The sequence below is a fragment of the Vibrio qinghaiensis genome (assembly GCF_002257545.1).
Taxonomy (GTDB): Bacteria; Pseudomonadota; Gammaproteobacteria; order Enterobacterales; family Vibrionaceae; genus Vibrio; species Vibrio ordalii.
Window position 1 is genome coordinate 2,479,093 of sequence record NZ_CP022741.1, and the last position, 57,671, is coordinate 2,536,763.

General features: G+C 44.8%; 50 protein-coding genes and 1 pseudogene (2 of these 51 only partly in view). 14 read left to right on the plus strand and 37 right to left on the minus strand.

The window, feature by feature from the left end; all coding sequences use genetic code 11:
• The 6 genes from CCZ37_RS11550 to crp all read left to right on the plus strand — a co-directional run.
• Positions 1–272: the 3' end of an ABC transporter ATP-binding protein gene (locus tag CCZ37_RS11550; protein ID WP_094500559.1), read on the plus strand. It extends 1,648 nt beyond the left edge of the window; 272 of the gene's 1,920 nt are visible here — the last part of the coding sequence; its start codon lies beyond the left edge, outside the window; it ends in the stop codon at positions 270–272.
• A 1-nt stretch (position 273) separates the two neighbouring features.
• Positions 274–753 carry a TIGR02444 family protein gene (locus CCZ37_RS11555; protein ID WP_010318745.1) on the plus strand — a complete coding sequence of 160 codons (480 nt, stop codon included), beginning with the start codon at positions 274–276 and terminating at the stop codon, positions 751–753.
• Between the two features lie 56 nt (positions 754–809).
• Positions 810–1,817, plus strand: a complete 1,008-nt coding sequence (locus CCZ37_RS11560) for a hydrolase (protein WP_094500560.1) — start codon at positions 810–812, stop codon at positions 1,815–1,817.
• 59 nt (positions 1,818–1,876) lie between these two features.
• The gene (locus CCZ37_RS11565) at positions 1,877–2,083 is read left to right on the plus strand and encodes a YheU family protein (protein WP_010318743.1); all 207 of its coding nucleotides are present in this window, start codon (positions 1,877–1,879) and stop codon (positions 2,081–2,083) included.
• Positions 2,084–2,165: 82 nt separating this feature from the next.
• Positions 2,166–3,035 carry a phosphoribulokinase gene (locus CCZ37_RS11570; protein WP_010318742.1) on the plus strand — a complete coding sequence of 290 codons (870 nt, stop codon included), beginning with the start codon at positions 2,166–2,168 and terminating at the stop codon, positions 3,033–3,035.
• Positions 3,036–3,276: 241 nt separating this feature from the next.
• Positions 3,277–3,909, plus strand: coding sequence for a cAMP-activated global transcriptional regulator CRP (gene crp, locus CCZ37_RS11575; protein WP_010318741.1), 633 nt, complete (start codon positions 3,277–3,279; stop codon positions 3,907–3,909).
• Positions 3,910–4,012: 103 nt separating this feature from the next.
• Here crp and CCZ37_RS11580 read toward each other — a convergent pair whose 3' ends face one another.
• The 17 genes from CCZ37_RS11580 to CCZ37_RS11655 all read right to left on the minus strand — a co-directional run bounded on the left by CCZ37_RS11580 (position 4,013) and on the right by CCZ37_RS11655 (position 23,947).
• Positions 4,013–4,807: a DUF1338 domain-containing protein gene (locus tag CCZ37_RS11580; protein ID WP_094500561.1), complete on the minus strand. Its 795-nt coding sequence runs from the start codon at positions 4,805–4,807 to the stop codon at positions 4,013–4,015.
• 68 nt (positions 4,808–4,875) lie between these two features.
• Positions 4,876–6,333: a succinylglutamate-semialdehyde dehydrogenase gene (gene astD / locus CCZ37_RS11585; protein ID WP_094500562.1), complete on the minus strand. Its 1,458-nt coding sequence runs from the start codon at positions 6,331–6,333 to the stop codon at positions 4,876–4,878.
• Positions 6,334–6,364: 31 nt separating this feature from the next.
• A complete protein-coding gene (astA, locus tag CCZ37_RS11590; protein WP_094500563.1) occupies positions 6,365–7,384 on the minus strand; it encodes an arginine N-succinyltransferase in 1,020 nt (339 codons plus the stop codon).
• A gap of 66 nt (positions 7,385–7,450) precedes the next feature.
• Positions 7,451–8,662: an aspartate aminotransferase family protein gene (locus CCZ37_RS11595; RefSeq protein WP_026027324.1), complete on the minus strand. Its 1,212-nt coding sequence runs from the start codon at positions 8,660–8,662 to the stop codon at positions 7,451–7,453.
• Positions 8,663–9,040: 378 nt separating this feature from the next.
• The gene (locus CCZ37_RS11600) at positions 9,041–9,619 is read right to left on the minus strand and encodes an aminodeoxychorismate/anthranilate synthase component II (RefSeq protein WP_010318736.1); all 579 of its coding nucleotides are present in this window, start codon (positions 9,617–9,619) and stop codon (positions 9,041–9,043) included.
• A gap of 119 nt (positions 9,620–9,738) precedes the next feature.
• Positions 9,739–10,095 carry a hypothetical protein gene (locus CCZ37_RS11605; protein WP_094500564.1) on the minus strand — a complete coding sequence of 119 codons (357 nt, stop codon included), beginning with the start codon at positions 10,093–10,095 and terminating at the stop codon, positions 9,739–9,741.
• Positions 10,095–10,451, minus strand: a complete 357-nt coding sequence (locus tag CCZ37_RS11610) for a hypothetical protein (RefSeq protein ID WP_094500565.1) — start codon at positions 10,449–10,451, stop codon at positions 10,095–10,097. Before CCZ37_RS11610 ends, CCZ37_RS11605 begins: the two co-directional genes overlap by 1 nt.
• 12 nt (positions 10,452–10,463) lie before the next feature.
• Positions 10,464–10,802: a hypothetical protein gene (locus CCZ37_RS11615; protein WP_094500566.1), complete on the minus strand. Its 339-nt coding sequence runs from the start codon at positions 10,800–10,802 to the stop codon at positions 10,464–10,466.
• A gap of 10 nt (positions 10,803–10,812) precedes the next feature.
• A complete protein-coding gene (locus tag CCZ37_RS18855; RefSeq protein ID WP_157729204.1) occupies positions 10,813–11,160 on the minus strand; it encodes a hypothetical protein in 348 nt (115 codons plus the stop codon).
• Between the two features lie 47 nt (positions 11,161–11,207).
• Complete coding sequence (locus tag CCZ37_RS11620; protein ID WP_094500567.1) at positions 11,208–11,537, minus strand: hypothetical protein; 330 nt, start codon at positions 11,535–11,537, stop codon at positions 11,208–11,210.
• Positions 11,538–11,561: 24 nt separating this feature from the next.
• Entirely contained in the window at positions 11,562–11,888 is a 327-nt protein-coding gene (locus CCZ37_RS11625) for a hypothetical protein (protein WP_094500568.1), read from the minus strand.
• Positions 11,889–12,079: 191 nt separating this feature from the next.
• Positions 12,080–12,937 carry an immunity 49 family protein gene (locus CCZ37_RS11630; RefSeq protein ID WP_094500569.1) on the minus strand — a complete coding sequence of 286 codons (858 nt, stop codon included), beginning with the start codon at positions 12,935–12,937 and terminating at the stop codon, positions 12,080–12,082.
• Between the two features lies 1 nt (position 12,938).
• Complete coding sequence (locus CCZ37_RS11635; RefSeq protein ID WP_094500570.1) at positions 12,939–17,111, minus strand: DUF637 domain-containing protein; 4,173 nt, start codon at positions 17,109–17,111, stop codon at positions 12,939–12,941.
• An 11-nt stretch (positions 17,112–17,122) separates the two neighbouring features.
• Entirely contained in the window at positions 17,123–19,576 is a 2,454-nt protein-coding gene (locus CCZ37_RS11640) for a two-partner secretion domain-containing protein (protein ID WP_094500571.1), read from the minus strand.
• A 278-nt stretch (positions 19,577–19,854) separates the two neighbouring features.
• A complete protein-coding gene (locus CCZ37_RS11645) occupies positions 19,855–21,597 on the minus strand; it encodes an L-tyrosine/L-tryptophan isonitrile synthase family protein (protein WP_094500572.1) in 1,743 nt (580 codons plus the stop codon).
• An 80-nt stretch (positions 21,598–21,677) separates the two neighbouring features.
• Entirely contained in the window at positions 21,678–23,114 is a 1,437-nt protein-coding gene (locus tag CCZ37_RS11650; protein WP_094500573.1) for an FAD-binding protein, read from the minus strand.
• Complete coding sequence (locus tag CCZ37_RS11655; protein ID WP_094500574.1) at positions 23,111–23,947, minus strand: TauD/TfdA dioxygenase family protein; 837 nt, start codon at positions 23,945–23,947, stop codon at positions 23,111–23,113. Before CCZ37_RS11655 ends, CCZ37_RS11650 begins: the two co-directional genes overlap by 4 nt.
• Before the next feature lie 336 nt (positions 23,948–24,283).
• On the opposite strand from CCZ37_RS11655, the gene CCZ37_RS11660 reads away from it, so the two are divergent.
• Positions 24,284–25,174, plus strand: a complete 891-nt coding sequence (locus CCZ37_RS11660) for a LysR family transcriptional regulator (protein ID WP_094500575.1) — start codon at positions 24,284–24,286, stop codon at positions 25,172–25,174.
• 44 nt (positions 25,175–25,218) lie between these two features.
• Here CCZ37_RS11660 and CCZ37_RS11665 read toward each other — a convergent pair whose 3' ends face one another.
• The 14 genes and pseudogenes from CCZ37_RS11665 to pilM form a co-directional block, all read right to left on the minus strand.
• Entirely contained in the window at positions 25,219–27,834 is a 2,616-nt protein-coding gene (locus CCZ37_RS11665) for an ExeM/NucH family extracellular endonuclease (RefSeq protein WP_094500576.1), read from the minus strand.
• A gap of 306 nt (positions 27,835–28,140) precedes the next feature.
• A complete protein-coding gene (locus CCZ37_RS11670; RefSeq protein ID WP_094500577.1) occupies positions 28,141–28,905 on the minus strand; it encodes a substrate-binding periplasmic protein in 765 nt (254 codons plus the stop codon).
• A 155-nt stretch (positions 28,906–29,060) separates the two neighbouring features.
• Positions 29,061–30,077, minus strand: a complete 1,017-nt coding sequence (gene trpS / locus CCZ37_RS11675) for a tryptophan--tRNA ligase (protein ID WP_010317701.1) — start codon at positions 30,075–30,077, stop codon at positions 29,061–29,063.
• Positions 30,078–30,232: 155 nt separating this feature from the next.
• Positions 30,233–30,919 (minus strand): phosphoglycolate phosphatase, encoded by a 687-nt coding sequence (locus tag CCZ37_RS11680; protein WP_094500578.1) that lies wholly within the window; start codon positions 30,917–30,919, stop codon positions 30,233–30,235.
• 99 nt (positions 30,920–31,018) lie between these two features.
• The gene (gene rpe, locus CCZ37_RS11685) at positions 31,019–31,693 is read right to left on the minus strand and encodes a ribulose-phosphate 3-epimerase (RefSeq protein WP_010317698.1); all 675 of its coding nucleotides are present in this window, start codon (positions 31,691–31,693) and stop codon (positions 31,019–31,021) included.
• Positions 31,694–31,805: 112 nt separating this feature from the next.
• On the minus strand, positions 31,806–32,636 hold the full coding sequence (locus CCZ37_RS11690; protein ID WP_088729178.1) for a Dam family site-specific DNA-(adenine-N6)-methyltransferase: 831 nt from the start codon (positions 32,634–32,636) through the stop codon (positions 31,806–31,808).
• Between the two features lie 69 nt (positions 32,637–32,705).
• On the minus strand, positions 32,706–34,202 hold the full coding sequence (locus CCZ37_RS11695; RefSeq protein ID WP_094500579.1) for an AAA family ATPase: 1,497 nt from the start codon (positions 34,200–34,202) through the stop codon (positions 32,706–32,708).
• 48 nt (positions 34,203–34,250) lie between these two features.
• Entirely contained in the window at positions 34,251–35,339 is a 1,089-nt protein-coding gene (gene aroB, locus CCZ37_RS11700; protein ID WP_094500580.1) for a 3-dehydroquinate synthase, read from the minus strand.
• A 24-nt stretch (positions 35,340–35,363) separates the two neighbouring features.
• A complete protein-coding gene (gene aroK, locus CCZ37_RS11705; RefSeq protein WP_010317691.1) occupies positions 35,364–35,885 on the minus strand; it encodes a shikimate kinase AroK in 522 nt (173 codons plus the stop codon).
• A gap of 186 nt (positions 35,886–36,071) precedes the next feature.
• A pseudogene (locus tag CCZ37_RS11710) lies at positions 36,072–37,673 on the minus strand (type IV pilus secretin PilQ); the annotation flags it as partial.
• Positions 37,674–37,825: 152 nt separating this feature from the next.
• Positions 37,826–38,347, minus strand: a complete 522-nt coding sequence (locus tag CCZ37_RS11715) for a pilus assembly protein PilP (RefSeq protein ID WP_010317687.1) — start codon at positions 38,345–38,347, stop codon at positions 37,826–37,828.
• Entirely contained in the window at positions 38,334–38,927 is a 594-nt protein-coding gene (locus CCZ37_RS11720) for a type IV pilus inner membrane component PilO (protein ID WP_094500582.1), read from the minus strand. The genes CCZ37_RS11715 and CCZ37_RS11720 overlap by 14 nt, the downstream gene beginning before the upstream one ends.
• Positions 38,920–39,522 (minus strand): PilN domain-containing protein, encoded by a 603-nt coding sequence (locus tag CCZ37_RS11725; RefSeq protein ID WP_094500583.1) that lies wholly within the window; start codon positions 39,520–39,522, stop codon positions 38,920–38,922. Before CCZ37_RS11725 ends, CCZ37_RS11720 begins: the two co-directional genes overlap by 8 nt.
• Positions 39,512–40,522, minus strand: coding sequence for a type IV pilus assembly protein PilM (gene pilM / locus CCZ37_RS11730; RefSeq protein ID WP_094500584.1), 1,011 nt, complete (start codon positions 40,520–40,522; stop codon positions 39,512–39,514). Before pilM ends, CCZ37_RS11725 begins: the two co-directional genes overlap by 11 nt.
• Positions 40,523–40,671: 149 nt before the next feature.
• Here pilM and CCZ37_RS11735 point away from each other — a divergent pair, with 149 nt between their 5' ends.
• Positions 40,672–43,170, plus strand: coding sequence for a penicillin-binding protein 1A (locus CCZ37_RS11735; RefSeq protein ID WP_010317677.1), 2,499 nt, complete (start codon positions 40,672–40,674; stop codon positions 43,168–43,170).
• 36 nt (positions 43,171–43,206) lie between these two features.
• Here the strand turns inward: CCZ37_RS11735 and oxyR are convergent, their stop codons facing one another.
• Positions 43,207–44,097, minus strand: a complete 891-nt coding sequence (gene oxyR / locus CCZ37_RS11740) for a DNA-binding transcriptional regulator OxyR (protein ID WP_094500585.1) — start codon at positions 44,095–44,097, stop codon at positions 43,207–43,209.
• Between the two features lie 147 nt (positions 44,098–44,244).
• Between oxyR and CCZ37_RS11745 the strand changes: the two genes are divergently transcribed.
• The 3 genes from CCZ37_RS11745 to CCZ37_RS11755 all read left to right on the plus strand — a co-directional run bounded on the left by CCZ37_RS11745 (position 44,245) and on the right by CCZ37_RS11755 (position 46,940).
• Positions 44,245–44,973 carry a redoxin family protein gene (locus CCZ37_RS11745; RefSeq protein ID WP_010317674.1) on the plus strand — a complete coding sequence of 243 codons (729 nt, stop codon included), beginning with the start codon at positions 44,245–44,247 and terminating at the stop codon, positions 44,971–44,973.
• A gap of 113 nt (positions 44,974–45,086) precedes the next feature.
• Complete coding sequence (locus tag CCZ37_RS11750) at positions 45,087–46,556, plus strand: dihydrolipoyl dehydrogenase (protein ID WP_094500846.1); 1,470 nt, start codon at positions 45,087–45,089, stop codon at positions 46,554–46,556.
• Positions 46,557–46,685: 129 nt separating this feature from the next.
• Entirely contained in the window at positions 46,686–46,940 is a 255-nt protein-coding gene (locus CCZ37_RS11755; protein ID WP_010317669.1) for a DUF3624 domain-containing protein, read from the plus strand.
• A 194-nt stretch (positions 46,941–47,134) separates the two neighbouring features.
• On the opposite strand, the gene argH is transcribed toward CCZ37_RS11755, so the two are convergent.
• The 4 genes from argH to argC all read right to left on the minus strand — a co-directional run bounded on the left by argH (position 47,135) and on the right by argC (position 52,272).
• Positions 47,135–49,009, minus strand: a complete 1,875-nt coding sequence (argH, locus tag CCZ37_RS11760) for an argininosuccinate lyase (protein WP_094500586.1) — start codon at positions 49,007–49,009, stop codon at positions 47,135–47,137.
• 129 nt (positions 49,010–49,138) lie between these two features.
• Positions 49,139–50,362, minus strand: a complete 1,224-nt coding sequence (locus tag CCZ37_RS11765; RefSeq protein ID WP_094500587.1) for an argininosuccinate synthase — start codon at positions 50,360–50,362, stop codon at positions 49,139–49,141.
• A gap of 93 nt (positions 50,363–50,455) precedes the next feature.
• The gene (gene argB, locus CCZ37_RS11770; protein ID WP_010317663.1) at positions 50,456–51,247 is read right to left on the minus strand and encodes an acetylglutamate kinase; all 792 of its coding nucleotides are present in this window, start codon (positions 51,245–51,247) and stop codon (positions 50,456–50,458) included.
• A gap of 23 nt (positions 51,248–51,270) precedes the next feature.
• The gene (gene argC, locus CCZ37_RS11775; RefSeq protein WP_010317661.1) at positions 51,271–52,272 is read right to left on the minus strand and encodes an N-acetyl-gamma-glutamyl-phosphate reductase; all 1,002 of its coding nucleotides are present in this window, start codon (positions 52,270–52,272) and stop codon (positions 51,271–51,273) included.
• Between the two features lie 155 nt (positions 52,273–52,427).
• On the opposite strand from argC, the gene argE reads away from it, so the two are divergent.
• From argE to CCZ37_RS11790, 3 genes are all read left to right on the plus strand, one after another.
• The gene (gene argE, locus CCZ37_RS11780) at positions 52,428–53,564 is read left to right on the plus strand and encodes an acetylornithine deacetylase (protein WP_094500588.1); all 1,137 of its coding nucleotides are present in this window, start codon (positions 52,428–52,430) and stop codon (positions 53,562–53,564) included.
• A 232-nt stretch (positions 53,565–53,796) separates the two neighbouring features.
• Positions 53,797–56,430 (plus strand): phosphoenolpyruvate carboxylase, encoded by a 2,634-nt coding sequence (gene ppc, locus CCZ37_RS11785; protein ID WP_094500848.1) that lies wholly within the window; start codon positions 53,797–53,799, stop codon positions 56,428–56,430.
• A gap of 366 nt (positions 56,431–56,796) precedes the next feature.
• Entirely contained in the window at positions 56,797–57,336 is a 540-nt protein-coding gene (locus CCZ37_RS11790) for a PadR family transcriptional regulator (protein ID WP_010317655.1), read from the plus strand.
• A 64-nt stretch (positions 57,337–57,400) separates the two neighbouring features.
• Here the strand turns inward: CCZ37_RS11790 and cysE are convergent, their stop codons facing one another.
• Positions 57,401–57,671, minus strand: the final stretch of a protein-coding gene (gene cysE, locus CCZ37_RS11795; protein WP_010317654.1) for a serine O-acetyltransferase. 551 nt of this gene lie beyond the right edge of the window; the window shows 271 of its 822 coding nt (coding positions 552–822); the start codon falls outside the window, past its right edge — the gene reads right to left on this strand; the stop codon is at positions 57,401–57,403.

Sequence of the window (57,671 nt, forward strand, 5' to 3'; positions counted from 1 at the left end):
AGCGCCGAGAAGCGGAATTTCGCATCCAAACCGCACCAATTCGCAAAAAACTGACACAACTCGAAGCGAAAATGGACACATTGAACGCGGCACTGGCGCAAACTGAAGTGCAATTGTCTGATACTTCGCTGTATGAAGCCGAAAACAAAGCTAAACTTACCGAAGTGATTGCGCTTCAAGCTCGCAGCAAATCGGCACTTGAAGCAATCGAAATGGAATGGATGTCGGAACAAGAGACACTCGAACAACTAGAGCAGGAATTCAGTCGCTAAGATGAGCCAAGAGCACGTACGATTATCACTGACCTTAGAACGCTTATGGCAATTCAGTTTGCAATACTACAGCGTGCGAGAAGTGAAAGAGGCGTGCTTAAGTTTACAAAATAACTTCCACGGCAACGTCAACTTATTGCTGCTACTCAAATGGCTTGATGAGCAACAAGTGACGGTTGCCGATGCTGACTGGCAAAATGTCACTCAATGTATCGGTCGTTCAGAAGCGCTGTTGCACAGTTACCGAGAGTTAAGACGACGTTTGAAAAGCATGGTGCCAGATACGCTGTACCGCGAGGCGCTGCAATTTGAGCTGCAACTTGAAAAGCAGCAGCAAGCTGACCTTGTGGAATGTATCAACGCATTGGCATTGCAGAATAACCATGGTGAACAATTAACGCTGCGTTACTGTCGCCAGCTTGGCTGTGAGCATTTGCATCTCGCCTTTAAAACCCCAGCGCCTCATTCTCAAAAACCGTAACTACATCAATTGCTCTCTCAGTGTATACTGGTCGCAATTCATAAAAATAATACGCTATGGTTATGACTCCATTTATCGCTGCTACTGGGCTAACAAATCCACACCTTCAGACTCTGCTTCCTCGTTTATTGCGCAAATGCGCACGTTTTGAGCCGCTGTGGCAAACGCTGTTTACACCTGATGGTGATTTTTTAGACCTTGCTTGGAGTGATGATTGGCGCTCAGAGCGAGTACAAAATAAACCCTTATTCGTCTTGTTTCATGGCTTAGAAGGCAGTTTTCATAGCCCTTATGCCAATGGCTTAATGTACGCCTTCGCACAACAGGGGTGGTTATCGGTCATGATGCATTTTCGTGGCTGTAGCGGCAAACCGAACCATTTGGCACGCGCTTACCATTCTGGTGAGGTTGAAGATGCACGCTTTGTGCTCGAATACATACGCAAGCAATGCCCGAATAGACCTGTCGTGGCGGTGGGCATTTCTCTTGGCGGCAATATGTTGGTTAATTACTTAGCGCAATATAATCACGACCCGATCGTTAGCGCGGCAACCGTTGTCTCCGCTCCGCTCGATCTGGCAGCGTGTTCCACACGTATTGAACAGGGATTTTCAAAGGTTTATCGCGCTTACTTACTGACATCATTGAAAAAAAATGCACTAAAGAAACAGCATCTTTTACATAATGAGTTAGGTATTTCTCACCATCAAATTAAACACATCAAAAAACTTTACGAATTTGACGATCTCATCACCGCGCCTTTGCATGGTTTTCAAGATGCGCAGGATTACTACCAGCAGTGCTCAGGCCTTTCAAAGCTGACACAAATTCGCGTGCCGCTACAAATCATTCAAGCGCAAGATGATCCCTTTATGACGGATGCCGTGATCCCAAAATTTGCCTTACCAGAGAACATCCATTACCGCTTATTTACCCAAGGTGGCCATGTCGGTTTTCTCAGCGGTAGCGCGCTTAAGCCTAAATTTTGGCTCGAAGAAGCACTTCCAACCTATTACGAAGATCTGCGTCACGGCAACCCTATTGACCATCAATGCAACGCATGATTAATCACATATCGCTTTAAATCGATACCCTTTTCTCCATGACAGTTTAAGAGGTCGTCATGCTTATTCCTTGGCAGCACATTGCGCCTGAAACACTGGATAATTTGATTGAAACGTTTGTATTACGCGAAGGTACTGATTACGGAGAGCAGGAAGTACCATTGCAGCAAAAAATCGAGCAAATAAAGAAACAGCTCGCAACAGGGGAAGCGATCATCGTCTATTCTGAGTTGCATGAAAGTGTGGATATTCAATTGCGTAAATAATTTCCGCACAAAACAATCTACTCTTTTCGTGCTATATTGCAGCCATCGATAACAAGTACGTTACATACAGACAGGGTTTGTCATGTCAGCAAAACATCCAATTATCGCTGTCACCGGCTCGTCCGGTGCCGGTACAACTACGACCTCTGAAGCCTTTCGCAAAATGTTCAATATGATGAACATAAAACCAGCATGGGTTGAAGGGGATAGCTTCCACCGCTTTACCCGGCCAGAAATGGATGTGGAAATTCGTAAAGCGCGCGAACAAGGGAAGCACATCAGCTACTTTGGTCCACAAGCCAATGATTTTCCTGCATTGGAAGAATTTTTCCGCCAATATGGGAAATTAGGCACAGGCCAAGTTCGTCGTTATCTGCACTCTTTTGACGAAGCTGTGCCCTACAATCAAATGCCCGGCACCTTTACACCTTGGCAAGATTTACCAGAAAACTCGGATGTGATGTTTTACGAAGGTCTGCATGGCGGTGTAGTCGATGGCGATGTAAACGTCGCGCAGCATGTCGATTTTTTGATAGGTATGGTGCCAATCGTTAACCTTGAGTGGATACAAAAATACGTGCGTGATACACGTGATAGAGGCCATTCACGTGAAGCAGTGATGGATTCTATCGTTCGTTCAATGGACGATTACCTCAATTACATCACCCCTCAATTCTCGCGAACTCACATCAACTTTCAACGGGTGCCAACGGTTGATACTTCAAACCCACTTAACGCCAAGGGCATCCCTAGTTTGGATGAAAGCTTCGTCGTGATCCGTCTGCGCGGCATAAAGAATGTTGATTTCCCCTATCTGCTCGCCATGATTGATGGCTCTTTTATGTCGCGCCACAACACCATTGTGGTGCCGGGTGGCAAGATGAGTTTTGCGATGGAATTGATCGTCAGACCGATCCTGCAGCAATTGATTGAAACAGGTAAAATTGGCTAAGTGATCGGACAAGTTGACGGTTACTTTTCATACCGTGATCATGTGCACAGTTTTGCGTAAAAAATCATGCCACTGACACGATTAAAATCAAGAAATCGTTTCTGAAAAAGGATACTATCCTTAACCGAAACACAAGTTAGCTTGCAGCATTTGGAAAGTGCTCTTATCCTAGTAAGCCTATTTTAGGCTTAGCTACAATATGGAAAGCGGCAAGCGTACCCTGCAGAGGAAGTGAGATATTATGGTTCTAGGTAAACCTCAAACCGATCCAACACTAGAGTGGTTTCTTTCACACTGTCATATTCATAAATACCCATCGAAAAGCACGTTGATTCATGCGGGCGAAAAAGCAGAGACGCTGTACTACATCGTCAAAGGCTCGGTAGCGGTATTGATTAAAGACGAAGAAGGTAAAGAGATGATCCTCTCTTACCTCAACCAAGGTGACTTTATCGGTGAGCTTGGTCTATTTGAAGAAGACCAAGAGCGTACTGCTTGGGTCCGTGCAAAATCACCTTGTGAAGTTGCGGAAATCTCTTTTAAGAAATTCCGTCAGCTTATCCAAGTGAACCCAGACATCTTAATGCGTCTGTCTGCACAAATTTCTCGACGCCTGCAAGTCACCAGTCAAAAAGTAGGCGATTTAGCCTTCCTAGACGTGACGGGCCGTATTGCACAAACGCTACTTAACCTGGCGAAACAACCTGATGCAATGACGCACCCAGATGGCATGCAAATCAAAATCACCCGTCAAGAGATCGGCCAAATTGTAGGCTGTTCTCGTGAAACTGTGGGACGTATTTTGAAGATGCTCGAAGAGCAGAATTTAATTTCTGCCCACGGTAAAACTATCGTGGTGTACGGAACTCGTTAATTTCAATCAAAATGATTGAGATTGAATGCATAAAGCCACCTTGGGGAACTCAGGTGGCTTTTTCTTTGGTGATATTTCAGTACGAAAGTAAAAAGATGAGAGGCTATTGCATGTCTGTACTTTCAAATATCTTATCTGCAGAGGCCGCCACAAAACCACTGTAGAGTTCACCGTTGACCATTGGATAGCGTTTGGCAAATTCATAGAATCCACCGGGAATCACCTCCACCCCTTCCGTAAATTGCACCGGTACTTTATCGGCCATGGTCGACGACTGCTCAAGCAGCACATCAGGCGTACCTTTCACTTCCCCACCATTTTCATTGATGGTAAAACCCGCTTGGCGTAGATGATCATTGACCGCTTTCACTTCATTAAACGCCTGCAGTTGATTAACACTAACAGTGAAATGGTTTGCGCCATAACCATGCGCCGCCAACCAAGCGGCGTATTCACTTTCGTTGGCAAGCTGCAAATAATCGCTGTAGCTTAGTTGCCACAGGCGACCGCCATATAAAAAGTCACTGCTGTTTAATTTATTGCTATCGACTTGATGTACCAGCTTCTCCACAATGGCTTGGAGTGCAGGTGAGCACTCTTCCACTTTCAGCTCGCTTATGAATACTTTAGGCTGGGTCGAATCAGGGTGTTCATAGTGCTTCGCTACCAGCTTCTTACTTTCAAACACATAATCACCACAGGCAACGTAGCCTAAGGCAAGAAAAGGCTTAGCCAGCGTTTCAATACCTAATGGCGCAACATTGAAGGTTCGCAACGCAATATGGTCATTAATCAAGGCTTCGTCTTCTTGAAGCAAGTGATGGACTTTGTCGGCAGAAGGGCAAAGGCGCTGAATGTAGTCATTCCATAATGATTGAAATAAAACGGTTGGCGTCATAACGCCTCCTTGTCTGTGCTCGGTTTAAACCATGCTAGTAGGCATGGGGTTTTAGATAAAGTTTACTGCTATAGCTCAACCCCAGGGCTGAGCGTGGCAGGCAGTTCTGTCGAACAACCTTCCATTGATGCCATTGGGTATGCGCAGTAATCGGCCGCGTAATAGGCGCTTGGTCTTAAATTTCCCGACGCTCCCGGCCCACCAAACGGTGCATCACCACTGGCTCCGGTTAATTGTCGATTACGATTTACAATACCAGCGCGGATATGATCGACAAAGTAATCCCATTCGGCATCATTGGTCGACACTAAGCCTGCCGATAAACCAAAGCGAGTTTCATTAGCCAGTTGCACCGCTTGATCTAAGCTTTGGTAACGCACGACTTGTAACAATGGCCCGAAATACTCTTCATCAGGCAATTGACTAACTGCGGTGACATCAATAATGCCCGGAGTGACAAACGCCGCCTGCAAAGGTGTCGCGGCCAGCAAGCTGACGCCACCCAAGGCGCGTAAATTGTCCTGAGCAGCAAGAATGAACTGCGCCGCCGCTTGTGATATTTGTGGCCCCATAAAAGGTGCTGGCTCAGCAAAGGGATGATCAATACGCAATTTTTGAGTGGCACTGACCAGCTTTTCAAGTAACAGATCACCTTCATTCCCTTCAGGAACGTAAAGACGCCGTGCGCAGGTACAGCGCTGGCCTGCACTTAAAAATGCGGATTGAATAATGGTATACACTGCCGCATCAAGCTCGCCATACTGCTTAGAGATGACCATGGGGTTGTTGCCGCCCATTTCTAAAGCCAGCATTTTGCCCGGCTGCCCAGCAAACTGGCGATGGAGTAAATGACCGGTATTGGCGCTACCAGTAAAGAGAAGGCCATCAATGCCTTTGGCCTGAGCAAGCGCAATACCCGTTTCCTTCGCGCCCTGCACTAGGTTAAGTACACCCGCAGGTAGGCCTGCTTCTTGCCACAACTTCATCACAAACTCACCAGTCCACGGAGTCTGCTCTGAAGGTTTAAACACAACCGTATTACCCGCTAAAAGTGCAGGCACAATATGACCATTCGGCAGGTGGGCAGGAAAATTATACGGACCAAAAACCGCAAGAACACCCAATGGACGATGACGTAATACCAGTTGATTACCCGCCGCTTCGCGTGTGTTTTCACCAGTGCGATCATGATAAGCTCGAATGGATATAGCGATTTTACCCGCCACCGCTGCCGCTTCAGTACGCGTTTCCCAGAGTGGCTTTCCTGTCTCTTTGGCGATGATCTGTGCAAGCTCTTCACTGCGCTGTTTCACTTTTTCAGCGAAGGCTAAGACATATTGCTCACGCTCAACAAAAGGACGTTTTTTCCACTCTATAAATCCGACTCTTGCCGCCGTTACCGCAGCTTCTACTTGCGCGGGTGTGGCGCTATCGCCCTGCCAAATCGTCTCATTGTTATAGGGACTAAGCGAAAGCATTGCCTCGCCTTGTCCAGCTAACCATTCACCTGCAATCCACTGAGTCATCTGTTAATCCTTACCTTCCAATGTACCTATTTTACTGCGCCAAAATTCGAACAAAACCACCACTATCAACCAATAGAGCTTGCGCCACTTTAGGTGAGATGATCACCGTTTCCGTTTCGCGGTTATAAGCACCTTTTGCAGCAGTAGCACGAAAGTTTTCAAACGAGCTATTGCAGATAAGATAATCTTGCGAGCTTGAATGCTCGGCCAGTTCCACTTTAGCTCGCACCGAGTGACGTACGGATTCGATATTGCGCAAATCGCACTCAACCGTTGGACCTGCATCAAAAATGTCTACATAGTTACGGCAGGTGAATCCTTCGCGCTCGAGTAGCGTTAACGCTGGACGGGTATTGTCATGCACTTGACCAATCACCGCCTGTGCCTCTTTACTCAATAAGTTGACGTAAATCGGCAGTTTGGGCATCAGATCAGCAATAAACCCTTTTTTACCAATGCCAGTTAAATAATCAGCCATAGTGAAATCAATCGAGAAAAAATGCTCTTGCAGCCATTGCCAAAAGGGCGAGTTGCCTTCGGCATCAGACACACCACGCATTTCAGCAAAGATGGTTTTAGAAAAACGATGTGGGTGTTCTGCCATCATCAGAAAACGGCATTTCGACATCAAACGCCCATTCAACCCTTGACGAAAATCTGGGCGTAAAAAAAGCGTACAAATTTCACTGCATCCCGTGTAGTTATTGCCAAAAGTAAGCAACTTGACGGTATTGTTGACCTTCAGCTTAGGCGACGAATGCACTATCGTGCTGATGTGATAAGAATAAAACGGCACGTCATGGCCAATCGATGCCTCAACGCCAGTCGTCCCTGCGACCTCACCGGTTTCAGAATCAAAACCGACCATCAGGTAGCCCTCATCTCCCGGCTCTGAGACGTCGGGTTTAGCGAAGCTGTATTCAGAATGAGTAATACGGTTGGTTAAGAGCTTTTCATTTACGGGTAGTGATGTAAACCCGTGACCGGATTCAATAGCGCATGTGTGTAGCGCATCGTAGTCCGACATTGCGATAGGGCGAACAACTAGCATCAATACTTCCCTCCAGATGCTTGAAGTGGCCCAAGGCATCCTACCTTGGGCTGCTAGGCTTTTTCACTACATGAGTGATGCAATAGCTTTATCTAATCTTGCTAAGCCTTCTTCTATTTCTTGTTTGGTGATCACTAATGAAGGCGTCATACGAACCACGTTCATACCCGCAACCAACACCAGTAAACCTTGCTTGCCCGCGGCTTGTAGGATATCGCGAGCGCGACCTTGCCACTGCTCATTCAATGCCGCGCCAAGCAGTAGACCTTTACCACGGATTTCACTAAAAATGTGGTACTTCTCATTAATGTTAGCCAATCCTTCACGAAAGAGCGCTTCACGCTCTTTCACGCCAGCCAAGGTTTCTGGCTGACTAACCACATTAACTACCGCTTCTGCTACCGCGCAAGCCAGTGGGTTGCCACCATAAGTAGAGCCGTGAGTGCCCACTTTAAAATGCGCGGCCAATTCGTTTGTGGTGAGCATAGCGCCAATAGGGAAGCCGCCACCGAGTGATTTCGCGGTACTTAAAATATCCGGCGTGACGCCCAATCCTTGATAAGCATAGAACTCACCAGTGCGGCCATTACCGGTTTGCACTTCATCAAAGATCAACAGGGCGTTGTGCTTATTGCACAATTCACGCACAGCTTGGACAAACTCAGCCGAAGGCGACACAATGCCACCCTCGCCTTGCAAGGGCTCCATCATTACCGCACAAGTGCGATCAGAGATGTGTGCTTGCAACGCTTCAATATCGTTATACGGTAGGTGGGTAACATCCGCAGGTTTAGGACCAAATCCATCGGAATAAGTCGCTTGCCCCCCAACCGTCACTGTAAAGAAAGTGCGGCCGTGGAAGCCTTGGTTAAAGGCGATGATTTCGGATTTTTGTTCACCATGGACATCAGCGGCCCAGCGACGCGCCAGTTTGAGCGCCGCTTCATTAGCTTCCGCGCCGGAGTTAGCAAAAAACACCTTTTCAGCAAAACTGACTTGCGTTAATTTTTTCGCCAAGCGCAAAGCAGGCTCATTAGTCATCACGTTACTGAGATGCCACAACTTATTGGCTTGCTTGGTGATCGCATCAACCATCGCCGGATGGCAATGGCCCAAACAACTCACCGCAATACCGCCAGCAAAGTCGATGTATTCATGACCTTGTTGATCCCACACTCGAGAGCCCTGCCCTTTAACTGGAATCATCTCCATCGGGTTATAACAAGGGACCATCACCTCATCAAACAGACTGCGATCTACACTATTTTCCACTGTCATTACACATTCCCTCTTGATACCGCATGCCAAGCAGATTGCGATCTTCCTATTAAACCCTTGAGTGGAAGATATTGTTTCGCTTTTTAGCTAATGCAGCATTGTATTTACAAATTATTAACCATTTCAATAGTGATTTATTCTTTTAGATCGGTAGAAGCACCGACAATCGTCACTACTTATGATTATTTATGCATTAAGTCACCTCTTTTATGAAGCACTTTTTTATAAATAATATAAATAAGCACAACAAGGCCTTGAGGCGACAAGCCATCCCTCATTCCAACAGGATGTATGGTGCATAATATTGCAAAGATAAAAAACAGCAGAAATGATGAGGAAAATGTTAAGAAAGGTGATCGCAATCCGGTTGAGAATGGTTCAACGGCGCAAAAAATTTGCGAGCAGTTGATGGCCCTGTTCTGTTTTAATTGATTCAGGATGAAACTGCACGGCATCAATTGGCAGTGTTTTATGTTGGTAACCCATGATTTCGTCCATCGAACCATCGGCCTGTTGAGTCCAAGCGGTGAGCTCAAAACAGTCCGCAAGAGAATCGGCTTTGACCACCAAGGAGTGGTAGCGAGTAACGGTTAACGGGTTATTGAGCCCCAAAAAGAGACCACGGTTGGTGTGTTGGATCGGTGAAGTTTTACCATGCATCACCTTTTTGGCTCGCACCACTTGCCCGCCAAACACTTGCGCAATGGCTTGATGCCCAAGGCAGACTCCTAAAATCGGAAGTTTACCCGCAAAATGTTCAATCGCGGCCAGTGAAATTCCCGCCTCATTCGGCGTGCAAGGCCCAGGGGAAATCACCAGATGCGTTGGGCTGAGCGCTTCAATGCCAGCGATATCGATTTCATCATTACGCACCACCGTCACTTGAACTCCCAGCTCACAGAAGTATTGGTACAAGTTGTAGGTAAACGAATCGTAGTTATCGATGATAAGTAGCATGTGAATTAAAGCGCTCTGGGTAAAAGTCAGCGAGAGGCGCTATTGTGCAATACCCATAATGAAAGGCAAGTATTAAGTTTAAAGAGGAAATGCAAACCGAAGAGTTGGTGATAAGTAGGCTAACAAGGTATGTCCCCGATGCAGAAATATGCAATGTCGTACGAATTTACCCAAGCATTGCAACTGTCCGTATATTCTACTTGAACAGTCTTTTGGCTATGAAATGCAGAAAGAAGCGCGGAAGACATCAAATCAAAATTTTTCTTGGACTCATCAAATGCAAAACGGCCAGTAACATTACACCCTTGGGCAATATTGTTTTCGATTTTAAAGATTACAATCTTTTTCCCCCAAGCTTCATAGGGAATGACACCTGTAATCTTACCAACCTGACGAGCAGCATGAGCATTAAATGCGGTCAAGACAGACATTAACGTGAGTAGCGTTATGCTTATAACAGAATTTTTATTCATCATTATTGATTTATTCCTACATAGACAGGAGAAGGTGAATTAGTATATTTAGGGATCGTTGCACAAGAAAATTGATTACCAGAATAGTAAACAAGGATATTTTTATCGACAGCCTTAGCGGAAAGAGCAATACTCAACATAGAACGACAGGCATCAGGGCTGATGCCCTTCCAATTAGATACGGTATTACATATATATGTATAATCATTACGATAAGATGTCTTAACATTTACACTACCATTAGCATACTGTAAAACAGTCAATACCTTACCAGAACAGGTAATATCGGCATAAGCATTACATGAGACAGCCATTAACATAAACCAAAAAAATTGTTTAATTTTCATTTTTGAAATCATACAAGTTTCACCTTAAATTGATGTGGATAAATTAACATAAGCCAATTCACACCCCTGACTACCCTCTTTGACCCTTAGATGTATTTTCTTGCCTGCCATATAAGCAGACAATACGGAAGAATATATTTCTTTTGCATTTTCTGATTTAGGATTAAGTGTAAAGTAAACATCAGAAACTGGTGTGCAATTCGCTTTCTTCTCGTTGTACTCAGTGCCAAAATAGATCATCCCATCCGCGTTAGTATAGATATTAGTTATTTTCCCGACGCAACCCCATTTTTCACACTCTGCTTGGGAAGACATAGAGACAGAGAAAAATATAAAAAAAATAAATAATTTTCTTATAAACATATGTTAAACCTTAATTAACCACTGTCAGCCATACAAAAGTAGGAAAGTTATTTTGATATTTGAAACATTGCTCACTAATTTGTAGCACTACTGACTTTCCAGAGAAATATGCAGCATTTAGCAAACTAAAACTGCTCTTACCATTAGGATCCTTTTCTATATCCCACCGAACTGAATTAGTCTTACATGAACTAGGACCAACAGGATCACCATCAATTTGAACAAAACAGATATTATCTATATTGTGGCATCCTAACGAAGTAATTTTCCTCGCTCCACTAGAAATAGAAGCCGCATGAATTGAAAATGATATAAAAAACGAGGTCACTAAACAAAGATGTATGATTATTTTTGACATATTTATCCCTTATCGATTTTAATTTTTAACGCACCAATGAACGACTTCTATTTTATCTTAATAGAATTCACATCTTCACCATCAGCCCAACGTTTACAACTGTTCATTCCAACAATATCTACTGGCTTAGCAGAAGCATATGCTGTGAGTAAGAGAGAATATTGCTGTTTTCCTACATTAGAGTTTTCATCACGGATCATCCAATAACTATGTGTTGCACATTGTGGCTTACCTGAAGCTGGCGAGCCCTCAATACCAAAATAGACCAAGCCATCGGATGCCCTAACAACAATCCAAGCGACTTTACCCGTTTGTGTTCCGGAGAAAGCATAGAATGGCAATAGAAGAGTAAAAATTAATAATATTTTTTTAAACACTAGCAAACTCCGAGTTATTGACTATTAGTGGTGAGGATCATATTGCTCAACTTGACAAAATCCTGACTTAGTACCACTGGTGTAGATAGTCGCGTTAGTTTTACCTTGTGTCCACATCGCCAAAGCAACAGAGATCATGGTTTTATTTTCCTCAGGTATTAGCATCCACCCCCAATTATGAGGATTAGGGCACGTTGTTGGCACTTGGTAGCCTTCGATACGAATCAGCAATCCTTGCTGAACACTGGTAATATCAACGAGCTTACCGGAGATATAAGTATCAGCAGCAAATGATGATTTCGACACAAACAATAAAAACATTAATAGCGTATGATTGATAATTTTTTTCATTTTACTTTCTTGAACTATATTTATTTAATTTGAATATATCCATACCCAGACAATTTGAAATTGTAGATAGGCTGAAAGTGAGTGACTCCAGATGAACATAAGCAAACCAGGTGATTAGGGTGAACGAAAGTAGTTTGGATACAGAGGCGACCTTTAATATCAGGTCACCTCTTATATTCAATATAATACCATCAATTCATATACAGATAGCTGGGGATATAATCCGACTCCACATCCAGTGTGTAGCCGTATTTTTCATACGCATATTTGGCTGCCGTGAGGAGGTGTAATGAAATATAACCATCCGGATCTGTTTTAAAATCCTTACCGCGTGTCCACCACTCTTTATGCATGTCTAAAGCGCGATGCATGGATAGGTTATACGCCATTTGGTCTTGTTGATGTATAGCTTGCATCACATCAAAAAAACCTAGAGTCACTCTAATTCCATGTGAGCTCACTCTGCGCTCTTGCTGAGTTTGGTTCTCCCGCTGGATATGGGCAACAAAACCATCCATTAAGCCGGTAATATCACTGCTCGCTTGCAAACCAAGCATATGCAGCACTATCTCAAGATGATAACGAGCATTCAGGCCGCTGAACTCGATTTGTTCCTTATGTAAAAGCCCCATCAGCAGATTTAAATCTTCATTGCGACCCGTCACAATAGTAAGGTAGATCATGTCAAGCCATGCGAAAGATCTAATCTTATCGTTCCTACCTTGAGCTGGAATTGCAAAATCTACCCCTTGGTATTGAAAGGGGATGAAGTCCCCTTTCGGTTGATTCATCTGGCGTAACCATAATATCGCGTACTGTTGAGCAGAGAGAAAATGCTCTACAACCTCAGAGTCTGCGACTGATGGTAGATAGTGGCCAATCGCAAATAGCTTGCAAAGGTCTCGATACCCAGTTTCAAATCCAAAACAGTTTTTTTCCGCAATGCTCAATGAAAACTGGTTGGTTTTAATAAAACTCTCTAAGGTCGCATCATAAACACGCTGCTTACCTTCTAAATTTTTAATATGCGTCTTCACTATTTTTTTCATACTAATGCATTGTCTCAAATTTAAGGTTATTGGCTTTTTTAATCATGCCATTTTCATTAAATATCAGCTCAGAACCTCGATACTCAATCGAGCTTGATGGGCTTGATAGCTTATACTGTTTAAATAAGTCAAGCGTTTGACCTAGTTCATCGGTTTGCTTTTTATACAGCAGATCAGACTGATATTTTGAACTCTCTTTTGCTGTATCGAAGGATTTTTGCATATTTTCCCAGATCGCTTTGTAATACTGCGCGCTGGTTTGCTGGGCATCAATAATATTATCGTTCTTATCACGTCCAACTTGTCGATGGTTGTAATGAACTTGATTTTTGCCCGCTTTCGCTTCACCTGTGATCAGTGTTGTCACGCCATTTTTGTCAGTGGCCAGCCAAATCCCATCAAACTGCCCTTGCTGACCACGTCCAGGCACTTCAAAAGGTAACTTTTTAACGCTCGTAAACTCAATGTGCAAATTATGCTCTAGTTTTGCGCTACCCAAGACGTCCCCGTATTTCCTGATATCCGCCTTAAGATTTAATAAGGCATCACGGTTTAGATCGGGATTCGAACTGAGCACTCGCACTTCAGCCTCCGCTTTTTGTCTCAACGTAATCACTTGCTCGACAGTTTTCTTTGTGACATCAGGCGGTAGCGTAACTTCTTTTTGCATATATCTCGCGATATCTTGCTCTGCCGAGATTGGAAGTGTCACCTCATTCTTTTGAGAGCGATAACTTGGTTCATTGGGAACATTCTTAGGCCGTGTGTCAATCCTTTTCCATGAACCTTTCTCCCCGATAGTGAAGCCTTTATTGTGCTGCTCTGTAAAACGCTCTGGCGTAATGGTGGTATTGGGGTACATTTCCTTATGCCTATAATAATCGGACATATCGACATCATTATCAGGAATAAGCTTGTTATTCTTTAGAGCATCATACCTACCGTTATCGTATTTCTTAGACCAAGTGTCGTGATCATCTTTTCCGCCATTGGCTTTATAGGTCTCGAAATGTTTATCTTTAAATTTAATGTTTTTAGCAACTTGATCATACACTTCCGATGCATCAAGATTACCTTTTCCGCGTAACTGCGATGCAAGAAAAGCGGCGACGTCATCAAAATCGAGCTTTCTTAGTAACTCCTTCGTTACTTTTTGGGCCGCACCACCGATAAGGATAGTGGCTCCCGTTTCAATACTGTAGCTAATCGCAAGATCTACCATCTCTTCTTTGGCTTGTGCTTGCTCTTCTCTGGTGCCATACAGATAAATTCGGTAAAGCTCACTGCCCTTATGGTAAGCATCAACCGACGACATCACAAATTGAGTGGCGGTATATGCAGCAATCGCAGCCGTAAACAGAGCAGCAGACTGTGGTGACACAAGAACAACAAGAAGGAAAAGAGCATTATTTTCTGCTGCATTTCCCGCCGTATCGATAGCAATATCCACATTACCACGCATGGCAAAAACAGTCAGCCCTGCGACTAAACGGGCAATATCAACGCCCCGCGCATGTAACTTACTCACTTCAGCTTGTATTGATTCTGGGGTTAATTGCGAAGTACCTTTTTCCTCAGCAAAATCTTTAGTAATTTTTTCAATAAATGCTTTGGTATCCTTTTCTAAAAGCCCGATCTCTTCTCGATATTTCGATCCGACATATTCTCCGATCACGCCACCGCCAGCACCCGAAGCGCAGCCTATTCGGTTTGCATCGGTATTTCCACCATGGGTGGCTGAAGTTAGCATACCTAAGCCACATCCCAAGGCGGCATGCAGAATATATTGTTGAGCAACATCAATCCTTACAGTACGGGCTGCTTCACCTATTTGCTGAGCGAACTCTTTGCCCAGTAAGTTAATCGAAGATATCGCTAAACTTTGTACTAAAGAGCTGCCAAATTGATCCCAATCATAACCACGGGCGATAGCATTAATCCCAGTACGCGCCGTGGCTTGAAAAACCTGCATGATAGCCTGAGTAGCCAACTGACTACCTGTCGCATTTTGCACCACATCGGTAAGTGTTAAGGTTGTTCCATCTGCACCAGAGAACATAGGGGCATCTAAACCACTTAAAACTCCAGCGGTCACCATACTGGTTGCTAATGAAACTAAAGACTCTTTTGAACTTAGTTGGGTCAAGGTTTCTTGTATATCAAAACCATTAGCCAATAAGCTTCCAGAAGCTTGCACCACAATACTACTCAAACCTGCATTCAAAGCTGCGGCTAATGCAGGGCTACTGACGGTGATCACCGCACTTGTACCTGTTCCGGCAAGCGCCGATCCTGCTCCTGGCCCCATAGCAATAGAAACCGCAATTGCCAGAATTGCCATTGCAGCAGGTGACAAACCCGATTGGTCGTAGTCCCATTGTTCCAAAACCAGCTCAATAGATTGCCAGTCAACCTCACTGTATTCTGGGTTATTCCGAAGTTCCTGCATCCAAGCTAATTCAGGCGCGCGCGCTAAATCAGCCAGTGTTTGATCTAAATTTTGTGAATCTGCTGCGACTTGAATTTTAACCCCAGTTGCCGCGTCAAGCACAAGCCCACCGTTATTGATAAACTCTGAATAATAAGCCACCTCTCTTTGATAACCGTTACCGGTATGACGGAAAGACAAAGAACCTTCATAGGAGTTTTCATAGCTGTAGCTTTCCAGAAGTTTCGCCAATTCAAAATCAATCGCGCCATTTTCGGCAATGATTTTGGAAATACCTTTATTGTCGATGGTCACGGCCTCTAGCAAGATATCGCCTTGCTTGGTCGACAGCAGCATACTCTGGCCAGCCTTTAATAGAGTACGAACAATCTCTGCCTCTGTTTTACTCTCAGCTTTGCTCTCTTTGGTGCCAAAGACCCCACCACTTGATGCTTGAAAACGCTTTTCAAAAGAGCGTAAATCGGCGGCACTCTTTAAAGTAATGCCGTATCCCGCTAACAACTCAATCAACCCCTGGCTTTCTAATTGAGCACCTTCGATATGAATTTGACCACCGGCAATCAGTTTTAGGGTATCAATTGCAGAAAGGTTAGTTTGTAGATTAACTAAAGAAGATTCATTATCTTGCCAACGCGCACCAGATTCATGGCGCTCATTTTTTGCCTGTTGCGGCACCAATATGATATTTCCGCCAGCATTGATCGTTAAATCACCTTGCGCCGAAAATTTACCGCCATGGCTTATCACATCGGACGTCGTAGCGATAGTTAAGTTACCTAACGATGAAATAGTGCCAATTTGTGAGAATTTTTCTGAATAACCATGCCCATAATCTAGCCGTGTCACTAGAGTTTTATTGGTGAGTTTATTAGCGAGTAGCGTGACATCATCGCCCGTTATCGTACCTGAATTATTTTGTAGCTCTCGCCCAGTACGAATAGTGAGTTTACTGCCTTTGATATTACCTTTTGTATTGATAAAATCCTTTTCAACATCAATCATAGCTCGGTGAGCAAAATTAACCTTTACACCATCAACAATAAAAGTTTGTGTTTTGATATCTGCGGAATTGGCATGATAGGTAGACTCTATGATTTTTTGTTGCTTAATAGTTGCATCTGTTAAATAGACAAATGGCACAAGATAAGGTTTTTGTTGACTACCTAATGTTCTAATTTCAGGCCAAATAACATCTTTATTGATTTTTTTAATTTGTTCTACACTGAGAACTTGCCCTAGCTTATAATTATTTTCCAATGCTAGAGTCACTGCATTTTCATACAGTTGCTTAGTTTGAGCATTATAACTTGAAAATTCTGGAGAACTTATCCAGTTTTTATTGAGAATTTGCGTTATCTGATGACGAATAACCCCCCTTTCAACATAAGGAGTTCCGAAACGAGGAGGTAGTGAATCAACAATTTCATTATTAGATTTTTTCGCATAGCCTGGAATAAGTTGAGACTTTTTCTCAGCCAGTCGATTATAAAAATAGTTAAATCCATCAAAAATGCCTATTTCATCGGTTTCAAATCTGCTTGTATATAAATATTCAGCAATAGACTTCTGTAGTTCATATCGCGGAGATACAATTAAAAGATCATTAATAGATTCGAGTGTTACTCTTTGAGTCACTGAGGCATACACTGGAAAGCTAATATGGGTAAGCATGCTTGCTAATAATAAACTAGATGTGACCTTTTTCCATAAAAGAGATTGGCTCATATTTCCTCCGATTACTCTTTAAAGTTTGGGTTAGGGATAAAGAATGTAATGCCAGAGCTTATTATTGGTATATATTTACTTGGCTTAGGCGGAGGAGAGACAGGTCGAGGTGTATACGCTGATGCATGCGGACCAAAAGTGATACTCTGCATAATTTTATAATCAGTGCCAAAACCTTGATGGATATGTCCATCAACATAAAAAACGAATGGGTATTGTGCACTAACGTCATCTTTCATTAAGTCAGTTTTAGACGTCGTCCAACGGTCGGTTTTTCGCTTAATGCATTTACGGAAAATTCGTCGAGTACAATAGGTATTGGCATGATGTGTGGTGGTGGTTTTCTCCCAACGCTCTTTTAGGCTTAACCCCTCCATCCATACTTTTGAGACTTGGCCAAAAACATCTTTTCGTACTTCAATTGAACTGTGTTTATTATTCAACTCTCGTGATTGAACAACCAAGCTATCACCAACGTTAATTCTTGAGGGTGGGGATAGTGCTTTAAGATATTGTTTTTCTATTTTAACCATAGGAAATGTAGACGCATCAGGATAACAGTCTCTTGAATTTATTCTACTGTCTGAATTATGCTTAAAATTATAACTTGAGCACTCAGAAGGTCTAAAACATTTCTTGCTAGGTGGTCTATTTATATAGTCATATCTCGTTGGATATTTAGCTAATATTTCTTTACATTTAACTGGTAATGTTAGTGGCGTTCTTTTTGTACTAACATCTGTATCCGCCCAAAGATAATATCGCTCATTATCAATAACGGGCGCATTAATCATCACATTACCCGTCCAAGACTCAAGAATTGATGACACATTCCACAAGCGGTGAGACAACTTTATATCGAGAATGTTTTCTGATGAAACAATTACTTGGCTACTTTTACTATCAGAAAGTGTTAACGCTGGTTGATGGATATTGGCTCGGTTCACCTCATAGGGATTGATATTGATAAACCGCTCTGCTTCTAACTTAATATTTTGCCCTAAGATAAATGCGGCTAAAGAACCGACCGATTGTTTATCCATATTAGAAGGGATTGCTGGCACAGCTAATTTGCCACCAACTTTTATTTCAGGGGCTGTATGTCGATTAGCTGCTCTTGTATAAGCTTCCAATTTAGGACGCAAGCGCCAAGGGTACTGAGAACCATTGGTTATCGTTTTATTGGATTTAAGGTGGAGGTTTTCACCAAGGATAATGCCACCAAACTGGTTTATTAGCTCATGGTTGCCATTGATGTATATCTCACGAGTGGATTCAATATCACCCTCATTGATGAACCTATCTGAAGAGAACTTGACTTTACTCGCAACTATAGCTCCTTTATTTTCTATTAGCTTAGTGCTAACCACATTTATCTCATTCGCTCTTATATTGTCATATAAGAACTTTTGTTGCTTATCTTGTGGTGAATAAAAATAAACGCTACCTGTTGATTCTAGATCAAAGCGATTATTGACAATAACTTGATCTCTTAATCGAATATCACCATTTGATTTCACTTTTATCGATTCAAGGGGAATGACACTCTGATCTCTATAGCGACCTACATAGGTCCAAGCGCCATTTACTAAGATTTGCCCATTGAGCGCTATAGCGGCTTGTGAATAGGTTGATTCAAGGTGCAAATTACCTACCGCAACTTTCGCTTTTGCTGTTAATTCGATAGAGTTACCACGCATTTCAGAAAATGAGGCATCAGACCTACGATCGTCATATCGAAATAGATTATTACCGACAATAATCTGTACATCACCATTTGAAACTTCTAGAGTTCCGGCACTATCAATTTCTTGAATCTCTTTATTGGCTCGTCGAACCACTCGACCTTTCATATTAGTAATTAAATGAGCATCAAGACGAAAGCTGCCAGCTGCAATGTCTAACATGCTACTTTCATTGGCTAACAGACCAGAACCCGAAATATCGACCTTACCTTTAGGAGATATCTGTATACTTTCCAACCGATCATCGTAAAAGGTCGCGATACCTGTCGCCAATGTAACTCGTTCAGCATTAGCAATAGAGCAGCCATTACAAATAATACCTTGCGGTGACAGCAGCACTAAATCTGCCGCACGCCCTTCAATTCGGATCTGCTTAATATTCGCGATTTGCTTATTATCAAGGATCAATACAATTGTCTTAGCCGGCGCCGCTGACAATTTAGGGTTAACTAAATAATTATTTGCTAATACTATAGTTTTCCCTAGGCTATTAAGTTCCTTAAAATTATTTATCGAAAATCCATAATCATTTGCCTTAGCAATTTTGATTAAATATTGATTAGCACTTTCGATTACAGAGGGGGTATTAGCATTGGATGTGGAAGATTCAGTTTTGACATTGGCAAAAGTAGAAGCAACAGGCATGAGTAGGGCAATTAATATACTAATGTCAATCACTTTAAGCCTAATCACTGAGCAGGTCTTAGTAATAAAGTTCATTATTATTCGCTATAAGATTAGTTTATACGGATTTTTTGATAGCTACCGCCCTTCGTATTAAAACGAATTGAACGCTATATTTAATATAGGGTGCGAAAATACACCACAAATACATAACATCAATGAATGCAAGAGTCCGTCGTGATATGGATCACATTATAATTTCAAGATCTACACTTAAATTAACCAATACTTAATTAGATATTATTAATAAATAAAAAAGCCAAGTAATCCGCTTACTTGGCTCTTCATGCTTATTTCCTAAAAATGTCGTTTATTTAAGCAGGGCTTTCTTGTAAATGCTCACTACTTGGTTGGTTGTTATGAGGCTGCCAAGGGGAATTAACCGAATAAGGCTGACGTACCGCTAATTCTGTTGCGGATAACACGCCATAACGAAGTACGGTGTGGTTATTTACCAGCAATATATCGCCAAGTTGTAAATCAAACACATGCTGTACTTGTGAACATTCAAGAATAGGAGTTAAAAGATTGGCTACTTGATTGATATTGTCAATTTCAGTCGACGACGATATATGCTGCGCCAGTGAGGGGCTCCAACGTAAGTTCATTCCCCAATCCCCCTGCATAATCACCGGATAAGCAGCCGTATCATTATATTGCACGAGGGTATTTTTCAGCCAACCACTTACTTGACCATTAAGACATAAGGCAGCCAGCGAGGCATCGAGTAAGTTAACCTTCAGCGGAGCAGATGAACAGTAAATCGCCCAGTCATCAGGAGTCATATCGGTATAAGAATAACGACCTGCGATACTGGTTGACGGTGTTTTGATCCCGTACCAACTGAGCTCTGCTAATGTACTACTCCGAACATATTCTTCCGGGATCAGAGCATGATTTCCGGTAAACCACGAAGACCAAAACGAAGCTTGAGGCAACGGGCCAAAGCCTTTTAAACAGACAGCAGAGAATGCCTTCACCAATTGGCTCACTTGAGCTTGCGGTAGCGTGGTCAATGAGCATCCATGGTGTGACTCTAACGTCAGGCCAAACTGCTCGGTTTGTAGAGTGGCTTTCACCTCTCGCATCAACTGTGCTTCGTTAGCGTCTTCGATATTGAAACGCAGTAAGCACCACAACGCTCCCTGGTGCATTACGGGAATAATCACGCCTTCACGTTGTTTGTGGTTGGCCTGCGTATCAATAATAAATTCTCCGCGGCAAGCATCAAATAAGACACAAGTATGCCAAGGCGTCTTAAACGATCGTTCATCAAAAAGAAACAGCGAATACTTTTTGCCTTGCATTGGGTGTTCATGAATGCTGAGACGAATAGCGTGGCTCAAATGAGTATTGAGGAAATTATCGAGTGCACGTCCTTGCACCATCATTCCTTTAGCCATTTCAGCCAAGCGTTCACGACGTCCTTTATAACTTAGCGGAGCAAGCGCATATTTCTGATCCTGATGCATGAATTTTTTCAAACCCAGATAGGTATGGTGCATTGCATTATCATGCTGTTTAAGATGTGCAAAATCACGCTCATATTCAGCATCACCAAAGCGCTGCTTTAATCCACTGAAATATTGATATTCATTTAAGTCATCAAATGCAGAGAAGTGCTCAAAGTTGATAATTTTGAGACAATCACTGGCGTTCATATTTTCCACCATATTCCGTAATTCATCAGAATAAGTGTAGTGATGTTCTAAATCGACATTAATATAGTCAGAAAATGTATGATAATCAGAAAAAATGTAAAACATCACACCTGGAGAATACACAGATTGAATATCACGAATGGCATTAACAAATTTTTGTAAAACTCGATATTCACCTAAGTCAGGCTTATAACCTAATACCTTATCTAGGTTATTCGTTTTACATGGAAAAGCGGGCAGTAATAATGTAATGACTTTGTTTTCAATGACACACTGAGCTATCTGCGTTTTTAACTTCTGATACCCAGTAAAAGTGGCGTCTGTTTGTGCTAATAATTGGTCTAATAAAATAAAAGCAATATTATCCACACATTGCTGCTGTTGATGATCAAGCATAGTGTTTCCTTATTAAAGGCGAAGACCATTGGCGGAATGATGCAAAACCCTCGGCCTTCACTCTCGGTTAAAAAGTTTGTTTATAGATCAGCTAACAATTCAGCAGCGTGCGCAAGCGACGTGTAGGCCGCAATATAACCATCAGGGCGGATCAGTAAAGCCTGCCCCTGATAGAATGAACTCTCACTCCAATACTGCCCAGGCTTCGCCTGATCGTACAGATGAAGGCAACGCACAAACGGGGGAATTTCGGATGGTAAGTCCGCATCGCCAGTCAACAGAAGCGTAAAGGAGCGGTAATCTAGCCATTGGTAAAAGCGGCAACTCTGCTGATCGCTATGCATCTCAAAGTCATACACTCGAGAACCTTTTAAGCCGCCATCACCATACCCAATGCCCATACCTGTGATGTTACCAGCTCGCTGTTCAACGATTTGTACATAGTCCTCCGCATGGGTTCCTCGTTCTGAGTATTTAGTTGCACGCACCAATGCACCAGAGCTTTCAATCACACTGCGTGCCACTGGTTGGCGCTCAGCCTGATAGCTGTCCAGCAACGTAGGTGATGCCTGACCACGCAACACCATATTGAGCTTCCAAATCAAATTGAACGCGTCGGCAACTCCGGTATTGAGCCCTTGGCCGCCATTGACCGAATGTATATGGCAGGCATCTCCTGCCAGAAATACCCGTTGCTGGTGGTCATACCGTTCAGCAACAGACTCCTTAACCGAGAAATAAGAAAACCACTCAACCTGCTTAAACGTCAGTGAATGCGGCGACATTGCTCGGTTAATGCGCGCAATAACCTCTTGCTGAGTAAACTCTTCAGTGTCCATACGGATGTAAAAACGATCCAAATCACCTTCACGTGGAATCCAGGCGACATCTGACGTCTCAGCCTGAAATACGATGATTTCTGGTACTTTCGGAAAATCTGACTCAATAACACCATCAATCACCGCCCAGATAATTTCTGGTCGCTCGATTTCAAATGGAATCGAAAAATGCTGACGTACAAAAGAGCGCCCACCGTCTGCACCAATCACGTAACGTGAACGAACTCGCTCACCATTACTCAGTTCCGTCACGCAGCCTTGCTCATCAACAGTGATATCGACCACAAATAAACCGCGGCGCACGGCCACGTTCTGCGCTTTGACTGCGCTATCTAGCGCTTTTTCAATATGTGCTTGCCCCAACATCAGAAAGTGAGGATAGAAGCAGCCTTGCAGCGCTGTCCACCAATGAGACTGGCGTGACAAAAATTGACCATCAGCCCATACCGAACTGGTATTACAGGGTTTGCCTTGCACGTAAAGTGGCTCAAATAAATCAACTATATCAAGCAACTGCAGAGTTCGAGCATTAAGTGCATCGGCTCGTCCAACGACTAGTGGCCCATTAGATTTATCGATAATTTGTGAATTCAGACCGCAGCGCTGCGCTAAATAGTGGCACATAAGCCCGACAGGGCCTGCTCCAACGATCATAATATCAGTATGGTAATCACTCATCGGTAAGACTCCAAACTTGGGTTATCAAACGGTGGATCGCTTAGCACCTGAACCCGACGAATATGACGTGGGGTATGCGATAAAAAGCTTTCTCGACCATGCAGTAAGTTAAAGTTATCCGTAATAACCACATCATCATTTTGCCACTCGTGAGCATAAAAATGACGAGGGTCATACAGTGCGTCACGTAAGCTACGGTGAAACTCAGCTATTTGTTCACTATCGATGCCACTAAAGGTCACATTCGGTGGGTTTAGCAGATCGCCACGCTCAGCGAAATGCGGTTCGGCGTAACGAATGACTTCATGTGAGTGATAGGGATGTTGAGCAATAATGGGGGAAATAGTGTGACTGCAATAGAACTCCATCTCTCGCTGGTAGTGGCCTGTGACTTTTCGCCATAATGAGCGCTGCTGTTCGGTTGCGTTCTGTAGCACTTTGGTAGTATGAGTAAAGGTCGTTCGACCGCCTTGTGCTGGTAATGGTGCTTGAACACATTGAAATATTTGATATTCAGGCACTTGAGGACGGAACATGCCATCCCAATGTAGCGGCATATAACTACTATCAAAAATATGGTCCTTTGGTTGATTTTTTTTAATTAAATCTAACACTTTACCAAATGGCCAAATACTGATCTCTCCCCATTGCTCGCAATATTCCGCAAATTGATCGGCTAGCTCAAAGGCTTTAAATCCACGCATTAATACTAACTGATGCTCAATAAATAATTTATGCAGTAGTGCTATTGGCACCTCGCTAATAGGAATGTCTAATCCATTTGCTTCTATTTTTACTCCAAAAGGATGGAGTTCCATGATCTGATAATTCATCACCCGTTCCTTTAAACCAATTTTTAATAAAAAATTAAAAATACAATAACATTGAGTCCATCATTTCCCGAAAACTGGGCTAGATAATATTGAAAATATTCACACAATATTGATATTTATAAGATTGACATTGCAAACTTGATCATTAATCCCAGTTTATTTAGGAATAGATATCTCAATAGTGAAATCATTTAGCAGAGATTTATTATTTGCCCACGTTCAAAAGAAACCAAAATGGTTTATATCTCTCTAATTAGAGCTGCCATTATTTGATGAATGACAAAGGTTGACTAGACAACAAAACAAGAACGAAAGGTTACCAATAAGGGAACAATTATGTTGAGTGAGTTAAAACGCATTGCCATTTTCAATAAAGTGGTTGAATACGGCTCGTTTACCGCGGCCGGTGAATCATTAGGCATAGCAAAATCAAAAGTGAGCGAGCAAGTTAGTTTGCTAGAATCACATCTTAACGTACGTTTACTGCATCGCTCTACCCGTAAGGTTAGCCTAACGACGGAAGGGCAAGCATTTTATCAATATACCAATGGCCTCTTACCGCTGGCAGAAGACGCGCTACGGGCCGTCCAGCATTTGTCTAACGATGTTGCAGGCGTGATTCGGATTGGTACAACCATTGATGTCGGCAGCTATATTTTAAGTCCGTTGATTTCGACATTTTCTGAAAGTTACCCCAATGTGCTGTTTGATATTCAACTCGACGATGGTTTACAAGATCCAGTAGCGACACAATTAGATGTGCTGATCAGAATGGGGGAACTGACTTCTTGCTCCATGATAGGCCGCGAATTAATGCCTTTTGAAATAGGGATATACGCCAGTAAAAAATACTTAGCTAGTGCAGCGTTATTAAGGAAATTAGAAGATTTAGAGCAGCACCCATGGGTCGCATTAACCTTGCTGAATCTTCCTCAAGATAAAGTCACGCTAATCAATCCAAAGGGAGTGAGATGCGACATCAAAACCCGCCCTAAACACATCTGCAATGCGCCCATTGGTGCGATGTCGATGGTACAGCAAGGTATGGGAATCGGTTTAATTGCCAATTTTCTCGCTGACGAAATCAATGATCCTAACCTCGTTAGGCTTTTTCCAGATTATTACCTATCAGATAACACTATGAATATTCTTTATCCTAGCCGCCATCATCTTGCGCCGCGAGTGCGGCTATTTATTGATTATTTAATTGAAAAAATTAGAGCTTGAGTAAAATAAAACGCCCCGTCAGTTAACGGGGCGCACTTTAAGCCTTAACGACGACGTCGCCACATACCAAAACCGAGTAATGAGAAGAGTGCTCCTAGGCCGAATGACCCGCCGTAAATATTCAGTTCTAACACGGCAGGATCATGATCAGATGCGCGAAAATGATCTTGATATTTCGGTAAATCACCTTTGAACTCACCGTTGTAATCAAACAGTGTCGATTCACCGCCGTTGATGTGCCAATCAGTCGCATCCACCACTTTGCCTTTCAAACTTTTGCTGACCAGCAAATGATCCAATGCGCCAACTTCATCATTAAATGAGTAACTCCAGCTCTCTGGGTGTTTCATCGCCACAGCGTTAAAGTACCCATAATTGTGAGTAATCAACGCGCCATCATCACCAAATTGAGGAGTACCTGCAAGGTAAGTATTGCGTGCCGCACGGATGGTTTTGCCATACTTCTCTGGGCTGTAGTCCGTCAATACGAGCATCGGGTCTTCCATACCGTAAGAGTTCATATCACCCAAAATGACTTTATGCCCTTTGATTTTTTGTAACGCTTCACCTAAAGCGACCGCAGCTGCGACACGAAAGTGTTCACATGCACCTTGAAAATCAATATCTTTGCCACCTTGCCCACCTTGTTCAACTGGTGCGGCATCTTCCCAACATGCCGAGCCTTTGGATTTTAGATGGTTAACCGCGACGGTAATTTTCTCATTGCCACCTTTAACTTTGAAGGTCGGTGCAAGCGTGTCACGCTGGTAATTTTTACCATCTTCAATCACTTTGCCTTTGTCATCCAACACTTCTGGTGCTTGTTGGCTTGGCATTGGAATTACACGATTTTCTGTCAACTTCACCACTTTTTCACGGTAAATCACTCCTGTGGTGATCACATCCGTGCCAATAGAATCAAGTTCATCGGTCACACCATCATTATTTGAGTCAATCGCGACAAAACGGTAATGCTTTTTCTTATCCGAGATCTGGCTGTTGATCTGATTGACCAATTGCGCAATTGCCGCCCCTGCACCGAAACCGTTATTCTCAATTTCCATCAAACCGACAATATCGGCATCCAAACGTACAATCGCATTGACGATCTTCGCTTGCTGCAGTTCAAATTCTGCAAGGTTATTAGCACCACGATTACCGCCATGCTGATTTGCATCACCGCCAAACGGCGAGTTAAAATAGTTAAGCACGTTGAATGTGGCAATGCGCAGATCGCCTTCATCGATATCCGGTTTCTCGCTGCGGGGATCATTGCGTACGAAATTCTCTTGGCTGAGCGAATTAGTCACAATCAGACGATATTCGTTGTAACCGTATGAGAGCACACCTTCTAAACCTATGATGCTGTCATCGATGCGGATGTAATCTTCTGTTGAACCATTTTGATCAATATCACTGCGACCAAACTCTGGGTAGTACGGAATTTGGCCATCGGTGGCTTTCGCATCGGATTCAATAAACAAGCGGCGCTGCGCGTTTTCCACGCTCTGCTGTTTGGCTTGCTCAGAGCCCGCAGCGAATAGCTGGTTCGGCTGCATGTTAATACGACCTTGCGCTAACACCATGTTATTGCGACGAGAAGCATAGTCATAACCAAAGGTACGCGTCACACGCATATCCAGCTCTGGGGTGGTTTTTACCAACATGCCTTCATAACGCTCTAATGTGTGCTCAAAGTTCTCATCGGTAGGCAAAATCTCTATCGCGGTCGCTTGTGGAGCCTCTTGCTCACCTTGTTTTAGCCATTGCTTGTTTTCGACTTTAAGCTGTGTGAGGTTGTAATACTCCTGTACTTTACCTTTCACACAAACCACATCCCCCGGTTTTAAACTTGAGCTTGATTGATCGGTAAAAACAAACAAACCTTCAGAGGTATTTAAGTTGTAATCATCTTCCAACGCTTGCAGATAAAAACCTTTCGTCAACCCTGTGGTAATGGCACTCACGACACCTTTGACAAAATATTCTTGGTCGGTGATGTAAGGGTAACCACTAATAAAAGGAGAGCTTTGCCCTTCGCCTTGAATGGCTTGAATAGAAGTAAAGGTGGGCTCAGATCCCTCTTGAGTACAGGTAAACTCAGCCGGTGGCTCTACGGCATCGAGTGCGCCTAACCCATCAATGTTATCCTTGCCTAACGCGCTCCACTGAGCAGCTTGATAAGCCGCTGAGGGCATAAGGCTATCGCTATTACGCACTAAAGTGGTGTCCTTGCCCCAGTTAATGCCGCCCATCACTCCCAACACATCATGCACGCTACCATCACTGTTTAGCAGTGCCACCGGATCATCACCGTTAAAATTAATTACTGAGCCATTATTTTCATCGCTCACTGCTTGGATAGCACTATTGGCGTTGGCATGAGAAATCACTAACACATCATTCGCGGCAATCACTCGCCCAGTCAGGGGCAACTGTGTATCCCAGTTACCACCGCCGTTGCTTGATTTCGCTAAAATGAAATTGTCTAAACTGACGGATACATTACTAGTGTTAGCAATTTCGATCGCCTTATTGAAGCTGCTGCCTTCTACATACTGAGAAATAATAATCTCAGCTTGAACTGATACAGCCAATGTGGAGCTTATCGCCGCAGCGAGTAATGTTCGGCCAAAGGGTTTAATTCGTGTCGATTCCATTGTTCACCTCTTTCCCTGCTCTGTAACCGAAGTGGTAAGCAAGGTGTTGTAAATCACGTTTATAAAGGGGATTGGTTCCATTTGCGCGTACAGTGTTGTGTTTTTAAATGAAAGATAAAAACATTCACCATTCATATCGAGATCAACATCGCATAGCTAGAGCAAATACTTGAACTAAGCGCAAACTTTCAACAAAGAAGGTAAAGGGGGTTTTCGACAGTGATATTGCCGTGAGGTGAACAGTCTTATTTTTCTAAAAAGAAAGGCAAACAAGGTGCTCCGTACACGGCAAACACCTTAGTTTGATTATTGTGATTGGCTAAAAGAGAGGTAGCGATCAAAGACCGCCTGGGCGCGACCGGTTTTTTGCGCATCGAGAAAGTAGTCATTGAGCTGATTTAGCAGCGGCATCGAATTTTCTAAACTGCGACGAACTTGCACGTGGTACGGCTTGTTTTTAGCGAGCAAATGGTGAACGATTGGCCGATTAATTTGATATAGACCCAACTGAATTCCACCATAAATGGGTTCAATTTCACTCACAAACCAGTCACAGCGCTCTTTTTGCAGCATATTCAGCGCTTGCTGTACGGAATTTAAATAGAGAGAGGGTTCTCTAGACAGTGCAAAATTCTCATAATTAAAGCCATTAACTCCGCATAATACGCCATCAACGGATGGGTCTTTTAAATCTTCATGATTGTCTGGCAGCGTAAAATAACCGAGTTGAATCGTATAAAGCGGGACCGAAAAATAGCTGTACTCAGCCCTTTCTGCGCGATAACTTGCATCCCATGTCAGATCACAGCGACCTCGCTCTTGTTTCAGTTCATGCTGGACTCGCGCCCAAGGCATAAAATAAAACTGGTAATCGATGTTATGAGATTTTAATGCGTCCAACACCAGCGTTGTCGCTGAGCCAGTTAAGGAATCGGTTTTTTCTTGATGCGAACTCCCCTGCCAATAGGTAAATGGCGGCCAAACATTCACATCACCAACACAAATACGAACTGGCTCTGCGGCGGCGGCACTACAGATGAACATCAATCCTAATAACAGCAGTCGTCTCATGTTCAAAACTCATCATCATGGTTATGATTTAAAGTGTAGACCTAAGCCTACAATACAAAGAGAAAGATCAAATTTTATTAAGCAGAAGTAAAAAATAAAGCTAGGAAAACCTAGCTTTATTTAATGAGAAAAGAGTTAGATTGTCGCAGAAAAAACTAAGGACGCTCGACAAACCCTACCGCTTTAAATGCTTTTTTCAAGGTGATCGCAGCGCGAGCCGAGGCTTTTTCTGCACCCGCTTTCATTACTGAATCAAGATACGCGCGATCTTGTCGAATGCGCGCGTATTCAGCTTGTACCGGCTCCAGCATGGCAACCAGCGCTTCGCCAACATCTTTCTTGAAAGGACCGTACATCTCAACACCTTGATATTGCGCTTCGATCTCAGCAAAGCTTTTGCCTGTCGCTGCAGAGTACAAACTCATCAAGTTGGAGATACCCGCTTTATTTTCGGTATCAAAAGCGATGCGTGGTGGCGTTTCAGTATCTGTCTGAGCCTTATTAACCTTCTTGATAATCGACTTTGGATCTTCCAGCAAAGTGATGACGTTCTTACGGTTATCATCTGACTTAGACATCTTCTTCGTCGCATCTTGCAGGCTCATTACTCGCGCGTTCACTTGCGGAATGTAAGGCTCTGGAATGGTGAAGATCGGCTTTTCAGGACTATAGATATTGTTAAAACGAGTCGCGATATCGCGCGCAAGCTCTAAGTGCTGCTTTTGGTCACTGCCCACGGGTACTTGGTGCGCGCCATAAAGTAGAATATCGGCCGCCATCAACACAGGATAACCGAATAAGCCCGCATTCACATCGTTCGCATAACGTGCTGATTTGTCTTTGAACTGAGTCATGCGGCTCAATTCACCCATCTGCGTGTAGCAGTTGAGAAGCCAACCCAATTGAGCATGCTCTGGTACGTGTGACTGAACAAATAGCGTGCTCTTTTTAGGGTCAACACCAACTGCAAGACAGATTGACAATGCATCTAGCGTGGCTTCATGCAGTGCTTTCGGATCTTGACGAACCGTGATCGCATGCAGGTCAACCACGCAGTATTGACAATCATAGTCATCTTGCATCTGTTGCCATTGACGTAGAGCACCCAAATAGTTACCGATACTTAGTTCACCTGACGGTTGAACACCACTCAATACAATGGGTTTGCTCATAGGGATGATTTCCTTGCTACTTAAAATGAGATAAGACTGAAAATGTCTGTGAAAAAAAACCGCGCTCATTCGCTAAGTGATACTTGATTTAGCGATAACGCGGTTTATGCAGTGTACTCATTGACGAGTATTTTACTAGCGCATTGTGTGAACTTTTATGCTGAAACTCGCAACACATCAAGCAATTGGTCGATACAGTCCGCCACGTAATCAGGGTTGGAAGCTGAAATGGGCTCACCGTGATTGTAGCCATAAGTCAAACCAAACGAATAACAACCCGCATTTTTAGCCGCTAAAATATCGTTTTTCGAATCCCCAACCATCAACATTTCCTTAGCCGTTAGTTGATGTTTATCCAATAGCCAGTTAAGCGCTATTGGATCAGGTTTTTTGATCGGGAAAGTATCACCACCAATCACATCAGTAAATAAGTGCTCAATACCATGTTGTACCAATACGTCAGGTACAAACTTAGACGGTTTATTGGTCACCAAAGCTAATCTGAACCCAGCGCTGTGTAGCTGCGCTAAGGTTTCTTTCACTTGGGGATATAAATGGCTCAGTTTATGGCCCGTTTGGGCATAAAATTCATCAAAACGCTCACGAGCGGTGGCTTTGATCTCATCGCTAAGATCAGGGTTGATGGTTAAACTTTGGCTAAGTGAGCGAGCGATCAGCACATCTGCACCATTGCCGACGTAATCACGCACTTGCATTTCTGATACCGATGAATAGCCTAACGATTGCACCGTTTGATCAGCGGCTACGGCTAAATCTGGCACGCTGTCGAGCAAGGTACCATCGAGATCAAAGGCGATTAATTTAATTGAGCTTAAAGACATCTTAACTTCCGAATAATAGACAAGGAGCACAAAACCCCTTGTTGCGTCATGAGTATGTAACTTAGTAATGATTGACGTTGTTGTAGTGAGTATTTTTGCTTAGCGCGTCACTTTGGCTAATTCTGCGCGCATCTCATCAATCACAGTTTGGTAATTCGGTTGGCCAAAAATAGCCGAGCCTGCGACAAACATATCTGCGCCTGCTTGCGCAATTTCACGAATGTTATCGACTTTGACTCCACCATCAATTTCAAGGCGGATATGACGACCCGATTGCTCAATCAATTGACGCACCGCGCGCAGTTTATCCAACGTATGCGGAATAAAAGATTGTCCACCAAAACCAGGGTTAACCGACATCAGCAAAATGAGGTCCACTTTATCCATGATAAATTCGAGATGCGCAAGTGGCGTAGCTGGGTTGAGCACTACACCCGCTTGGCATCCGTGCTCTTTGATCAATTGCAATGTGCGATCAACGTGATCAGAAGCTTCCACATGAAAAGTGATCATCGAAGCCCCTGCCTTGGCAAAATCAGGAATGATGCGATCAACTGGTTTAACCATTAAGTGGACATCAATTGGCGCCGTAACACCATAGTCACGCAGCGCCTTACAAATCGGAGCACCAAAGGTCAAGTTGGGAACGTAGTGGTTATCCATTACATCAAAATGGACAACGTCTGCCCCAGCGGCAAGCACTTTCTCAACATCTTCGCCAAGACGAGCAAAATCTGCTGAGAGTATAGATGGGGCAATTAGGAAATCTTTCATACCTGACCTCTTAGGCTAGTGAGTGCAAATGCGTGATGAACAAAATTCGCCCACAATTCTACCTAAGCTGACCAAGATATCCTAGCGCGACACCCGATTTAACGGAGAAATGTTAATCTTCGCATTCCGCTGTATTGAACAGCGCCAACAACTCATCTACTTTGTTGCGCCCTGCCCCATTACGGCTAATGGTGCGCTTAACCTTGACCACGTTAAGTTCTGCACCATGATACAAACGGCGCGTTAACTTAGTGTCATGATTGGAAATCAGCACTGGTATGCCACGATCATTGGCGGCTTTTTCAGCGACATCGGCCAATGAGGCTTGATCATCCAATGAAAAGCCATTACCAGAATAAGAAGTAAAATTGGCGGTAGTAGAGAGTGGCGCGTATGGCGGATCGCAATAGACAACACAGCCCTTGCGAGCACGACGAAACGTCTCTTCGTATCCTTCGCAAATAAAGGTCGCTTTCTTGGCTTTCTCGGCAAAAAACTCCAATTCTGCTTGCGGGAAATAAGGCTTTTTGTAGGAACCAAAAGGCACATTGAAACCGCCTTTTTTGTTGTAGCGACATAAACCATTAAAACCAAAACGGTTCATGTATAAAAACGCCAATGATCGATACAGTACATCATCGGTTTTATTGAACTCTTTACGAATATCGAGATACGCTTCTTTACGGTTGTTATCGGCCGTGAACCAACGCTTAGATTCGGTGATGTACAGTTCAGGTTGATCTTTAATCAGGTTGTACAAGTTGATGAGATCAGGATTGATATCGGCCAACAAATACTGTTCAAAATCAGTATTGAGGAACACAGAGCCAGCACCAACAAAGGGTTCAACCAGTTTACGCGCTGGCGGCAGGTGACGTTGAATCTCTTCGACTAGGCCATACTTACCACCAGCCCATTTAAGAAAGGCACGCTGCTTCTTCATTTACTGCTCTATCTTTCAACCACGAAATAAGGCTGCGGAATGTAACATATTTTTGCGTCAAGCTCAGCGTTATTTCGCACGATCAATCTCTCGCTGTACTTGGCTGAGTGATTTGGCCCAAGGGCCTTGCAATTGCAACGCTTTCGGTAAGGTTTCAACGGCATCACGTGCTAACTGGATGGTTGGATAATTACCATAGGTGATGATGTACCACTCCACATCATTGCGTGCTGTCGGATAAATACGCACCTTCTCTTGTAGCGCGTAGGTATTAAGAAAATTTTGCGCTTCACTAAGGGTACTGACCGCCGCTAATTGCAAAGTATAGCTGCGTGGCGAGAAGGCTTTGAGTTCTTCTCTTGCAAAGGAGAAGGTGATTTTCGTTGGCGCAGCAGCAGTGGCAGCCTCACTTACTGGCACAGTTTGCGCGGTGCGGTTTTGTGCATCAACTAGTGCATTATTACTCAGTGACGTATCGGCTTTGGTCGAATTGCCTTCCAAAAGCGCATCCACAACATCAGACTCAATCACCACTCGTTGCTGATCGCTGTCAATTATGCCCACGCTCTCTGAATTTTCCATCACATCGGGTGGTAACGAACTGGAATCATCTTCAGCACCTAAATAACTCGGGTCACTTTTCGCAAGCACCTTCCCACTATTGGTGGTGTCAGTTGCTGAATCATCAAGTGTATTGACTGTTGGTGCAGCGGCATCCCCTAGCGTCGGGATTACCGTCTGCTCGAGTGTGCCTGTAATTTGCGACGCTTGCTCATCGGGTGAGGGTTGGGTAAATAGCCACCAGTAACCACCACCAATGATGAGCAGAAGCAGTAAAACCAAGGCAGCGATCTGCACAGGAGAACCGATAATCGAACGGATGATGATCCTTTTTTCCATTTTCTGCTCTCCTAATGCCATGATTTCCCCAGGCACGCGTTTCACCTTTTTGTAAGCGTTGCGTACGCGGCGCTCCATCTCATCGGGTACATAACGCATGACCAGATTTTCAAAAAAGCGATCCGCTTCTTCATTGCTCAGCGCTTCAATCTCTAGCTCTACAGGTTTATGCTCTTGTCCATAGCTTAAACGGGTCAGCAAAGCATCAAGGCTATTGGCTTGTGCAAATAATACGACATTGATGGTCCACAATGGATTGGCTTGTGCTTCTAATACCAGCATCCATAGCTCGGACACTAAGGTTTCGGAGAGTAAATGAGCGTCATCGACAACTATCACCACATCACAACCGCCACCATCAAGTAGACGAGCTAAGCTGTCAGAAAGTGTATCGTGAGGATTAAATAACGGGCCTGAAACGATTTGGGTAAGAATGGTCGCTCGACGCTGCTGGTCATCTTGATTGGGATGACACAGCAACAGCGATTGGTTTTTATCTTCGGCCCACGCTTCTAAATAACGCTGTGCTAACCAAGATTTACCAAAACCTAATCCACCACCAACAGTAATGACATTTGAGCCAAAATTGGTCAATAATTGCAAACGCTCAAGTAGCTCGACTTGCGAATCTAATTCCAATATACGTAATTCATTCGCCAAACTCATTAGGCCGTCCTACTGACAGACAACTGTCAAATTAGTATCAATGAAGATTTACAGGGTACGGCAGAAGTCAATCGCTTGTTCAATGACCGCTTCGGGTACACCTTTCACTACTTGTGATGTACCAATACTGGTTGGTAGCACCAAACGTAGTTCGCCTGAAAGCACTTTTTTATCACGCATCATGTGTTGCATAAAGTCAGAAAACGACATGCTTTCGGGCGTATGAATCGGTAAATTTGCTCTTTTGAGTATAGAAACAATCCGCTCAACTTGCTGATCGTTAATTAAACCTTGTAACTGCGCCGTTTTAGCGGCCATCACAGTTCCGGCAGAAACCGCTTCACCGTGTAGCCAATTACCATACCCGAGCTGCGCTTCAATCGCATGACCAAATGTATGACCTAGGTTCAACAACGCGCGAATTCCCGACTCTTTTTCATCTTGAGCGACCACATCGGCTTTAATTTGACAGCAGCGAGCGATGGCATAACTTAGCGCTTGCTCATCTAAGGCATAGAGTTTATCGAGATTCTCTTCCAGCCAGACAAAGAAATCATGATCGTAAATGATGCCATATTTGATCACTTCCGCCATACCAGCGGCAAATTCTCGCGCTGGTAAAGTCGCCAAACATTCAGTATCAATAATGACGGCTTTCGGCTGATAAAATGCACCAATCATGTTTTTACCTAAAGCATGATTGACTGCGGTTTTACCGCCAACGGAGGAGTCCACTTGCGAAAGCAGCGTGGTCGGTATTTGGATAAAATCGACTCCGCGCTGATAACAGGCTGCGGCGAATCCAACTAAATCACCAATCACACCACCACCTAAAGCGATGATCACCACATCACGGCTGTAATTACCTTCCAGCAGGTAACTCATCACCATATTAAATGTATCTAAAGTTTTATATTGTTCGCCATCTGGCAGTTCAAGCAAGGAGACGTTACAAGCATGCGGTGCAAGAAGGGCGAAGATTTTATCCGCGTACAAAGGCGCGACCGTCACATTACTGATAACGACGACTTTTTGTTTGGCCGATAAGAAAGAAAGGAGGGCCGGATCATTAAATAATCCGGCGCCAATTGAGATTGGGTAGCTACGCTCATCTAAACTGACCGTAATCCGTTCCATGGTTTGCACTCCAAAATAAAGAACTTAGGAATGTTCTTCTAGCATTTTTACGATCTCGTTGGCTACCACTTTTGCACCTTGATCGTCAGTACGAACCGTAAAATCAGCGATCTCAGCGTAAAGATCGTTACGTTCATCGGCCAAACATTCTAAGACTTCACGTGGATTGTCTGTTTGAAGCAATGGTCGTTTTTTGTCACGGTTCGTGCGTGCAAGTTGTTTTTCAATCGTCGTTTCAAGGTAGACCACAATACCACGAGCAGATAAACGATTACGGTTTTCTTTACTCTTAACAGAACCACCGCCTGTTGCGAGTACAATACCTTGTTTCTCGGTTAGGTCATTAATTACAGCTTCCTCACGTTTACGGAAGCCCTCTTCACCTTCGACGTCAAATACCCATGCGATATCTGCGCCTGTACGCTCTTCAATGACTGTATCTGAGTCTAAAAACTCCATATGCAGTTGTTGAGCAAGATGTCTACCAATTGTACTTTTGCCGGCGCCCATTGGGCCAACAAGGAAAATATTGCGTTTCTCAGCCATGTTTAGCAGTAATTTACAACGTTAATTCAATGACATCGCCACAAGATTAGCCAGTATAATACTGACCGTTAAGACGCTCGTGGCACCTATTCCTCACAGATGATTCGTGATAAGACCCGAAATTATCTAGATATGGTGCCACTAATGCAACTTTATTTTTTAACCAATCGCAATATCAGCCGTAAGTTATTGAATGACGACTTTCGGTGTCACGAAAATCAGCAGCTCACTTTTGCCTACTTGTTCATAGGAACGGCGGAACAATGCACCAAGTAATGGCAAATCACCAAGTAATGGCACCTTATCCACCGTATTGTTGACGCTATGTTGGAATATTCCACCAAGGACCACGGTTTCTCCATTATTGACCAATACTTGAGTGCCAATACGCTGAGTATTAATTGCAACCGCTTCTCCCGTCCCTGTTTTTACAATATCCCCAGGCCGGTCTTGAGTGACACTGAGATCTAACACTAAGCGATTATCCGGCGTTATCTGCGGCGTCACTTTTAAACTCAGCACCGCTTTTTTGAAGGCGACTGTCGTTGCGCCGCTGGAAGAAGACTCCAGATAAGGGATCTCCGTACCCTGCTCGATGTAAGCGGGTTTCTTGTTGGTCGTGATCAAACGAGGGCTGGAAATGATCTCTGCTTTCGACTCACGTTGCAGCGCTGAAAGCTCTAAATCCAACAACATATCCGACCCCAACTTAGCCACTTGGAAGGCAATACTTGAGGCATTAGCGGAGGTCGCTGCTAAGTTTACGTTAAGGAAATCATCAACGGGCAATGTACTTTCTCCCGACTTATCCACTTGGAATAAATTACTTTCAATACTTCCGCCTACGGTGTTGTTGCCATTGGTCGAGGTAAAGCCCCAGCGTACGCCAAGCTCATCCAAATTCCCTTCATTAACCGTAACAATACGCGCTTCAATTTGCACCTGTTTAACCGGAATATCGAGTGATTCAACAATTTGGCGTATCACCACAATATTCTCCGCCAATTCGCGGATCAGTAGTGAGTTGGTTCGCTCGTCGATACTGATGGAACCTCGCTCAGACAACATACTAACGGCCCCTTCACCACCAATCATCTGCGCAATATCAGACGCCTTAGCAAAATTAATTTTGATGATTTCAGAACGAAGATCGCCCAACTCTTCAGCCAAACGTGCCTTTTCAAGTTGCTGCTTTTCACGTAAATCCATCTCTTCTTTAGGTGCCACTAAAATCACATTGCCGTCAACACGCTTATCCAATCCCTTGACTTGCAAAATGATATCGAGCACTTGCTGCCAAGGCACGCCATCAAGCCGTAGCGTCAAGTTACCAGTGACCGAATCTGAGACGACTAGGTTAAACGCGTTATAATCTGCGATAAGCTGCAAAACATTTCGCACAGGAATATCTTGAAAATTAATCGAGATGAGCTTGCCCTCTTTCTCAAGAATGCTCTTCGGCTTAGGTTTTTCTTGTTCTTTCAGTTTGCCAATCACCACCTCAAGGTATTTCCCTTTCAAGCTGTAATCATACTTAAACTCGCCATGAATGGTCGCCAGTAACTGTGTACTTGGCTCTTTGCGCAATACCTCGATACTCTCAACAACGGTTGCAAAATCTTTGACATCCAAGACATACAGTTTCTCATTGGAGACATCCGTCTTAAGCAGTTCAATTTGTAAACCGTCAGCCACTTTCTGCACATTAACTACCGTCGAGGGTGATGCGAGTTCAACAATCAATACCGCATCTTTGTTTTTATTGACTCGAAAGTCGATGCCTTTAAGCTCGTTGGTCTGCGCGGTTTCTGTCGCCACACTTACCCCTGCAACACTTAGCCCTGCAACACTCAATAATAAGCCAAATAAGAGGCTCCGAAATACCATAGTCATTTGTGTCTGTCGTCCTTTAATCATAGTGATTTCTCTAAATTCAAATTCTATTTCAGAGCCAATTTGACGTTTCGTTGATTCCAACAACCTAAGCCGTCTGGCAAGGTTTCATTGATCAGCAGGTAATTGGAATCAACTCGAGTAACTTTGCCGTGATTCAAACCTAAATATTGTCCCGCTTTCACGTTAACGACCTTGCCTTGAGGCGTTTGTACTAATGCCGATACCCCGCCCCCGCTACTCATCACGCCTTTTAATCGCAGTTGATTAAGCGGATAGCGCTCTAGCTGGCCATTTTTACTGCGAGCCGGAGGCTGCCAGCAGTCGGCCTTCACTACAGGCTGATTTTGTACAATCGCTTCTTTAGGCAACACAAAAGGTTCGCGGGATTCATGTTGCGCATAATGAGTAACTTGAAACTGAATAATGGGTTTTAATTTGGCGACGTCTTTGCGTGCTTGCCCCTCGACCCGCTCTACATAAACTTTCAATGGATCTTGATTCGCCTTACAACCAACCAATACGCTGGTAATACACAGCACCATCAGCAGCAGATTATTGTGCTTCATCGTCCACCTCTTTCTTGAATTGATAGGTATAAGCGCGCACCCTAAAATGTAACGTACTGCTTTCCTGGCTAACCCGTTGCCAGTCAACATCATCGAAATTAATGATGCGGGGCAATTTCGCGATCGCCTCTGAAAAATCACCAATGTCGTGGTAATTACCGGTCAATTCGATATTGAGCGGCAAACGATACAGAAACTCTTTATTCTGTTTCTCTCCCCAATCAATACGTGTAAAGGTTAACGCGTTATCTAGCCCTAGTTCATTGACCGATGCGAGCATGCTTGCGAGCTCTTTTTGCACGGGTAATTGGCGTAATAAAAAGTCATAACGTTCGGTTAATTCATCCAGTTGAGCTTGCAACTGGGGTAAGGTGGCGGCTTTGCTGGCTTTAATCCGTAAGGTCGATTTCAGCACCTCTTCTTGCTGTTTTAAGTTCTGCAATTGCTCATTTTGAGGCATCAGGTAGAACCACGCGCCAACACCTTGAATAATCAGCATCAACAACACAATAACCAACAGTTGAGGCAGCAACGGCCATTCAGCCATTTCATCCATATCAAGATCTTGAAAACTAGTCATGAACAGCTCCTGTAGGCCGAATCTTGGTTAGCGCAGCGCCCTGTGGTGTCGGGGAATGAAACATAAATGACACTTTAAACGTCTGAAAATCCTTACCAAATCGCTTATTACCATGCACGATAGAGTGCATGTTGACATCGGAAAGTAAGGCTGATTTTTCAAAATTATCGAGCATGGTCGCAAGACGCGCAGTGCTGTCACTGATGCCGGTGATTTCAATTTCTTCACCATTCATTTTGATCTTATCGACGTAGACTCCTTCAGGCATAAGCTGTGGCATCAGGTTCATCAACTCGGTGGTTTTATTGCGTTGGCTTTGCAATGACTCGACGACCGACAAGCGAGTTAATAGTGCCTTGTGTTCTTGTTCCGTTATTTTTAATGCATTGATCTGTTTATCAAGCCGCTGAATGTATTGATTCAAATAAGCCAGACGAGACTCTTGCTGCTGTGCTTGCCCAGAGAAATACAAACCGATACCCCATTGAATACCAACAGCGCTCATCACACCTAAGACGACCAAGCCCATAAAACGACGCTTATGCGCCGCTCTTTGTTCCTCTCGCCAAGGCAGTAAGTTAATGCTATGCAACATGAGAAGACTCCAACCACTCGATACCACGCAGTGCAAGACCCGCTGCGGTGCTAAAACTCTGCCCAGACAGCTCACCCTGCTGGCGTTTCGCTAACTTATTGTTAAACAGAAGGAAAGGATCGAGAATCTCGCACTCAAGCTTGAGACGCCGCGAGATCTCTTGCGCCAACATCGGAGTATCTGCGCCACCACCTGAGAGCCAAATGCCTGCTAAACTGCCCGCGCCATTGACGGAGGTGAAAAGCTGCAACTGACGTTGAAGTCGCTCGATCAACTCATGCACAAAGCGCTCGTTTTTATCAGCTAATTCGGCATTGGTGCCCGACATCACACGGTCTTGGGACAACCACTGACAACCGAGAGGGATTTCTTTATGAAAAGGGGCTTTATCAGTAAAATCAATACAGAGCGCCGTTTGGGTATGGCCCACATCCATGAGCATCCAATCGCTGCGATGCTGTGCCCTGCTCGCCAACTGCCAAATGTTTAACAAACTGTGTATTTGCACATCAACCGCGATCGGTAAAAAGCCCGCTTTTTGCGCCGCTAACGCGCGGCTTTCCACGACGTCTTTGCGGGTGGCGTAAACTTGATAACTTACGGTACTACTGCGACTTACGCTTTTTTTCATCACTTTGACGAAATCGAGACTCAGCTCTTCCATCGGGAACGGTGACTGATGAGAAAATGCCTGATAAATAGCAAACTCTTTTTCAGGCGCCTGCAGGTCACTATCTATCTGTAATACCTTACTTATTACCGCATTGTCCGGTACCGATATGGCGACTTTGTGACTAAATAGTGGTAAACCCTTTCTTAGTTCTTTGAGTTTCTTTACAATTTTCTGATAATCCAGCGTGTGGTTATCAGAGAATATATCCTCTGTAATAAGTAGTTCTTTACAGCCAATCAGTGTATATGAATCACCTGCTGGCTTTAATACCACCGCTTTAATACTATAGTGGCCAATATCTATACCCGTAACCAATGATTTACCCATACGGCTTAGCTCCAGTAACGCTGCTTAGGCTTAGCTCGATTTGCTTATTTTGAGGTTAAATAAGCCACAATTTATTTTTAGAGCTAAATTTTTAGCCTAGAGTACAAGGGTTTGCATAAGGGCAGCCTTAACTAAACAGGGATTATCCGGTGAAGTTCATAAAGCGATTGTTATTACTTTCATTGATTTGCATTATTCTTGGAGTCACGACGGTATTTGGCTTCTATTTTTACGTGAAGCCAGACCTCCCCGATGTAGCGACTTTACGTGATGTACAATTGCAGACACCGATGCAGGTCTACAGTCAAGATGGCAAGCTCATCGCCCAATTTGGAGAAAAGCGCCGAGTTCCGCTGCGCATTGAAGAGATCCCGTCTGAACTTATCGAAGCAATTATCGCCACCGAAGATAGCCGCTTTTACGAGCATTATGGCTTTGACCCGATTGGTATCACGCGAGCGGCGGTTGCGGTTATCGCCTCTGGTAGCGCTAAACAAGGTGCAAGTACCATTACTCAGCAGCTTGCTCGTAACTTCTATCTCTCTAATGAGAAGAAAATCATGCGAAAAATCAAAGAGATTTTTATCGCTATCCATATCGAACAATTGCTGACGAAAAAAGAAATCCTAGAGCTTTACCTCAATAAAATTTATCTCGGTTATCGCTCTTATGGGATTGGAGCCGCAGCTCAAGTCTACTTTGGTAAAGAAGTACAGGACTTAACGCTGAGCGAGATCGCACTGATAGCTGGCCTACCAAAAGCGCCTTCGACCATGAACCCTATCTATTCTCTAGAGCGCGCCACTAGCCGCCGTAACGTGGTACTACAGAGAATGCTCGATGAGAAATACATTACCCCAGCGCAATATACGCAAGCTCGCTCTGAACCGCTGATGTCTAAATATCACGGCGCTGAAATTGAACTCAGTGCGCCTTATGTAGCAGAAATCGCCCGTGCATGGATGGTGGAACGCTATGGTGAAGAAGCCGCTTATACCTCTGGAATGATTGTCACCACAACGGTAGATTCCAAACAGCAGCAAGCCGCAAGTAAAGCTGCAATCAATAACCTACTCGCCTATGATGAGCGTCATGGCTATCGCGGCGCAGAAAAAGTGGTTTGGAAAGAAGGTCAAACACCATTCAATGAACAGCAACTGGCCGAGCACTTAAATAATGAGCCGACTTATGGAGATTTATTGCCAGCCGTCGTTACTAACGTAAACAACCAATCGGCGACGGTTTGGGTGAAAAATAAAGGGACCCAAACTATTGATTGGCAGGGTATGAGCTGGGCTCGCCGTTTCTTAACCGATTCTCGACAAGGCCCAGTACCGAATAAAGCGACTGAGATATTAGCGGCTGGTGAACAAATTTGGGTTCGTAAGCGCGCTGAGCATAACGATGGCAATACCACTGACGAAGTACCACTGTGGTTCTTAAGCCAAGTCCCCAATGCCAACACTGCCTTTGTCACCATGAACCCAGACAACGGTGCAGTATTGGCGCTGGTTGGCGGCTTTAACTTTGTACACAACAAGTTTAACCGTGCAACACAATCGGTGCGACAAGTGGGCTCAAGTATTAAGCCCTTTATCTACTCAGCCGCCATCGATCAAGGCATGACCTTAGCGACGCTGATTAATGATGCGCCGATTAACCAATGGGACCAAAGCCAAGGCACTGCATGGCGTCCTAAAAACTCACCACCGACTTATATTGGCCCTACGCGTCTGCGCATTGGCTTGGCTCAGTCTAAAAACGTGATGGCGGTGAGAGTGCTACGCGCTGTTGGTCTGGATGAAACACGTGAGTATCTCACTCGATTTGGTTTTAATATTGACCAAGTGCCACGTTCAGAAACCATTGCCTTAGGTGCAGGAAGCTTAACGCCGGTTAAGATGGCGCAAGGTTATTCTGTGTTTGCCAACGGCGGCTATTATGTTGAACCCTATTACATCAGCAAAGTTGAAGATCCCTTTGGCAAACTTGAGTATCAAGCCACACCAAAAGTCGTTTGCCAACAGCAATGCACCCCAGACACAAATGAGTTCGATGAGCAAGATGTTGCATCGCACTATGCTCCACAAGTAATTTCGGAACAAAACGCATTTCTTGTCCGAGAGATGATGTACAGCAATATTTGGGGTGGCGGAAATTGGCGTGAAGGAACGGGTTGGAATGGTACAGGCTGGCGTGCACAAAAGCTGGGGCGTCGTGATATTGGTGGTAAAACAGGAACGACCAATGATTCCAAAGATGCGTGGTACAACGGTTATGCACCGGGCATGGTCGCTATTGCTTGGGTCGGGTTTGATGATCATAACCGTAACTTAGGTAAGACCACTGAAAACAGCAACGTAGATGACGACGGTGTATCCGGTGCGGAAGCTGGCGCGAAAACGGCACAACCGGCTTGGATTGATTTTATGCGTCAAGTACTGGTCGATGTGCCAGCGCAAGACAAACCCATTCCAGCGAATATTGTGCGGGTTAGAATCGATATCGATACTGGCTTATTAACCACTAAGTTTGACTCAAGTTCGATGTTTGAATACTTCATTCAAGGTACAGAGCCAACCGAGTACGTCGCAGAGAGTGTCTCTGACAACATCTACTCTTCACCTACAGGTGAAGAGCTGTTCTAAAGCTCAATAAAAAGAGGCTAAATTTAGCCTCTTTTTTTATTTCTCATTTAGCTTAGTTTTGATTGCCTGAGCCAACTGCTCAAAACGCTGTCTCAGCGGCGATCCCGGCCGATAAGCTAATACTAAGCGGCGTGAAGGTTGTGGGTTGACCGCTTTAAGGTAACAAACGCCATCCTTCTCTTTGACATCTGGTAAAGAGAGCTCTGGTAACAGGGTAATTCCCCCACCCGCTGCGACCATATTACGCAGCGTCTCTAAACTGGTCGCTTTAAAACGCTCGTCATCTTTTGCGCCTGCCGCAAAACAGAAGCCCAAGGCTTGATCGCGCAAACAATGACCATCGCCTAATGCCAGTACAGTACGTCCTCTTAGCTCAAGCATCTCTACTTCATTTCTATTGGCCCACTCATGTGCGCTTGGCACTGCAATACTCAAAGCTTCGTCATACAGATCAATCTCTTTGAAATGAGCCGTTTCAACAACAGAGGCTAGCACCAAGCAGTCAAGTTTCCCATCCTCAAGCTGACGCACCAATTGCTGGGTTTGAGCTTCATGTAAATAGAGCTCCAGCTCAGGAAATTGCTCTTTTAAAAAGGGCACAATACGTGGCAAAAGGTAGGGGCCTAAGGTTGGAATGAATCCAATATGGATAGGACCACTCATCGAGCCGCCCTGACCGCTGGCCATATCTTTGAAGGTTTTGACTTCACTTAAAATACGTTTGGCCTGATCGACCAATTGCAAGCCAGAATCGGTGAACAACACTCGGCGGCTACTGCGTTCTAATAATACCGTTCCCAGTTCATCCTCAAGTTTGCGGATCTGGCCACTGAGCGTTGGCTGGCTCACAAAACAAGCTTCTGCTGCTTTACGAAAATGTTTATGTTCAGCTAATGATACTAAGTACTCAAAATCACGAATGTTCATCTTTAACCTCAATAGAGCTTACCTATCAAAACCATAGCATCAAACGATTGGAGCTATCAAAGGTTTTCTTCCATAATGGCTCCAACAAATGAGAGCAACGGCTCTTTAACGAATAATGAAACTTAGAAAAATCACAAGGAAAATAGAATGTTAGTATCTAAAGAAGGCCAAGCGGTACCACAAGTCACTTTCCCTACTCGCCAAGGTGATGCATGGGTTAACATCACAACAGATCAATTATTCAAAGGTAAAACTGTCATCGTATTTAGCTTGCCAGGTGCTTTCACCCCAACCTGCTCATCAAGCCACTTGCCACGTTACAACGAACTGTTCCCTGTCTTTAAAGAGCATGGCGTTGATGACATCCTATGTGTTTCAGTGAACGATACCTTTGTAATGAATTCTTGGAAAGCAGACCAAGAAGCAGAAAATATTACTTTCATTCCTGATGGTAATGGCGAATTTACTGACGGTATGGGTATGCTAGTTGATAAAAGCCAAATCGGTTTTGGTAAGCGTTCATGGCGTTACAGCATGCTAGTCAAAGACGGCATCATCGAAAAAATGTTTATCGAAGCTGATGAACCGGGTGACCCGTTCAAAGTATCAGATGCTGATACCATGTTGAAATACATTGCTCCGACTTATAAAACACAAGAATCGGTGACCGTATTTACTAAACCAGGTTGCCCATTCTGCACTAAAGCCAAACAGCACTTGATTGATCACGGCCTTCAATATGAAGAAGTGGTACTAGGTAAAGATGCAACTACCGTCAGCCTGCGTGCAATCACAGGTCGCACCACTGTTCCGCAAGTATTCATCGGCGGTAAACACATTGGTGGCAGCGAAGAACTGGAAGCTTACCTAGGCTAATCACGCCTGCCCTAGGGAAATCTTCCTAGGGCATCCTCCTCATTTAGACTCAATGACAGCATTATTAAATGTTGCCATCGACTATCCACATTCCAAATTTAGAGAAAGCGATGATGAAACAGTTAAACGTTGATGTAGCCATTATTGGTGGTGGGACCGCCGGACTCGGCGCTTATCGTGCAGCAAAAGCACATACGACTAGTGTCGTCATGATCGAAGGTGGCCCATACGGAACCACATGCGCTCGCGTCGGCTGCATGCCATCTAAGTTACTGATTGCGGCCGCTGAAAGCGTCCATCACATCCACAAAGCTCCTGCTTTTGGGGTTCATCCTCAAGGTGAAATTGTCATTAATGGACGTGAAGTGATGGCGCGGGTAAAACGTGAACGTGACCGCTTTGTCGGATTTGTGCTTGAAGGCGTTGAGGAGATCCCCGCTGAAGACAAAATCTCAGGCTACGCCCAATTTATCGACAACCACACCCTACAGGTAGACAACCATACACGAATCAACGCCAAGCGGATCGTGATTGCTACCGGTTCTCGCCCAGCCTACCCCGCGGTATGGCATGAACTTGGCGATCGCTTAATCATTAATGACGACCTATTTGAGTGGGACGACTTACCCGAATCTGTTGTCGTATTTGGCCCTGGGGTGATTGGCTTAGAACTAGGTCAAGCCTTACATCGCTTAGGGGTAAAAGTGAAGCTGTTCGGCATTGGTGGACAAGTTGGCCCATTAACCGACCCTGATGTGATGGCTTACGCCGATAAAACGTTTAAAGAAGAATTCTATTTAGACGCTGACGTTAAAGTGGAAAGCATGAAACGCATTGCTTCTCCAACAGGCCAAAACGACAAAGTTGAAATCCAATTCATCAACCGTGAAGGTCAGCTTGAGATATTTATCGTTGACTATGTGTTGGCGGCAACCGGTCGACGCCCGAACATCGATAAATTGGCGATTGAAAATACCGATGTAGCCCTTGATGCGCGCGGCGTACCAACGGCCGATCACTATACGCTGCAAACCTCTGTAGACAGTATTTTCATTGCTGGTGATGCCAGTAATCAACTGCCACTGCTTCATGAAGCCGCCGATCAAGGTCGTATTGCAGGGGATAACGCTGGCCGCTACCCAGATATTCGCGCCGGGCTTCGTCGTTCCTCTATCTCAGCGGTTTTTTCAGACCCGCAAATTGCGATGGTCGGTGAATCCTACAAACAGCTAACCACTCGTTTGGGAAATTGTGGCTGTTTTGCTATCGGTACGGTGTCGTTTGAAAATCAAGGCCGTTCACGCGTCATGCTGCGCAATAAAGGGTTATTGCATGTGTATGGCGAGCAAGGAACAGGGCGATTTTTAGGCGCTGAAATGATGGGACCGAATGCGGAGCACTTGGCTCATTTACTGGCGTGGGCACATCAAAATCAGATGACGATTTCACAGATGTTGGATATGCCTTTTTATCACCCCGTAATTGAAGAAGGCGTGCGCACCGCGCTGCGTGACCTAAACGCGAAACTTCATTTGGGCCCTGAGATGATCAAGCATTGCATGGACTGCGGTCCGGGCTGTTAACCTTAAATATCCATTCATACGGCCGCCCTTGCGCGGCCATTTTTTATACGCTTTAGTTTCAGCCGCTCCTTAGACTCACACCTTCGCGCACGTTATACTGCCGTTATTTTCTCTTGAATGAGCGCCTTTATGCCTTGCGATAACTGTCAATCTTCGTGGTTTTGGAAAAAAATCGGCCGCTGCCAATCTTGTATGGATCAGCTCACTGTACTGTCGGTTGGATGCTGGCTTGTGTGGTGGTGGCTATGTAGAGATAACCCAAAAACCATTGAATCAATCAGTTTACTGATGGCTGGCTTTGCCTTTAACGGTTTGCTGTTTTTACATTTATGGATGAAGTTTGTGGTACTCCCTTGGCGTAAGCGGCAAAGGCGCGACAAATAAAAAGCCAAAGAGCGCAAAAGAAAAAAGCCCCAGAACCAATATTAGGTTTGGGGCCTTCTTAGATTCTTCTAAGAAAAAGCAGTGGTACAGATATAGACCGCGCCTTTCTTAAATTGTTCCGTGACCATTCGATCTTTTTGAGATCTTTTTACACAGCATAATTAACGCGAATAACCGCTTTGGTAATCAATGTATTAAGCGACCTTGACTCGCTTGATGATCTGCTCAACCAAATTGATCTCAAGCGCCACTTCATCACAAGCGTGCTGCCGTGGACATTGTTCACAATCTTTGAGTACTTTCTCTGGCAGTAGGCTTTTTGAGGTTGGAATAAAGTCATGCTTCATGAAAAACTCTGGCGTTCGAGTCAGAACAAACACTTTCTTAATCGCCATTTGCCGCGCTTTATTGACTAAATACGAGACGATCGCTTTTCCTTGTCCTTGACCTTGCCAACCTGCTTCTACACCAAGCGAACGAATTTCAGCCAACCCAGAGTCATAGACATATAACGAGGCGCATCCCGTCACTTCACCATGGTGTTCCGCCACGGCAAACGAACCAATATCGCGCACCAACTCATTGCGTGAACGAGGCAGATTTTCTCCCATATTCGCCCAATAAGTGACCATACTTTCTAGCGTTTCAATATCCGTCAAATGGGCAGGACGAACTTTCACCGCCGTGGTGTCACGTTTGTCTAAACGCGCTTTGGCTTGATCAACCGCATAGGCCACTTGTTTTGGCGAAACGCCACCTAAAGCGCTGCGTTTTTCTAAGCAAGATTCGATGGTGAGGATCGCATAAACATCATCTTCAATGACCGACGAAAACTCTTTAAGCTCGGCAAGGGTCAGCTCTTCAAGTGCACACCCTTTCGCAATCGCGCCAACCACCGCTACGCCCACAATATGGTGCGCTTCACGGAAAGGGATCCCTTTGGCGACTAAATAATCAGCTAATTCGGTAGCATTGGCATAGCCTTGTTTGGCCGCTTCTAAAGTCCGTTCGGTTTTAATTTTGATGCCATCAAAGCAAAGCGCAGCCATTTCCATGCAGTCGTTCCAAGTATCCAGCGCGTCAAACAGCCCTTCTTTGTCTTCTTGCATATCTTTGTTATAAGCCAGTGGTAAGGCTTTGACCGTCATCATCATGCCCGCAAGCGAGCCATAAACACGGCCCGTTTTGCCACGGATTAGCTCTAATGCATCAGGGTTTTTCTTTTGCGGCATCAAGGATGAACCCGAAGTCACGGTGTCAGCCAGTTCGATAAAACCAGACTCACCCGAGTTGTAGAAGATCATATCTTCCGCCAAGCGCGATAAGTGCAGCATCGAGATCGACGCCACCGACATCAATTCCATCACGTGATCTCGGTCAGATACTGAATCGAGCGAGTTGCGCGTGGCACGGCGAAACCCTAAATGATGAGCAAGCTGTTCACGATCAATCGGATAGGCCGTACCTGCCAGCGCGCCGGAGCCAAGCGGACAAGTATCAAGGCGCTTAATCGCATCATTTAAACGAGAGTAATCACGCTCAAACATTTCAACATAGGCCAAACACCAATGCGCAAAGGTCACTGGTTGCGCACGTTGCAGGTGGGTATAACCGGGCAAAACCGTCGCTTGGTGCTGCTGAGCAACCGACACTAATTTCGTTTGCAGGCGATCTAACCCCAACAGTAATTGTTGACCTTGCTGGCGGCACCACAATTTTAAATCGGTCGCGACTTGGTCATTACGAGAGCGCCCAGTGTGCAGCTTTTTGCCTAAATCACCCACTTTGCTGATCAACTGCTGCTCAACCCAAGAGTGAATATCTTCTGCATCAGATCGTAAGATCTGCTCAGGATCTTCCATCACTTCCAGTTTGAGTTCGTTGAGCGCAAGTTCTAGTTTTTGCTGCTCCTCTTCACCCAAAACATTCACTGACACCAACGCCTTTGACCATGCTATAGAGCCCACAATGTCTTGTTCAGCCAATCGGTAATCAAAGCGAAGTGAATCGTTGAACTCTTTGAACCTCGTGTCTGCTGCTTGGGTAAATCTACCGCCCCATAATGCCATTGCGTATCTCCTGCTCTTAGGTCGCGACTGAGCGTGACCACATCAAATTGCTCAATCATTTTTATAGTAAAGATCGCTACTAGAGCGATCTTTTATTGTTATTTTTGTGTCTCTACCTTGGGGGTTAACCTAGGCTTGATTCTTCTTCGCTTCGTTCAACGCTCTGATCCGGCTTGCCAACGAATAGAGACGAATGAAGCCGCCCGCGTGGCTTTGGTCATACACAACATCTTCACCAAAGGTCGCAAACTCTTCCGAGTACAAGCTGTTTTCCGAACGTTTTTGCGTCACCGTCGCTTGCCCTTTGTAAAGCTTCACAACCACTTCACCATTAACATCCTGTGCCAGCTCATCGGCGGCGGCCATGATGGATTTACGCAGCGGAGTAAACCAACGGCCATCGTATACAAGATGCGACGCTTTGACACCCAGTTCTTCACGAAATTCGAATGAGGCTTTATCGAGCACTAACTGCTCAACAGCACGCAACGCTTCCATCATGATGGTGCCTCCCGGGGTTTCATAACAACCACGAGACTTCATACCAACCAAACGGTTTTCGACGATGTCGATACGACCAACTCCGTGTTTAGAGCCTTTCTCATTAAGGTAAACGAGTGCGTTGTAAGGCGTCATCAGTTCACCATCGACGCCAACGACTTCGCCTTTCGCGACCTGCAGTGTGACAAATTCTGGCTCATTTGGCGCTTGCTCTGGATCTACTGTCCATACCCAGCAATCCTCATTAGGGGCGTTCCAAGTACTCTCAAGCACGCCACCTTCGGTCGAAATGTGCCACGCGTTCGCATCACGCGAGTAAATTTTCGTCAATGAAGCGGCGCAAGGAATGTTACGCTCAGCAAGGAAATCAAGACACTCTTCACGACTCACGATGTCCCACTCACGCCAAGGGGCAATCACATGTAAATCAGGCGCTAGGGCTGCAAACGCACCTTCAAAACGCACTTGGTCATTACCTTTCCCCGTACAGCCGTGACACAGCGCATCAGCACCCACTTTACGCGCTACTTCGACTTGCGCTTTGGCAATAATTGGGCGAGCCATTGACGTCCCAAGCAGATATTTACCTTCGTAATAAGCACCTGTTTTTAGTGTGGGGTAGATGTATTCAGCGACCATCTCTTCTTTAAGATCGACCACATAACACTCTGACGCGCCAGACGCTTTCGCTTTCTCTTCAATGCCGACCAATTCTTCTTCACCTTGGCCGACATCGGCAACAAAGGCAACCACTTCACAATCGTAGTTTTCTTTTAACCACGGAATGATTACCGAGGTATCTAGACCGCCAGAGTATGCGACAACGACTTTATTGACTTGAACCTTGCTCATCTTACTTTCTCCATTTCCCGGCGCTGCGCTTGGCGGTCAGTGCTCTGGGTGATTAATTACTTACAGCTGTTATCAACAACTGATTAAATACGTTTATTGAGGTAAAAATTGGGTCCCGATACTTTCGCCCGCAAACAATTTGCTGAGCTTATCTGGGTAACGCCATGTCGCCACTTCAATCGGGCGACCTAAATCATTTGCCGCTTCCAGCGCCGCTTTCACTTTGACAATCATGCCATCCGTGATCACTTTGCCTTTAATCAGCGCATTGGCCTGCTGCTCATTGAGGCTCGACAACAAATGGCCTTTGCCATCCAGCACACCGCTCACATCGGAAAGCAGAACGAGTTCTGCATCCAATGCGCCAGCCACTGCAACGGCTGCTTGATCGGCGTTGACATTCATCATTTGGCCATCAGCGGTCAGGCCAATCGAGCTGATAATAGGCAAACCACCAGCGGCTAAAATCGCTTGCACGATTTGTGAATCACCAGGAGAAGCCTTGCCCACTGCGCCGAGTTCTGGATCCAACTCTTCGACTTTGCATAACCCGCCATCAGCGAGCGATAAACCAACCGCATTTAAGCCATCTTTAATCGCTTGCCCTTGCAGCATTTTGTTGGCTGTCCCAGCCAGCGCGCCTGCAATCAGCGGAATTTGATCATAAGGCGTGACACGCAAACCTTCTTTCTTCACGGTTTTTAGTTGTAATTTCGCCATCAGGTCATCGACGAGATAACCGCCCCCGTGCACGATGACAATTCGTCGCTGAGCTTGAGCTTGATACAGTGCGATTGCGCCAAACAGTTTGCTTAGCGTTTCAGAACAAGACAGCGCCGCGCCGCCTAACTTAATCACTAATGGATTTTGCTTTGTATCTGTCATATTTAACCCTTACGCTTGGTGCGTTACACCAAAGCCGTTAGCTCAGAAAAACCGTAATGAATATTTAAACACTGCATCGCTTGGCTCGATGCCCCCTTTAATAAATTATCGATCGCGGACACGACGATAATATGCTCACCTTGCACTCGCCAACCGAGGTCGCAAAATGGCGTAAATTCAACATCTTTGATGCTCGGCAAGGTTGATTTGAGCCGAACCGCTGGTTTGTTAGCGTACGCCTTCTCAAAAGCATGGCTGACTTGTTGCTCTGAAACACCTGATGCAAGTTTCATCGTCACGGTGGCCAAAATACCGCGTTTGAAATTCCCTAAGTGAGGCGTAAAAATCACGTCACATCCTAAATGGGCGACGATTTCAGGTTGGTGGCGATGAGTAAACACGCCGTATGGCTGTAAGCTCACTTCACAAAAACTGTTGGTTAATGTCGCTTTTCTGCCCGCGCCTGTGACACCGCTGGTGGCATTAATCACCGGCCATTGAGTTGTATCTAACAAACCCGCTTCAACCAAAGGCTTTATCGCCAGTTGCGATGCGGTTGGATAGCAACCCGCAACGGCGATCAATTGGCTCTGCTTAATTGCCTCACAATTCCATTCCGCCAGTCCATAAACCGCGTTTTCTAACCATTTAGGGTGTTGATGTTTAAAACCATAGTAATTTTGGTAAAAATCATCACCTTTGACGCGAAAAGCACCAGAAAGGTCGAAAACTTGACAATTTTGCGCAAGAAAAATAGGCGCGAGATCATGGCTCACCTCATGAGCCGTAGCTAAAAACACCACATCACATTGGCTTGCAACGCTCACCGGATCCATTAATGGTTGTACCTGCATGTCGACAATACCGGAGAGTTTGCCATGCAGCTCAGCCATTGGTTTTCCAGCATCTAGGCTATTGGCGGAAACGTATAAACCTGATAGCGTGAGTTGTGGGTGTTTTTGCACCATATACGCCAACTCAGCGCCGGTATAACCGCTAGCTCCGATAATTGTGGTTTTCAACATCTCGTGACATCCAATTTCAAGGTAAAAAAGACAATCTAAAAATGACTATAAATTTCAAAAAAGACACTTAACTCGGTTTTTTATTCACGCAAAGTGATTTAATATGTGTTTTACCTTCTCGCAATTACTCTGTCAATACTAGGAGCAAAGATAATATGCAATTACCCAGTTTTCTTGAGGTTTACCAAGGTCTGATTTCAACCTCTTCCATCAGCTCCACAGATGCTCGTTGGGACGAAGGTAACCAGAATGTGATTGATAAATTGGCAAGCTGGTTTTCCAGCTTAGGGTTTGTAGTCGACACCATTAAAGTCGCGCCGGGAAAATACAATTTAGTGGCAAAGAAAGGCAGCGGTGAAGGTGGCCTACTGCTCGCGGGGCACAGTGATACCGTTCCATTTGACGAAGGACGTTGGAATTTTGAACCGCACGCGTTAACGCAAGCCAATGATCGTTTCTATGGCTTAGGCACGGCAGACATGAAAGGCTTTTTTGCGTTTATCTACGAAGCGGTGAAAAAAGTCGATTGGAGTAAACAGAGTAAACCGCTGTATGTGTTGGCTACCTGTGATGAAGAAACCACCATGCTCGGCGCGCGTCATTTCACTGAACATGCGCCATTTCAACCGGATTACTGCATTATTGGTGAGCCGACTAGCCTTGTGCCCATCCGCGGCCATAAAGGCCACGTAGCCAACGCTATTCGAGTGACAGGAAAATCGGGCCACTCGTCTGATCCAGCTCTGGGCGTAAATGCCATCGAAATCATGCATGAAGTGCTGTTCGCGTTAATGCAACTGCGCGACAAATTGATCAAAGAGTACCATCACCCAGGCTTTGCCATTCCTAACCCTACTTTGAACCTCGGTCATATACACGGTGGCGATAGTCCAAACCGCATTTGTGGCTGCTGCGAATTGCATTACGATGTGCGCCCGCTGCCCGGTATGAGTCTAGATGGGCTCGATAACTTGCTGCGCAATGCATTGAATGAAGTCAGTGCAAAATGGCCCGGCCGCATTGAGATTACCGCGCTACATGATGCGATTCCGGGTTATGAATGTCAGCATGATCACCCCTTTATTGGCAACATTGAAGAGATTTGCAATACCGCTTCACAAACCGTGAATTACTGTACTGAAGCACCGTTCTTACAACAATTATGTCCAACACTGGTACTCGGCCCGGGTTCGATCGATCAAGCGCATCAACCGGATGAATTCCTAGCGTTTGAATTTATTGATCCAACCATCTCGATTTTGTCCAAAGCAATGTATAAATACTGCTTCTAGCCTACCAAGCTTACTCAAGCGATAAATGCCTGACAGCGTTTCTACGGTCGGGCATTTTTGTAATAAAATTTCAGTAATTTACGCCAATTATTCACCAAATGATCACGTTCAATAACATTCAGCAATAATCGTAAAAATAGTCGGCTTTATTTGACTCTACAGGGATCTTTTCGCTAGATTGTGTACTTAGCAAGGAACAATGGATGTAATTTTTTTACAAGGCAGGATGACAATGAACGAAAAATACGCTGCGCTCAAAAGTAACGTGAGCATGCTTGGCCGTTTGCTGGGCAACACCATTCAGGACGCCCATGGTGACGTTATCTTAGAGAAAGTGGAAACCATCCGAAAACTTTCAAAATCAGCCCGTAATGGCAATCAAGCCGATCGAGACAGCTTGGTTGAAGAGATCAAAAACCTTCCCAACGAACAGCTCACCCCAGTAGCGCGGGCATTCAACCAATTTCTTAACTTAACCAACATGGCCGAGCAGTACCACACCATTTCACGTCACTGTGAAGAACATGTGTGTGAGCCTGATGCGATTAATTTACTGTTTACTAAACTAAATCAAAATAAAATCAGTAAATTGGATGCTGCTCAAGCGGTACGCGATCTCAATATCGAGTTAGTGCTAACGGCTCACCCAACCGAAATTACACGCCGCACGATGATCAACAAGCTGGTGAAAATTAACGAGTGTCTCTCCAAGCTTGAACTCAGTGACCTTTCATTTAAAGAGCGCCAAAAAACCGAACGCCGTTTAGAACAGTTGATCGCGCAAAGCTGGCATTCAGATGTGATTCGTAAGCAGCGCCCTACGCCACTGGATGAAGCAAAATGGGGCTTTGCGGTGGTAGAAAATTCTCTATGGCAAGCCGTGCCTGATTTTCTTCGTGAATTTGATGAGCACCTCACCAACTACTTAGGTGAAGGGCTACCAATTGATGCACGCCCTGTGCATTTTTCTTCGTGGATGGGCGGCGACCGTGATGGTAACCCCTTTGTGACTCATAAAATCACCCGTGAAGTAATGCTGCTTTCTCGCTGGAAAGCGGCCGATCTCTACCTAGGTGATATCAATGAGCTGGTCAGCGAACTGTCGATGACCAAATGCAGTGACGCGCTACGCGATCTGGCTGGCATAGATGAACACGAACCTTATCGCGCTATTCTCAAACGCCTGCGTGAACTACTCAGCGAAACACTGGAAGTGTTGGATGCCAAGATCAATGGCCAACAACTGGCACGCAAAGCACCACTGCAAAATATCGCACAGTTGTGGGAACCGCTTTATGCCTGCTACCAATCTTTACATCAATGCGGCATGGGCGTCATTGCCGATGGCTCGCTGCTTGATACTCTGCGCCGGATTAAAGCGTTTGGTGTGCATCTTGTACGTTTGGACATTCGCCAAGAGAGCACTCGTCACTCTGATGTGATCTCCGAGCTCACCCGTTATTTAGGCATTGGTGATTATGACCAGTGGAGCGAGCAAGACAAAATTGCGTTTCTCACCAATGAGTTGAGTTCAAAACGTCCTTTGTTACCTCGTGACTGGCAGCCTTCAGAAGCGGTGAAAGAGGTGATCGACACCTGTAAAATCGTTGCTTCTCAGCCTCGCGAAGCCTTTGGTGCTTATGTGATTTCGATGGCTCGTACCGCATCAGATGTACTTGCTGTACATCTATTGTTGCAAGAGTGTGGCTGCCCTTATCGCATGGACGTTTGTCCACTGTTCGAAACTTTGGATGATTTAAACAACGCAGAAACGGTGATCCGCCAGCTAATGGGCATTGATCTCTATCGGGGCTTTATTCAAAACCACCAGATGGTGATGATTGGTTATTCAGATTCCGCTAAAGATGCAGGTGTAATGTCCGCTGGTTGGGCGCAATACAGCGCGATGGAAGCTTTGGTTAATGTCAGTGAAGAGGCCGGAATTGAACTGACACTATTCCATGGACGCGGCGGCACCATTGGTCGCGGGGGCGCTCCAGCACATGCGGCACTGCTTTCACAACCACCCAAAAGCTTAAAAGGTGGCTTGCGTGTGACGGAGCAAGGCGAAATGATCCGCTTTAAACTTGGTCTACCAGAAGTAGCGGTCAATAGTTTTACGATGTACGCCAGCGCCATTTTAGAAGCGAACCTGCTGCCGCCGCCAGAGCCAAAACAAGATTGGCGCGACTTAATGGAGGTATTGTCTGAAGTCTCTTGCGAAGCGTATCGCCATATTGTTCGCGGCGAACCGGACTTTGTCCCGTACTTCCGCCAAGCAACGCCAGAGCTAGAGCTGGGTAAATTACCGCTCGGTTCACGTCCGGCTAAACGCAACCCTAATGGTGGGGTCGAAAGCTTACGCGCAATCCCGTGGATCTTCTCTTGGAGCCAAAACCGCCTCGTGCTACCAGCCTGGCTAGGTGCGGGAGAAGCAATTCAGTTTTCTATCGATAAAGGACACCAAGCACTGCTGGAAGAGATGTGCCGTGAATGGCCATTTTTCTCAACGCGTTTGGGCATGCTAGAGATGGTTTACTCCAAGTGCAACATTGAAATCTCACGCTATTACGATGAACGCTTAGTCGATGAATCGTTACGCCCGCTCGGTGAGCGTTTGCGTTCTCAATTACAGAAAGACATCAAAGCGGTGTTAAATGTAGAAAACAATGAGAACTTGATGCAAAGCGATCCTTGGGGTCAAGAGTCAATCCGTCTGCGCAATATCTATGTTGAGCCATTAAATATGCTGCAAGCAGAGCTGTTGTATCGCACTCGCCAAACCGAAACCGCACCAGCAGAGTTAGAAGAAGCCTTAATGGTGACTATCGCCGGCATTGCAGCAGGAATGCGTAACACAGGCTAAGTAACAGCATTTTATTTCACAAACTAGCTAAAAGGCCGTCACTGTGCGGCTTTTTATTTTTAATCACAAAAACTATTGAGCATATTATCAGTTTTTTAAGCTAAACTAACAAAGTATTCCACTTTATGCTTATTATTTAGATATACTACTGCTCCTCTGCGGTAGCATACAAACATAACAAATCGCAGGTCGATATGCGTCACGCATATAATCCTAGGTGATAAACGGCTTTTTAAGGTGACACAACCCACTCCGTCAATAGAACGGTGGGTGTTGCTTACACTCATTCATGATTGATGCCATCAGAAGCACAACACGAGTTTGAGCAAGTTGTTTTTGAGTTTATTAACCATTTGGATTAAAGACATGTCATTACCACACGTTATCCTCACTGTTTTGAGCACTCGCGATGCCACAGGGTACGACATCACAAAAGAGTTCTCTTCGAGCATTGGCTATTTTTGGAAAGCCAGCCACCAACAAGTTTACCGCGAACTGAATAAAATGGGTCAACAAGGCCTAGTCACTTGTGTATTAGAACCGCAAGATGGCAAGCCAGATCGTAAAGTTTACTCCATCACCGATGCAGGTCGCAGCGCTTTAGGTGAATGGTTTGACCAACCTACCGCTCACCCAACCGTACGTGATGAATTTAGCGCTAAATTGATCGCTTGCGCGGTACAACCAGCAACACCTTACCGAATTCAACTGGGTGAATTGGTTGAAGAATCGAAAAAACTGGTTGCTCACTACAAAGAGATTGAGTCTGCGTACTATGCAACACCAGCTACCCTCGATAAGCTACAGCGCCTTGAGCGTCTAACACTACGCCGCAACCTACTGGTTCGCCAAGCGTGGGTTGATTGGGCTGAAGAAGTGCTTGCTGAACTCGATGCAATGGCTTAATGCCAACCATAAAAAAGGGGTGATGCTCAATGAGCATCACCCCTTTTGTTTTTCCACGACCAAATTAAATACCATCACCGGCAATGAAACTTTGAGAGCGGCCATTAAATTGTTGGTCCATATCTAACGAAGGTTTATCGGTTTGAGGGCGGCCGACAATTTTGGCTGGCACTCCGGCGACGGTAGTGTGCGGAGGCACCGCTTGCAATACCACAGAACAGGAACCAATTTTCGCCCCTTCGCCCACTTCAATATTACCGAGAATTTTGGCACCCGCGCCAATCATCACGCCTTCACGAATTTTCGGGTGGCGATCACCGCACTCTTTACCCGTT

Coding starts and splice junctions, on each gene's coding strand:
- CCZ37_RS11555 (WP_010318745.1), top strand. CDS start 274: ATGAGCCAAGAGCACGTACGATTATCACTGACCTTAGAACGCTTATGG.
- CCZ37_RS11560 (WP_094500560.1), top strand. CDS start 810: ATGGTTATGACTCCATTTATCGCTGCTACTGGGCTAACAAATCCACAC.
- CCZ37_RS11565 (WP_010318743.1), top strand. CDS start 1,877: ATGCTTATTCCTTGGCAGCACATTGCGCCTGAAACACTGGATAATTTG.
- CCZ37_RS11570 (WP_010318742.1), top strand. CDS start 2,166: ATGTCAGCAAAACATCCAATTATCGCTGTCACCGGCTCGTCCGGTGCC.
- crp (WP_010318741.1), top strand. CDS start 3,277: ATGGTTCTAGGTAAACCTCAAACCGATCCAACACTAGAGTGGTTTCTT.
- CCZ37_RS11580 (WP_094500561.1), bottom strand. CDS start 4,807: ATGACGCCAACCGTTTTATTTCAATCATTATGGAATGACTACATTCAG.
- astD (WP_094500562.1), bottom strand. CDS start 6,333: ATGACTCAGTGGATTGCAGGTGAATGGTTAGCTGGACAAGGCGAGGCA.
- astA (WP_094500563.1), bottom strand. CDS start 7,384: ATGCTAGTTGTTCGCCCTATCGCAATGTCGGACTACGATGCGCTACAC.
- CCZ37_RS11595 (WP_026027324.1), bottom strand. CDS start 8,662: ATGACAGTGGAAAATAGTGTAGATCGCAGTCTGTTTGATGAGGTGATG.
- CCZ37_RS11600 (WP_010318736.1), bottom strand. CDS start 9,619: ATGCTACTTATCATCGATAACTACGATTCGTTTACCTACAACTTGTAC.
- CCZ37_RS11605 (WP_094500564.1), bottom strand. CDS start 10,095: ATGATGAATAAAAATTCTGTTATAAGCATAACGCTACTCACGTTAATG.
- CCZ37_RS11610 (WP_094500565.1), bottom strand. CDS start 10,451: ATGATTTCAAAAATGAAAATTAAACAATTTTTTTGGTTTATGTTAATG.
- CCZ37_RS11615 (WP_094500566.1), bottom strand. CDS start 10,802: ATGTTTATAAGAAAATTATTTATTTTTTTTATATTTTTCTCTGTCTCT.
- CCZ37_RS18855 (WP_157729204.1), bottom strand. CDS start 11,160: ATGTCAAAAATAATCATACATCTTTGTTTAGTGACCTCGTTTTTTATA.
- CCZ37_RS11625 (WP_094500568.1), bottom strand. CDS start 11,888: ATGAAAAAAATTATCAATCATACGCTATTAATGTTTTTATTGTTTGTG.
- CCZ37_RS11630 (WP_094500569.1), bottom strand. CDS start 12,937: ATGAAAAAAATAGTGAAGACGCATATTAAAAATTTAGAAGGTAAGCAG.
- CCZ37_RS11635 (WP_094500570.1), bottom strand. CDS start 17,111: ATGAGCCAATCTCTTTTATGGAAAAAGGTCACATCTAGTTTATTATTA.
- CCZ37_RS11640 (WP_094500571.1), bottom strand. CDS start 19,576: ATGAACTTTATTACTAAGACCTGCTCAGTGATTAGGCTTAAAGTGATT.
- CCZ37_RS11645 (WP_094500572.1), bottom strand. CDS start 21,597: ATGCTTGATCATCAACAGCAGCAATGTGTGGATAATATTGCTTTTATT.
- CCZ37_RS11650 (WP_094500573.1), bottom strand. CDS start 23,114: ATGAGTGATTACCATACTGATATTATGATCGTTGGAGCAGGCCCTGTC.
- CCZ37_RS11655 (WP_094500574.1), bottom strand. CDS start 23,947: ATGAATTATCAGATCATGGAACTCCATCCTTTTGGAGTAAAAATAGAA.
- CCZ37_RS11660 (WP_094500575.1), top strand. CDS start 24,284: ATGTTGAGTGAGTTAAAACGCATTGCCATTTTCAATAAAGTGGTTGAA.
- CCZ37_RS11665 (WP_094500576.1), bottom strand. CDS start 27,834: ATGGAATCGACACGAATTAAACCCTTTGGCCGAACATTACTCGCTGCG.
- CCZ37_RS11670 (WP_094500577.1), bottom strand. CDS start 28,905: ATGAGACGACTGCTGTTATTAGGATTGATGTTCATCTGTAGTGCCGCC.
- trpS (WP_010317701.1), bottom strand. CDS start 30,077: ATGAGCAAACCCATTGTATTGAGTGGTGTTCAACCGTCAGGTGAACTA.
- CCZ37_RS11680 (WP_094500578.1), bottom strand. CDS start 30,919: ATGTCTTTAAGCTCAATTAAATTAATCGCCTTTGATCTCGATGGTACC.
- rpe (WP_010317698.1), bottom strand. CDS start 31,693: ATGAAAGATTTCCTAATTGCCCCATCTATACTCTCAGCAGATTTTGCT.
- CCZ37_RS11690 (WP_088729178.1), bottom strand. CDS start 32,636: ATGAAGAAGCAGCGTGCCTTTCTTAAATGGGCTGGTGGTAAGTATGGC.
- CCZ37_RS11695 (WP_094500579.1), bottom strand. CDS start 34,202: ATGAGTTTGGCGAATGAATTACGTATATTGGAATTAGATTCGCAAGTC.
- aroB (WP_094500580.1), bottom strand. CDS start 35,339: ATGGAACGGATTACGGTCAGTTTAGATGAGCGTAGCTACCCAATCTCA.
- aroK (WP_010317691.1), bottom strand. CDS start 35,885: ATGGCTGAGAAACGCAATATTTTCCTTGTTGGCCCAATGGGCGCCGGC.
- CCZ37_RS11715 (WP_010317687.1), bottom strand. CDS start 38,347: ATGAAGCACAATAATCTGCTGCTGATGGTGCTGTGTATTACCAGCGTA.
- CCZ37_RS11720 (WP_094500582.1), bottom strand. CDS start 38,927: ATGACTAGTTTTCAAGATCTTGATATGGATGAAATGGCTGAATGGCCG.
- CCZ37_RS11725 (WP_094500583.1), bottom strand. CDS start 39,522: ATGTTGCATAGCATTAACTTACTGCCTTGGCGAGAGGAACAAAGAGCG.
- pilM (WP_094500584.1), bottom strand. CDS start 40,522: ATGGGTAAATCATTGGTTACGGGTATAGATATTGGCCACTATAGTATT.
- oxyR (WP_094500585.1), bottom strand. CDS start 44,097: ATGAACATTCGTGATTTTGAGTACTTAGTATCATTAGCTGAACATAAA.
- CCZ37_RS11745 (WP_010317674.1), top strand. CDS start 44,245: ATGTTAGTATCTAAAGAAGGCCAAGCGGTACCACAAGTCACTTTCCCT.
- CCZ37_RS11750 (WP_094500846.1), top strand. CDS start 45,087: ATGAAACAGTTAAACGTTGATGTAGCCATTATTGGTGGTGGGACCGCC.
- CCZ37_RS11755 (WP_010317669.1), top strand. CDS start 46,686: ATGCCTTGCGATAACTGTCAATCTTCGTGGTTTTGGAAAAAAATCGGC.
- argH (WP_094500586.1), bottom strand. CDS start 49,009: ATGGCATTATGGGGCGGTAGATTTACCCAAGCAGCAGACACGAGGTTC.
- CCZ37_RS11765 (WP_094500587.1), bottom strand. CDS start 50,362: ATGAGCAAGGTTCAAGTCAATAAAGTCGTTGTCGCATACTCTGGCGGT.
- argB (WP_010317663.1), bottom strand. CDS start 51,247: ATGACAGATACAAAGCAAAATCCATTAGTGATTAAGTTAGGCGGCGCG.
- argC (WP_010317661.1), bottom strand. CDS start 52,272: ATGTTGAAAACCACAATTATCGGAGCTAGCGGTTATACCGGCGCTGAG.
- argE (WP_094500588.1), top strand. CDS start 52,428: ATGCAATTACCCAGTTTTCTTGAGGTTTACCAAGGTCTGATTTCAACC.
- ppc (WP_094500848.1), top strand. CDS start 53,797: ATGAACGAAAAATACGCTGCGCTCAAAAGTAACGTGAGCATGCTTGGC.
- CCZ37_RS11790 (WP_010317655.1), top strand. CDS start 56,797: ATGTCATTACCACACGTTATCCTCACTGTTTTGAGCACTCGCGATGCC.